At 69.2% G+C, this 51,852-nt stretch carries 51 protein-coding genes, 1 rRNA gene and 5 pseudogenes; 37 read left to right on the forward strand and 20 right to left on the reverse strand.

All coding sequences use genetic code 11. From position 1 onward, the window contains the following. Window positions 1–155: 155 nt before the first annotated feature. The 3 genes from ABTX78_RS33420 to ABTX78_RS33430 form a co-directional block, all read right to left on the reverse strand. Window positions 156–299 (reverse strand): hypothetical protein, encoded by a 144-nt coding sequence (locus ABTX78_RS33420; protein ID WP_352210587.1) that lies wholly within the window; start codon window positions 297–299, stop codon window positions 156–158. Continuing rightward, window positions 242–637, reverse strand: a complete 396-nt coding sequence (locus tag ABTX78_RS33425; protein ID WP_352210585.1) for a restriction endonuclease — start codon at window positions 635–637, stop codon at window positions 242–244. The genes ABTX78_RS33420 and ABTX78_RS33425 overlap by 58 nt, the downstream gene beginning before the upstream one ends. A 224-nt stretch (window positions 638–861) precedes the next feature. Then, a complete protein-coding gene (locus tag ABTX78_RS33430; RefSeq protein ID WP_352210537.1) occupies window positions 862–1,041 on the reverse strand; it encodes a hypothetical protein in 180 nt (59 codons plus the stop codon). Window positions 1,042–1,551: 510 nt separating this feature from the next. Between ABTX78_RS33430 and ABTX78_RS33435 the strand changes: the two genes are divergently transcribed. Beyond that, on the forward strand, window positions 1,552–2,004 hold the full coding sequence (locus ABTX78_RS33435) for a hypothetical protein (protein WP_352210538.1): 453 nt from the start codon (window positions 1,552–1,554) through the stop codon (window positions 2,002–2,004). Between the two features lie 36 nt (window positions 2,005–2,040). Here ABTX78_RS33435 and ABTX78_RS33440 read toward each other — a convergent pair whose 3' ends face one another. After that, window positions 2,041–3,063, reverse strand: a complete 1,023-nt coding sequence (locus tag ABTX78_RS33440) for a NucA/NucB deoxyribonuclease domain-containing protein (RefSeq protein ID WP_352210539.1) — start codon at window positions 3,061–3,063, stop codon at window positions 2,041–2,043. Between the two features lie 36 nt (window positions 3,064–3,099). On the opposite strand from ABTX78_RS33440, the gene ABTX78_RS33445 reads away from it, so the two are divergent. The 13 genes from ABTX78_RS33445 to ABTX78_RS33505 all read left to right on the forward strand — a co-directional run bounded on the left by ABTX78_RS33445 (window position 3,100) and on the right by ABTX78_RS33505 (window position 15,899). Further along, window positions 3,100–3,672 (forward strand): lytic transglycosylase domain-containing protein, encoded by a 573-nt coding sequence (locus ABTX78_RS33445; RefSeq protein ID WP_352210540.1) that lies wholly within the window; start codon window positions 3,100–3,102, stop codon window positions 3,670–3,672. A 55-nt stretch (window positions 3,673–3,727) separates the two neighbouring features. Beyond that, window positions 3,728–4,789, forward strand: a complete 1,062-nt coding sequence (locus ABTX78_RS33450; RefSeq protein WP_352210541.1) for an RNA polymerase sigma factor — start codon at window positions 3,728–3,730, stop codon at window positions 4,787–4,789. A gap of 157 nt (window positions 4,790–4,946) precedes the next feature. Then, on the forward strand, window positions 4,947–5,906 hold the full coding sequence (locus tag ABTX78_RS33455) for an ABC transporter ATP-binding protein (RefSeq protein WP_352210542.1): 960 nt from the start codon (window positions 4,947–4,949) through the stop codon (window positions 5,904–5,906). Continuing rightward, window positions 5,903–6,673, forward strand: coding sequence for an MlaE family ABC transporter permease (locus ABTX78_RS33460; protein WP_352210543.1), 771 nt, complete (start codon window positions 5,903–5,905; stop codon window positions 6,671–6,673). Before ABTX78_RS33455 ends, ABTX78_RS33460 begins: the two co-directional genes overlap by 4 nt. A 3-nt stretch (window positions 6,674–6,676) precedes the next feature. Continuing rightward, complete coding sequence (locus ABTX78_RS33465; RefSeq protein WP_352210544.1) at window positions 6,677–7,495, forward strand: MlaE family ABC transporter permease; 819 nt, start codon at window positions 6,677–6,679, stop codon at window positions 7,493–7,495. A gap of 6 nt (window positions 7,496–7,501) precedes the next feature. Beyond that, window positions 7,502–8,770: an MCE family protein gene (locus tag ABTX78_RS33470; protein WP_352210545.1), complete on the forward strand. Its 1,269-nt coding sequence runs from the start codon at window positions 7,502–7,504 to the stop codon at window positions 8,768–8,770. Then, a complete protein-coding gene (locus tag ABTX78_RS33475) occupies window positions 8,767–9,804 on the forward strand; it encodes an MCE family protein (RefSeq protein ID WP_352210546.1) in 1,038 nt (345 codons plus the stop codon). Before ABTX78_RS33470 ends, ABTX78_RS33475 begins: the two co-directional genes overlap by 4 nt. Beyond that, window positions 9,801–10,802, forward strand: coding sequence for an MCE family protein (locus tag ABTX78_RS33480; RefSeq protein ID WP_352210547.1), 1,002 nt, complete (start codon window positions 9,801–9,803; stop codon window positions 10,800–10,802). Before ABTX78_RS33475 ends, ABTX78_RS33480 begins: the two co-directional genes overlap by 4 nt. After that, a complete protein-coding gene (locus ABTX78_RS33485; RefSeq protein WP_352210548.1) occupies window positions 10,799–11,956 on the forward strand; it encodes an MCE family protein in 1,158 nt (385 codons plus the stop codon). The genes ABTX78_RS33480 and ABTX78_RS33485 overlap by 4 nt, the downstream gene beginning before the upstream one ends. Continuing rightward, window positions 11,953–13,248: an MCE family protein gene (locus ABTX78_RS33490; RefSeq protein WP_352210549.1), complete on the forward strand. Its 1,296-nt coding sequence runs from the start codon at window positions 11,953–11,955 to the stop codon at window positions 13,246–13,248. Before ABTX78_RS33485 ends, ABTX78_RS33490 begins: the two co-directional genes overlap by 4 nt. Continuing rightward, entirely contained in the window at window positions 13,245–14,516 is a 1,272-nt protein-coding gene (locus tag ABTX78_RS33495) for an MCE family protein (protein WP_352210550.1), read from the forward strand. Before ABTX78_RS33490 ends, ABTX78_RS33495 begins: the two co-directional genes overlap by 4 nt. Beyond that, entirely contained in the window at window positions 14,489–15,067 is a 579-nt protein-coding gene (locus ABTX78_RS33500) for an Rv1363c family protein (RefSeq protein WP_352210551.1), read from the forward strand. Before ABTX78_RS33495 ends, ABTX78_RS33500 begins: the two co-directional genes overlap by 28 nt. A gap of 58 nt (window positions 15,068–15,125) precedes the next feature. Then, window positions 15,126–15,899 carry an Rv1363c family protein gene (locus ABTX78_RS33505; protein WP_502994042.1) on the forward strand — a complete coding sequence of 258 codons (774 nt, stop codon included), beginning with the start codon at window positions 15,126–15,128 and terminating at the stop codon, window positions 15,897–15,899. A 774-nt stretch (window positions 15,900–16,673) separates the two neighbouring features. Here ABTX78_RS33505 and ABTX78_RS33510 read toward each other — a convergent pair. Next, window positions 16,674–17,045: a DUF6086 family protein gene (locus ABTX78_RS33510; protein WP_352210553.1), complete on the reverse strand. Its 372-nt coding sequence runs from the start codon at window positions 17,043–17,045 to the stop codon at window positions 16,674–16,676. 649 nt (window positions 17,046–17,694) lie between these two features. On the opposite strand from ABTX78_RS33510, the gene ABTX78_RS33515 reads away from it, so the two are divergent. Continuing rightward, complete coding sequence (locus tag ABTX78_RS33515; protein ID WP_352210554.1) at window positions 17,695–18,048, forward strand: hypothetical protein; 354 nt, start codon at window positions 17,695–17,697, stop codon at window positions 18,046–18,048. A gap of 52 nt (window positions 18,049–18,100) precedes the next feature. Here ABTX78_RS33515 and ABTX78_RS33520 read toward each other — a convergent pair. After that, window positions 18,101–18,295, reverse strand: a pseudogene (locus ABTX78_RS33520) (YgaP family membrane protein); the annotation flags it as partial. On the opposite strand from ABTX78_RS33520, the pseudogene ABTX78_RS33525 reads away from it, so the two are divergent. From ABTX78_RS33525 to ABTX78_RS33545, 5 genes and pseudogenes are all read left to right on the forward strand, one after another. After that, window positions 18,293–19,123, forward strand: a pseudogene (locus ABTX78_RS33525) (GDP-mannose 4,6-dehydratase); the annotation flags it as partial. The pseudogenes ABTX78_RS33520 and ABTX78_RS33525 overlap by 3 nt on opposite strands. Window positions 19,124–19,360: 237 nt before the next feature. Then, window positions 19,361–19,642, forward strand: coding sequence for a transposase (locus ABTX78_RS33530; RefSeq protein ID WP_502994044.1), 282 nt, complete (start codon window positions 19,361–19,363; stop codon window positions 19,640–19,642). 139 nt (window positions 19,643–19,781) lie between these two features. Continuing rightward, window positions 19,782–20,012 (forward strand): annotated as a pseudogene (locus ABTX78_RS33535) (DinB/UmuC family translesion DNA polymerase); the annotation flags it as partial. 129 nt (window positions 20,013–20,141) lie between these two features. After that, complete coding sequence (locus tag ABTX78_RS33540; RefSeq protein WP_502994045.1) at window positions 20,142–20,561, forward strand: YciI family protein; 420 nt, start codon at window positions 20,142–20,144, stop codon at window positions 20,559–20,561. Between the two features lie 415 nt (window positions 20,562–20,976). Next, on the forward strand, window positions 20,977–21,909 hold the full coding sequence (locus ABTX78_RS33545; protein ID WP_352210556.1) for a hypothetical protein: 933 nt from the start codon (window positions 20,977–20,979) through the stop codon (window positions 21,907–21,909). A 324-nt stretch (window positions 21,910–22,233) separates the two neighbouring features. Here ABTX78_RS33545 and ABTX78_RS33550 read toward each other — a convergent pair whose 3' ends face one another. Further along, window positions 22,234–22,533: a hypothetical protein gene (locus ABTX78_RS33550; protein WP_352210557.1), complete on the reverse strand. Its 300-nt coding sequence runs from the start codon at window positions 22,531–22,533 to the stop codon at window positions 22,234–22,236. A gap of 16 nt (window positions 22,534–22,549) precedes the next feature. On the opposite strand from ABTX78_RS33550, the gene ABTX78_RS33555 reads away from it, so the two are divergent. From ABTX78_RS33555 to ABTX78_RS33590, 7 genes are all read left to right on the forward strand, one after another. Continuing rightward, on the forward strand, window positions 22,550–23,509 hold the full coding sequence (locus tag ABTX78_RS33555; protein WP_352210558.1) for a hypothetical protein: 960 nt from the start codon (window positions 22,550–22,552) through the stop codon (window positions 23,507–23,509). Continuing rightward, complete coding sequence (locus ABTX78_RS33560; RefSeq protein ID WP_352210559.1) at window positions 23,427–23,696, forward strand: polymorphic toxin type 27 domain-containing protein; 270 nt, start codon at window positions 23,427–23,429, stop codon at window positions 23,694–23,696. Before ABTX78_RS33555 ends, ABTX78_RS33560 begins: the two co-directional genes overlap by 83 nt. A gap of 19 nt (window positions 23,697–23,715) precedes the next feature. Beyond that, a complete protein-coding gene (locus tag ABTX78_RS33565) occupies window positions 23,716–24,123 on the forward strand; it encodes a hypothetical protein (RefSeq protein WP_352210560.1) in 408 nt (135 codons plus the stop codon). A gap of 442 nt (window positions 24,124–24,565) precedes the next feature. Then, window positions 24,566–25,366 (forward strand): nucleotidyltransferase domain-containing protein, encoded by an 801-nt coding sequence (locus ABTX78_RS33570; RefSeq protein ID WP_352210561.1) that lies wholly within the window; start codon window positions 24,566–24,568, stop codon window positions 25,364–25,366. Window positions 25,367–25,620: 254 nt separating this feature from the next. Beyond that, window positions 25,621–26,307, forward strand: a complete 687-nt coding sequence (locus ABTX78_RS33580; RefSeq protein WP_352210562.1) for a class I SAM-dependent methyltransferase — start codon at window positions 25,621–25,623, stop codon at window positions 26,305–26,307. Window positions 26,308–26,331: 24 nt separating this feature from the next. After that, entirely contained in the window at window positions 26,332–26,460 is a 129-nt protein-coding gene (locus tag ABTX78_RS33585; RefSeq protein ID WP_352210563.1) for a hypothetical protein, read from the forward strand. Window positions 26,461–26,577: 117 nt separating this feature from the next. Further along, on the forward strand, window positions 26,578–26,835 hold the full coding sequence (locus tag ABTX78_RS33590; RefSeq protein ID WP_352210564.1) for a hypothetical protein: 258 nt from the start codon (window positions 26,578–26,580) through the stop codon (window positions 26,833–26,835). Between the two features lie 429 nt (window positions 26,836–27,264). Here the strand turns inward: ABTX78_RS33590 and ABTX78_RS33595 are convergent, their stop codons facing one another. Beyond that, window positions 27,265–28,983 (reverse strand): enoyl-CoA hydratase-related protein, encoded by a 1,719-nt coding sequence (locus ABTX78_RS33595; protein ID WP_352210565.1) that lies wholly within the window; start codon window positions 28,981–28,983, stop codon window positions 27,265–27,267. 386 nt (window positions 28,984–29,369) lie between these two features. Then, entirely contained in the window at window positions 29,370–30,806 is a 1,437-nt protein-coding gene (locus ABTX78_RS33600; RefSeq protein ID WP_352210566.1) for a WGR domain-containing protein, read from the reverse strand. Window positions 30,807–31,040: 234 nt separating this feature from the next. Between ABTX78_RS33600 and ABTX78_RS33605 the strand changes: the two genes are divergently transcribed. After that, window positions 31,041–31,610: a PadR family transcriptional regulator gene (locus ABTX78_RS33605; RefSeq protein WP_352210567.1), complete on the forward strand. Its 570-nt coding sequence runs from the start codon at window positions 31,041–31,043 to the stop codon at window positions 31,608–31,610. Continuing rightward, complete coding sequence (locus ABTX78_RS33610; RefSeq protein WP_352210568.1) at window positions 31,597–32,427, forward strand: SGNH/GDSL hydrolase family protein; 831 nt, start codon at window positions 31,597–31,599, stop codon at window positions 32,425–32,427. Before ABTX78_RS33605 ends, ABTX78_RS33610 begins: the two co-directional genes overlap by 14 nt. A gap of 55 nt (window positions 32,428–32,482) precedes the next feature. Here the strand turns inward: ABTX78_RS33610 and ABTX78_RS33615 are convergent, their stop codons facing one another. After that, window positions 32,483–33,763: a cation:proton antiporter domain-containing protein gene (locus ABTX78_RS33615; RefSeq protein ID WP_352210569.1), complete on the reverse strand. Its 1,281-nt coding sequence runs from the start codon at window positions 33,761–33,763 to the stop codon at window positions 32,483–32,485. A gap of 520 nt (window positions 33,764–34,283) precedes the next feature. Between ABTX78_RS33615 and ABTX78_RS33620 the strand changes: the two genes are divergently transcribed. After that, on the forward strand, window positions 34,284–36,830 hold the full coding sequence (locus tag ABTX78_RS33620) for a galactose oxidase family protein (protein ID WP_352210570.1): 2,547 nt from the start codon (window positions 34,284–34,286) through the stop codon (window positions 36,828–36,830). Between the two features lie 177 nt (window positions 36,831–37,007). On the opposite strand, the gene ABTX78_RS33625 is transcribed toward ABTX78_RS33620, so the two are convergent. Beyond that, window positions 37,008–38,321: an MFS transporter gene (locus ABTX78_RS33625; RefSeq protein ID WP_352210571.1), complete on the reverse strand. Its 1,314-nt coding sequence runs from the start codon at window positions 38,319–38,321 to the stop codon at window positions 37,008–37,010. A gap of 326 nt (window positions 38,322–38,647) precedes the next feature. Here ABTX78_RS33625 and ABTX78_RS33630 point away from each other — a divergent pair, with 326 nt between their 5' ends. Next, window positions 38,648–39,046 carry a DUF6221 family protein gene (locus tag ABTX78_RS33630; protein WP_352210572.1) on the forward strand — a complete coding sequence of 133 codons (399 nt, stop codon included), beginning with the start codon at window positions 38,648–38,650 and terminating at the stop codon, window positions 39,044–39,046. A gap of 118 nt (window positions 39,047–39,164) precedes the next feature. On the opposite strand, the gene ABTX78_RS33635 is transcribed toward ABTX78_RS33630, so the two are convergent. The 3 genes from ABTX78_RS33635 to ABTX78_RS33645 all read right to left on the reverse strand — a co-directional run bounded on the left by ABTX78_RS33635 (window position 39,165) and on the right by ABTX78_RS33645 (window position 41,379). Continuing rightward, on the reverse strand, window positions 39,165–39,581 hold the full coding sequence (locus ABTX78_RS33635) for a VOC family protein (protein WP_352210573.1): 417 nt from the start codon (window positions 39,579–39,581) through the stop codon (window positions 39,165–39,167). Window positions 39,582–39,745: 164 nt separating this feature from the next. Next, the gene (locus ABTX78_RS33640; protein ID WP_352210574.1) at window positions 39,746–40,522 is read right to left on the reverse strand and encodes an MBL fold metallo-hydrolase; all 777 of its coding nucleotides are present in this window, start codon (window positions 40,520–40,522) and stop codon (window positions 39,746–39,748) included. Between the two features lie 53 nt (window positions 40,523–40,575). Next, window positions 40,576–41,379 carry a hypothetical protein gene (locus ABTX78_RS33645; protein WP_352210575.1) on the reverse strand — a complete coding sequence of 268 codons (804 nt, stop codon included), beginning with the start codon at window positions 41,377–41,379 and terminating at the stop codon, window positions 40,576–40,578. A gap of 214 nt (window positions 41,380–41,593) precedes the next feature. Between ABTX78_RS33645 and ABTX78_RS33650 the strand changes: the two genes are divergently transcribed. From ABTX78_RS33650 to ABTX78_RS33675, 6 genes and pseudogenes are all read left to right on the forward strand, one after another. Next, window positions 41,594–42,325: a restriction endonuclease gene (locus ABTX78_RS33650; RefSeq protein WP_352210576.1), complete on the forward strand. Its 732-nt coding sequence runs from the start codon at window positions 41,594–41,596 to the stop codon at window positions 42,323–42,325. 308 nt (window positions 42,326–42,633) lie between these two features. Further along, window positions 42,634–43,419 carry a DUF72 domain-containing protein gene (locus tag ABTX78_RS33655; protein ID WP_352210577.1) on the forward strand — a complete coding sequence of 262 codons (786 nt, stop codon included), beginning with the start codon at window positions 42,634–42,636 and terminating at the stop codon, window positions 43,417–43,419. Between the two features lie 172 nt (window positions 43,420–43,591). Then, complete coding sequence (locus ABTX78_RS33660) at window positions 43,592–43,948, forward strand: STAS domain-containing protein (protein WP_352210578.1); 357 nt, start codon at window positions 43,592–43,594, stop codon at window positions 43,946–43,948. Between the two features lie 248 nt (window positions 43,949–44,196). Continuing rightward, window positions 44,197–44,440 (forward strand): annotated as a pseudogene (locus ABTX78_RS33665) (hypothetical protein); the annotation flags it as partial. 204 nt (window positions 44,441–44,644) lie between these two features. Then, window positions 44,645–44,950: a BTAD domain-containing putative transcriptional regulator gene (locus ABTX78_RS33670; RefSeq protein ID WP_352210579.1), complete on the forward strand. Its 306-nt coding sequence runs from the start codon at window positions 44,645–44,647 to the stop codon at window positions 44,948–44,950. Between the two features lie 716 nt (window positions 44,951–45,666). Next, the gene (locus tag ABTX78_RS33675) at window positions 45,667–46,158 is read left to right on the forward strand and encodes a nucleotidyltransferase domain-containing protein (protein ID WP_352210580.1); all 492 of its coding nucleotides are present in this window, start codon (window positions 45,667–45,669) and stop codon (window positions 46,156–46,158) included. A gap of 473 nt (window positions 46,159–46,631) precedes the next feature. On the opposite strand, the gene ABTX78_RS33680 is transcribed toward ABTX78_RS33675, so the two are convergent. The 6 genes and pseudogenes from ABTX78_RS33680 to ABTX78_RS33705 all read right to left on the reverse strand — a co-directional run. After that, window positions 46,632–47,291 (reverse strand): hypothetical protein, encoded by a 660-nt coding sequence (locus ABTX78_RS33680; RefSeq protein ID WP_352210581.1) that lies wholly within the window; start codon window positions 47,289–47,291, stop codon window positions 46,632–46,634. 552 nt (window positions 47,292–47,843) lie between these two features. After that, window positions 47,844–48,395 (reverse strand): hypothetical protein, encoded by a 552-nt coding sequence (locus ABTX78_RS33685; protein WP_352210582.1) that lies wholly within the window; start codon window positions 48,393–48,395, stop codon window positions 47,844–47,846. A gap of 785 nt (window positions 48,396–49,180) precedes the next feature. Next, a pseudogene (locus ABTX78_RS33690) lies at window positions 49,181–50,024 on the reverse strand (AfsR/SARP family transcriptional regulator). A gap of 674 nt (window positions 50,025–50,698) precedes the next feature. Further along, complete coding sequence (locus ABTX78_RS33695) at window positions 50,699–50,938, reverse strand: hypothetical protein (RefSeq protein WP_352210583.1); 240 nt, start codon at window positions 50,936–50,938, stop codon at window positions 50,699–50,701. A gap of 165 nt (window positions 50,939–51,103) precedes the next feature. Beyond that, window positions 51,104–51,625, reverse strand: a complete 522-nt coding sequence (locus ABTX78_RS33700; RefSeq protein WP_352210584.1) for a DUF4396 domain-containing protein — start codon at window positions 51,623–51,625, stop codon at window positions 51,104–51,106. Between the two features lie 17 nt (window positions 51,626–51,642). After that, window positions 51,643–51,852, reverse strand: a 23S ribosomal RNA gene (locus ABTX78_RS33705); the annotation flags it as partial.

Raw genomic sequence — 51,852 nt, forward strand, 5'->3', positions numbered from 1 at the left:
TTCCGATTCCAGCACGGACACAATCCGCTGGTAGTCCGGCGCAAGGACCGACGCCGCCATGCCCTCGGCCCGCTCTGGCACCACCGATCCCGCCACCGCGCTCCGCGCCAGCTCCGCGACCACGGAAGGCGACCCGGCCAGCACCTCGGCCACCGTTACACGGGCATCCACCAGCCGCTGAAGTCACATTCCGCCTCGCCGAGTGCGGCATGCACCTGCTCAGCCTCCTCCCGCAGCCGCGCTACCTCTTCCCGGACCTTCTTCTCCCGGGCCTCCAGCAGACCGAGAACCGACGGCATGAGCCACCTCCACCAGCGACGCGAGCGGACCAACCGCCCCATCTCTCCCGCCGCAGACCGGAGTTCATGCCCACCCAAGCCGAACCAAAAGACCACGTTCGGAAAGCGGATGGCTTCTGAGACCCGACCTTGCCGCCGACTTTGGTGTGCTTGGCCTGCACGACGATCCGTCCCAGCTGCGCGTTCTGCCCGATGACGTCGGCCGCTTGGTCGCCTTCCCGGCCGACCCTGCGGGCCGCCCAGCCGTCTCGGATGAGGAGATCTCGTAGGGCGATCTCAAACTCCTGGTCGTCCAGGGCGTCGATCTCCGCAAGCGTGATCCGCAAATCCGCGAGCATCGCGGCCTGGACTGTCCTGGCCCGGGCGGTGCTCAGTATCCGCCGGCCGCCGTAGACAAGGCTGAGGACCGCGGCTACGGCCAACACTGGCCAGGCCCGGATCGCTTCATTTCACGCCGCGACCATCATCTGGAACCCCAGCACCACACCCGCGAGGGCAACGACGCCCGCCGCACCATACTCGCCTTTTCCTCGAGGCCTGCGCCACCGCAGCCGCACCCGGATCATCCGCGGGCCGCCGGAGCGGATACCGACGGCTGCGGGGAAGCGGGCTCAGGCGTCTTTGCCTCGCCGTAGCCGAACACCTGCCCCCACAGCCAGACAGCGGCGACGATGGCCGCGATAGTCCAGCCGCTGAGCTTCTTGGCGCTCGGCTTCGGATTGCGCCAGATGTGACGGCGCACCGTGTGAAAACCCTCCGGTGGCATACGACTTCCCCTCCCTGTCGACGTGCCGCCCCATGCGGCTCGTCCCTGGGAATTGGTGTAGCAGCGCACTCTGACAGAAATCGGTGGACGATCTCTGAGGCCTTCGCGGATAGAGCGCAAACCGGCCGAACGCCATGCGCAGCCGGTTGCCTGGAGAGACGCGATACGGCTTCTGTTGCAGCGATGCTCACGGCACCCGAGCCGCGACCGCGCTCCGCGGCCCTCGAGTCCGCTGCTCCAGCTGCAGAAACGCTTGCACTCCCACCCGCTCGGAAGCGCAAGCCGCTATTGGCAAGAAGAAGTCAGTCCTGTTCAGCGCCACCGTTCTGCTGAGCCAGCAGGCCGACGTCTCTCAGGGCGAGCCGGGGTCCTTCGCAGTGCCGACCTCGGCCGACAAAGGGAGGCCAGCTGTGCGCGATTCTCACGAAACTCGCGTGGCGCAGAGCTCACTTCTCCTGGGCTGCTGTGCTGGCTACGGTGGCAGCCATGGAGTCACCTAGCACCTTCGGCGAGGACCTGTTTCCTGATCGCCAGCCCTGGGACGTTGCGTTCGACGAGCTCACCGTCTCGTACAGCCAGTTCTGGGTTCTCGGCGAAGGGGGTGACCGTGGTGATGTGGAGTCCGCCATCCCGCAGGGCGACGCCGTATCCGGTCACGGCACAGCGGCGGGCGTGCCGACACGGGCATCGCGGGCGCTGATCGGCGCTGCATTGTCGGTATGGGACGAGACTCCGCCCGATGGCGTCGGGACGTACCTCGGTACGTGCCGAATCGAGGTACCTGAGCGTGAACTGACGCTGGTCAATGTGGAGGGCCGCGAGCCCGGGCCGGTGCTGGTGCTGCCGGATGGCGGGGCCTACGCGGTCAAAGTGTGGCGACGGTCCGGCGACGAGCCGGAGCAGTATGACATCCGGGTGTGGCCGAGCCCCGGCCGGTGACACCGACCGGGGCTCCAGGCTAGGAGAATCGAGGTCCTAGAGGATGGTCACGTAGAACCTGTCGCGGTGCAGGATGCGGTCATTGGAGTACCAGTTTCCCAGCAGTGCGCCGGCCGACCGGTTCTGTGATGCGTTCATGTACTTCACGGAGAAGTTCTTGTCTCCCCGTCCGGCGCCTTCCCACGTCGAGCCGAAGGGGTACTCGTCGCAGTCCAGTCCGGTGGAGGGGTTGGGACGGATCGGGGCGCAGGCGGTGTTCTTCGCCGATTCGTTCTTCGCACGCTGGGCTTTGGCGGCGGCGTCCCACTCTTCGTAGAGCCGGCTCAGTGTCTTCTTGCTGGCGATGGATCCGGGGATGGCCTTGCCCGGCACCTTCGGGTCGGTGGCTCCCGGGTTGGTCTGTGCGGTGTAGATGTGCTTGCCGACGTCGCCGTTGTTGGGGTTGGTCCGGCTGTACGTCATGACCGGCACGACGCGGTCGAACACGGCTTGTCCGACAGGGCCGCTGAGGTAGCTGGCTGAGTCGATTCTGATGCCGGTCTGCATGACCGTTACCCAGTTCCCGGTGCTGTTCTTGACCGAGGTCGCCACTCCGCACCGGGAGAGATGGTCTCGCCCGTAGCCGTCGGCCTTGTTCTGGGTGACCCAGTGGAGTGCGGTGCGGCTGGTGTCTTTCCATTCGGACAGCTTGGTCGGGTTGATTGCGTTGTCGTCGACCTCGCACGGCTTGTTGCTGCCGTCGGAGCCGGTGTATCCGCTCGCGCCGACGCCAACGGCGAGGAAGCCGTCGGTGACGGCACCTGTGAGGGCGAAGTTGTCCAGGCTGGTGGTGAAGTACGCGGCGCGGTCATCCGTGGGGGCGACGCCGCCTCGCTCGCGCGCAGCGCTCCGGGCTGCGGCCTGCGGCTGCAACTGCTCGCCGCGATCGGCCAGGTGGAGTCCGGGCAGGCGCGCGGCGGGCGTGTCCTGCCCGACGGCACCTCGCTCTCGCCGATCCTCGGCCCGCGGCTGGATGGCAACGGCTTCGCGCTGATCAGGGACAGCGACGGCGGGGCGCACGACGGGGACACGGTGTACGACCGTGCCGTGGGGCCCATGCAGTTCATCCCCTCCACCTGGGCGCACTGGGGCGCCGACGGCAACCGCGACGGCCGTGCCGACCCGGGCAACATCTTCGACGCGGCGCTCGCGGCCGGGCGGTACCTGTGTGCGGGAGGGCGGGACCTGTCGGGGAGGGCGGGCCTGGAGCGCGCTATCCTCGGCTACAACCACTCCGTGGCCTATCTGCGGACGGTGCTGGCCTGGTACGCGTACTACCTCGGCGGCCACCGGGTGGTGCCGGACGACCGCGGCCCGTCCGCCGGGCCCGCCCCGTCCCTCCCGGCCGCTCCGGAGCCGCGGCGCCGGCCGCACCCCGAGGCGGGCCCGTCGCCCACGGCGGCACCGGCCGCGACCCGGCCGACCGACCGGCCCTCCTCCTCGCCCTCTTCGCGCCCGAGCAGCACCGCGCCGGCCAACAGCCATGAACCGGCGCAGCCGTTGCTGCCGCTCCCGGACGTGCAGCCGTCCGGCGACGGCCTGCTACCAGGCGGCTCCGGCGGGCTTACCAGCAACGGAACGGACTCCATGGACGCACGCCCCTCCACAATCCCGGATACCGGGCGGTAATGTCGCCACCCGCCGGGGCAGGGACGCGACCGGCGGTGTGAGCGAAGGGGACCTCATGGCCACCGACATGCAGCCTGCCCAGCCCGACGGTCCGGGCAGGGAGTCCCAGGAACGCTGGCAGCGTGCCTGGGGCCACCGCGAGGACCTGCTCAAGGTGGCCCGCCGCCGGTCGGTGAGTGTCGAGGACGCCGAGGACGCCGTGCACGAGGCGATGCTGCGAGCCGCGGAGCACCCGGAGCTCGACGACGAACGGCTGGGCGCCTGGCTGACGACGGTGACGATGCGGCTGTGCGTGGACCGCCACCGCCAGGTCCACCGGGAGGATCAGGTACGCAGCAGCCCGAGGCTGCACCCCCCGGGCCCGGTCCCCGTCGAGGAGGCGGTCTGCGACCGGGCGGAGGCGAACTGGCTCGCCGTACGCAGCTCGGAACTGCCCGCCCGGCAGGCCGAGGCCCTCTGGCTGAAGGCGGAGGACCTGGACGTCGGGCAGGTCGCCACGAAGATGGGCCTGAGCTACCGCACCGTCGAGTCCCTGCTGGCGCGCGCCCGCCGCACCCTGCGCAACTCTCTGGCGGCGACGCTCGGACTGGCGCTGTGGCTGTGCGGCCGGGGCAGGCCCCGCAGCGGGGGCAACGCCCAGGCCGTGGCGCTCGCCTCGACGGCGGTGACGCTCGCGGTCGCCGGCCTGGTCCTGCCGTACGTCCAAGACGGCGACACCCCCCGGCCGAGCCCCGCGCCGCCGGCGGTCACGGAGGCGGCCGTGTCCGGGGCACCGGAACCCGGCCGTACGGGTGCGCCGGGGAACGCCGCCCCGTCGGCCGCCCCGACCCAGGACGCGCCGGGCGGTGACCGCCCGGCCGGAGAGCGGGACCTGCCGCTGCCGGAACTCCCCGGCGTGCCGCTGCCGGCGCTGCCCCTGTCCACACCTCCCGTGTCCCGGCTGCCCGTCGTCCCGGGCGACGTCGTGTCCTCGCTGCCGCCCCTCCCCTCGGTCTCGCTGCCAACGGCGTCGCTGCCCTCCCCGCGGGTGTCCGCCCCAAAGCCGCTGCCCGCACCGGACACGTCGCTGCCCGCTCTCCCGCAGTCCCCGACCGTGCCGCCCCTGCCGGCGCCGTAGCCGCACCGGGCGGCGCCCCCAGGTCAGAGCGCCGCGGCGTTGCCTCTTCAAGGCCACTTCAAGGCCACGCGAAAAAACTTTCGTCTGTCGCGACGGACGCCCCTCGCCTCCCCGTAGAGCAGTTGTCGGACCGCTCCACGGCTGAAGGGTGTACCGGATGGGTGTCGAGATCTGCGTGGAAGGGCTCACCAAGTCCTTCGGGCGCCAGGTCATCTGGCAGGACGTCTCCCTGACGCTGCCCGCCGGGGAGGTCTCCGTCATGCTGGGGCCCTCCGGGACCGGCAAGTCCGTGTTCCTGAAGACTCTCGTGGGACTGCTGCGGCCCGAGCGCGGGTCGATCCGGATAGCCGGGCAGGACATCACGACGCTGCGCGAGCACGAGCTCTACGAGGTGCGCAAGCTGTTCGGCGTGCTGTTCCAGGACGGCGCGCTGTTCGGTTCGATGAACCTCTACGACAACATCGCCTTCCCGCTGCGCGAGCACACCCGCAAGGCGGAGGGCGAGATCCGCCGGATCGTTCTCGAGAAGATGGACATGGTCGGTCTGATCGGCGCCGAGGACAAACTGCCCGGCGAGATATCCGGCGGTATGCGCAAGCGGGCCGGACTGGCGCGGGCCCTGGTGCTCGACCCGGAGATCATTCTGTTCGACGAGCCGGACTCGGGTCTCGATCCGGTGCGTGTGGCGTATCTCAACCAGCTGATCGTCGATCTCAACGCGCAGATCGACGCCACGTTCCTCATCGTCACCCACGACATCGCCTCCGCCCGCCAGGTCCCGGACAACATCGGGCTGCTGTTCCGCCGCGAGTTGGTGATGTTCGGCCCGCGGGAGCAGTTGCTGACCAGCGAAGAGCCAGTGGTGCGGCAGTTCCTCAACGGACGGATGCAGGGGCCGATCGGCATGGCGGAGGAAAAGGACGCCGCCCAGGTCGAGCAGGAGCTCGCACAGCTCGATGAGTCGGCGGACGCCGCCGTACCGGGCGTCCTCGAGCTGACACCGCGCCTGCTGCCGACCGAGGGCATCGAACGGCCGCCCCGCTGGGCGGAGATCGCGGACCGCGAGGCGCTGCGACGGTTGCGCGCGTCGGTGCGCGGAGGGGCGGGCGACGCATGAGCCTGTCGCCCGTCGGGGCGCTGCGGCAGTCCGGCACCCTGTTCGCCATGGCGTTGGACGTGCTGCGCACCATCCCCAAGCGGCCCTTCCAGGTCAGGGAGTTCATCCAGCAGGCATGGTTCGTCGCCAGTGTGACGATCCTGCCGACTGCGCTGGTGTCGATCCCGTTCGGAGCGGTGATCGCGTTGCAGATCGGCTCTCTGACGAGGCAACTGGGCGCGCAGTCGTTCTCGGGCGCGGCCTCGGTCCTCGCCGTGCTGCGGGAGGCATCGCCGATCGTGACCGCGCTGCTGATCGCCGGGGCGGGCGGCACGGCGATCTGCGCGGATCTCGGAGCGCGGAAGATCCGCGAGGAGATCGACGCGATGCAGGTTCTGGGCATCGACCCGATCCACCGGCTGGTCGTCCCGCGGGTGCTGGCCACCATGCTGGTGGCGGTGCTGCTCAACGGCCTCGTCTCGGTGGTCGGGGTGGCTGGCGGCTACTTCTTCAACGTGGTGCTGCAAAACGGCACCCCGGGCGCCTATCTCGCCTCGTTCACCACACTCGCCCAGCTCTCCGACCTGTGGGCGGCCGAACTGAAAGCCCTGGTCTTCGGGGCGATCGCGGCAATCGTCGCCTCGTACAAGGGGCTGACCGCGAAGGGCGGCCCGAAAGGGGTCGGCGACGCGGTGAACCAATCGGTGGTCATCACCTTCATGTTGCTGTTCGTGACGAACTTCGTGATGACCGCCGTGTACTTCCAGATCGTTCCGCAGAGGGGCTGAGCGATGCCGCTGATGAATCGTGTGCTGCCGCCGCAGCTCGAAGAGCTGGGCAGGCAGCTGGTCTTCTACGGCCGTTCACTGGCCTGGACCGGCCGGACGCTGCGCCGCTACAAGAAGGAAATCCTGCGGCTGCTCGCGGAGGTGAGCTTCGGGCGCGGCGCGCTCGCCGTCGTCGGCGGGACCGTCGGGGTGATCGCGTTCCTGTCGTTCTTCACCGGCACCGAGGTCGGCCTCCAGGGCTACGCGGCGCTCAACCAGCTCGGCACGTCGAACTTCGTGGCATTCCTCTCCGCATACTTCAACACCCGGGAGATCGCACCGCTCGTGGCGGGCCTTGCGCTGTCCGCGAGGGTCGGCGCCGGGTTCACCGCGCAGCTGGGCGCCATGCGGATCAGCGAGGAGACCGACGCGCTCGAGGTGATGGGCGTCCCCTCGCTGCCGTTCCTGGTGACGACGCGGATGATCGCCGGTTTCGTCGCGGTGATCCCGCTGTACGTGGTGGGGCTGCTGTCCTCGTACTTCGCGGCCCGCACGATCACCACCGGCTACTACGGGCAGTCGGCCGGCACCTACGACCACTACTTCGAGCAGTACCTGCCGCCGGTCGACGTCCTGTGGTCCTTCGGCAAGGTGATCGTCTTCGCCGTCGTGATCATCCTGGTGCACTGCTACTACGGCTACTACGCCAGCGGCGGCCCCGCCGGTGTCGGGGTCGCCGTGGGCCGCGCCGTGCGCACGTCGATCGTGGCGATCAACATTCTCGACTTCTTCCTCAGCCTGGCGATCTGGGGCGCCAACACGACCGTACGGATAGCGGGGTAGGGGCCGATGAGCAGAGACGGAAGCGCCGCGGCGCACGCCGGCCGGCTGCGGCTGTACGGGCTGGTGTTCCTCGCCGTCATCGCGCTGCTGCTGTCGCTGTCGGTGGCCACGTACCAGCAGGTGTTCACGTCGGTCGTGCGCGTCACGCTGGAGGCGGACACACTGGGCAACCAGCTCGACCCGCGGGCCGACGTCAAGCTGCGCGGACTGCTCGTCGGCGAGGTGCGCGAGGTGCGGGCCGACGGGGAGAAGGCGACGCTCGACATCGCCCTGAAGCCGGAGCATGTGGCGCGCATCCCGGCCGATGTGCACGCCCGGCTGCTGCCGAAGACGCTGTTCGGCGAGAAGTTCGTCGACCTGGTGGTGCCCGGCGGCTCCTCGGGCCGGCACATCCGGGCCGGGGACGTCATCACCCAGGACCGCACCCGGGCCGGCATCGAGGTGCAGCACCTGATGAACGACCTGCTGCCGCTGCTGCGCACGGTGCGGCCCGCCGATCTCAACGCCACGCTGCACGCGTTCTCCACCGCGTTGGAGGGACGTGGCGACCGCATCGGCGACAACCTCGTACGGCTGGAGCGCTATCTGCGTGAGCTCAACCCCCATATGCCCTCCCTTCAGGAGGACATCTCCCGCTTCGCCGATGTCGCCGAGGTCTACGGCGACGCGGCACCGGACCTGATGAACATCCTGCGCAACTCGGTCACCACGAGCCGCACCATCGTGGAGAAGCGCGAGCAGCTGGCCGCCGCCCTGACGGGAACGGCGAAGGTCGCCGGCACGGCGGAGAAGTTCTTCGACGACAACGGCGAGCGGCTGATCACCCTGGGCCGTGTCTCCCGCCCGACCCTCGACCTGTTCGCCCGCTATTCGCCCGAGTACCCCTGCCTGCTGGAAGGCCTCGAGCGCCAGAGCAGGGAGTCCGAGAAGGCGTTCGCGGGCGGCGAGATGCGCATCACCCTCGAATTCGTCCACCCGCGACCCGCGTACCGACCCGGTGAGGAACCGCGCTATGCCGAGCGCTCCGGCCCGAACTGCAGAGGCATCCCCGGCCCTTCCGTGCCGGCGGGACACACCAAGCTCGACGACGGTACGAAGGATGTCGTTGCCGGCGGCCCGCCCGGAGCCGGCCCGGTCTCCGCGACGGTTGCCGAGCAGCGGGCCGTGGGCTCGCTGGTCGCACCGGTCCTCGGAGTGCCCGCCGACCGGGTTCCCGCGGTGGCGACGCTGCTGTTCGGACCCATGGCACGCGGGACGGCGGTGAGTGTGGCATGAAGGCGTCCCGAGCCACCGCGACCGCGGCACCGCTGGTGAAGTTCCTTCTCTTCGCCGCGGTGACGATCCTGGCGACGACACTGCTCGCCGCGACGATCGTCAACATCTCCTTCGCCCCGGAGCACAGCTACCGTGCGGTGTTCAGCGATGTCACCAGCCTGGAGGAGGGCGACGACATCCGCGTCGCGGGAGTGCGCGTCGGCGAGGTCGAAGCCATCCGCATCAAGGACCGCACGCTGGCCGAGGTGACGTTCACCGTCACCCGCGACCGGCCGCTGCTGACCAGCACAGGAGCGGTCATCCGCTACCGGAGCCTGGTCGGTCAGCGTTACGTCGCCCTGACCGAGGGCGCGGGCGACGGCACCCGGCTGAAGCCCGGCGCCACGATCCCGCTGGCCCGGACCCAGCCGGCGCTCGACCTGAACGCGCTGCTCGGCGGCTTCAAGCCACTGTTCGCCGCCCTCAGCCCCAAGGACGTCAACCAGCTCGCCACCGAGATCATCAAGACGTTGCAGGGCGAGGGCGGCACGGTCAACAGCCTGCTCGCGCACACCGCGTCCCTGACCACGACCCTCGCCGACCGGGACGAGCTGATCGGGTCGGTGATCGACAACCTCAACACCACGCTGCAGACCCTCGACAAGCGCGGCGCCCGCTTCTCCCAACTGCTCAAACAGCTCCAGCGGCTGATCTCCGGCCTGTCCGCCGACCGCAAGCCGATCGGCTCCTCGCTGGAGAACATCGGCGCGCTGACCGAGGCGACCTCCGGTCTGCTCGAAGACGCCCGGCCGCCGTTGAAGGGCGACATCGCGGAGCTGAGGGACCTGACCAAGACGCTGAACAACAACGAGAAGACCGTGGAGGGCGTGCTGAAGCGGCTGCCGAACAAGCTCGACAAGCTGACGGGGACCGCCTCGTACGGTTCCTGGTTCAACTTCTACCTCTGTGACTTCGACGGCCGGATCGTCCTGCCGAAGACCCGAGAGGTGATCACTCCGGAGCTGCACGTGGCACGGGCGAGGTGCGGCGGATGAAGATACGTCTCCTTCCCCGCACACCCTTCCGGGACCGCAACCCGGTCGTGATCGGCGCGGTCGGCATCACCACGCTCGCCCTGCTGACGACCGCCGCGTTCAACGCGGACAGCCTGCCGGTAATCGGCAACGGCGATACATACACCGCCGCGTTCTCGGAGGCCGGCGGGCTCAAGCCGGGCGACGAGGTGCGCATCGCCGGGGTCAAGGTCGGCAAGGTCGACGAGGTCGACCTCGACCGCGACCATGTGAAGGTCACCTTCAAGATCAAGGGCGAGCCGAAGTTCGGCACCAGGACCGGCGCGGCCATCCGGATCAAGACGATCCTGGGCGCGAAGTACCTGGCCCTCCAGCCGAAGGGGTCCGGACAGCTGCGGCCCGGCAGCGAGATCCCGCTGGAGCGCACCACCCCGGCGTACGACGTCGTCCAGGCCTTCAGCGATCTGACGACCACCAGCGAAAAGGTCGACACGGAGCAGTTGGCCAAGGCCCTGGACACCATCTCGACGACCTTCGAGGACTCACCGGCGGAAGTACGCGCCTCCATCAAGGGCCTGTCGAAGATCTCGAAGACGGTGGCCTCGCGTGACGAGGACCTCCGCGAACTGCTCAAGCACGCCAACTCGGTCACCAGGATCCTCTCCGAGCGCTCCGGTGAATTCACCACCCTCGTCAAGGACGGCGACGCGCTGTTCAAGGAGATCACACGGCGCAGGGCGGCGATCCACGCGCTGCTCAAGAGCTCGGCCGCACTCGGCATCCAGCTCTCCGGCCTGGTCGAGGACAACGAGAAGGAGATCGGCCCGGCACTGAGAGGGCTGAACCAGGTGGTGCGGATGCTGGAGCGCAATCAGGCGAGCCTCGACCGCAGCGTCGCGCTGCTCGCCCCCTATGTGCGGGTCTTCACCAACACCCTCGGCAACGGCCGCTGGTTCGACAGCTACATCCAGAACATGGTCGCCGCTCCGGTAATTCCCCGGACAGGAGGCTCACGATGAAGGGCCGCATCCGCTTCGATCCGCAAGGCCGTACGGCCCGGCTGACGGCCGTCGCCGCCGTCGCGGCGCTGCTGGTCTGCGCCGCGGTTGTGCTGTGGCCACGCGAGGAACCGGTCCGCGTCACCGCGTACTTCCCGCGCACCGTGGGCATCTACCCGGGCTCCGACGTGCGGGTGCTCGGCGTACGCGTCGGCGAGGTCACCGAGATCGCCCCGGAGGGCGGCCGGGTGCGCGTGGAGCTCGAGTACGAGCCCGGGCGCAAGATCCCCGCCGGCGCCCAGGCCGCCATCATCAACTCCTCGGTGGTCAGCGACCGTTACGTACAGATGTTGCCGGTGTACCGGGGCGGGCCCGTGATGCGCGACGGCGCGGTGATCCCTCAGAGCCGCACGGCCGTGCCGGTGGAGCTGGACCGGGTCTTCGACAGCCTGCACACGACGGCCGAGGCGCTCGGTCCGAAGGGCGCCAACAAGGACGGCTCGCTCTCGCGGCTGCTGGGGGTGAGCGCCGCCAATCTCGACGGCCAGGGCGAACAGATGCACCGGACGGTGGAAGACCTGTCCCTCGCGGTCACCACGTTGTCCGACGGCCGGGACGACCTGTTCGGCACCGTACGCAATCTTCAGGTGTTCACCGCGGCGCTCGCCGCCGACGACAAGAGCGTGCGGTCGTTCAACGACAGTCTCGCCGCGGTCGCCGACCAACTCGCCGGGGAGCGCAAGGACCTCGCGGCGGCCCTCAAGCATCTGGGAGTGGCGCTCGGCGACATCTCGCAGTTCGTGAAGAACAACAAGACGGCGCTGACCGAGGACGTGAAGGGACTCAGCAAGGTCACCAAGGTGCTGGTCACCCAGCGGGCGGCGCTGGCGGAACTGCTGGAAGTCGCGCCCACCGGCCTCTCCAACCTCCAGAACGCCTACAACCCCTCCTCCGGCACCCTCGACACCCGCAACAACCCCGACCATCCGCAGGACCCGGCGGCACTGCTGTGCTCGCTGCTGAAGACCACCGGTGACGCAGGGGGCAAGAACCCCGACTGCGCGGAGCTGCAGAAGCTGTTCGACTCGCTGCCCGAAGTGCCGCACGCAGGCGCGGTGCCGGGCACCGGCCAGGTCGACCGGACGCTCGGCGGAATACTGGAGGCACGCGCATGAGCGCACACCGCAGGCACCGGGCCGTGGCCCTGGCCACCGCCATGGGCTCCGTGCTGCTCACCGGCTGCGACTTCAACGGCCTGTACGACGTGAGCCTGCCCGGTGGCGCGGCCGCCGACGGCAACGCCTACCACGTAACCGCCGACTTCAGGGACGTCCTCGACCTGGTCCCGCAATCGGCGGTGAAGGTCAACAACGTCACCGTGGGCGCGGTCGAAAAGGTGGAACTGGTCGGCTGGCACGCCCGGGTACGCCTGCGCATCGCGGACGACGTGAAGCTGCCCGGCAACGCCGTCGCCGAACTGCGGCAGACCAGCATGCTCGGTGAGAAGTACGTGGCCCTCTCCCCACCGGTCGGCAACGAAGCCAGGGGGCGGCTCACCGACGGCGCACGCATCCCGCTGTCGCGCACCGGACGCAACCCGGAGATCGAAGAGGTGCTCTCCGCCCTCTCCGCGCTGCTGAACGGCGGCGGTGTGGCGCAGCTCAAGACGATCACCGTGGAGCTGAACAAGGCGCTGGAGGGCAGGGAAAACCGGGTCAAGGACCTGCTCGGCGAACTGGACACGTTCATCGGAGGCCTCGACAAGCAGCGCAAGGAGATCGTCCGGGCGCTCAAGGGCATCGACCGGCTGGCGAAGCGGCTGGCCACCGAGAAGAAGACGATCGCGCAGGCCGTGGACACGGTGCCCGGCGCGCTGAAGGTCCTGGCCGACCAACGCCGCAACCTGACAGCGATGCTGACCTCGCTCTCGGATCTCGGGAAGACGGGCACCAAGGTGATCAACACCTCCCGCGCGGACACGGTGGCCAACCTCAAGAGCCTGCAACCGATCCTGCAACAGCTGAACAAGGCCGGCAGCGATCTCCCCAACTCGCTGGGGCTCCTGACGACCTATCCGTTCCCCAGGAACGTGACCGGCGCCATCAAAGGCGACTACGTCAACCTCAAGATCACCGCGGATCTGGACCTCGCGAGCGTCTACGGCAACCTCGCGGAGCAACCGCCCGGACCCGGCGGCCCGGAGGAACCCGAGCTGCCGGAGGTTCCCGACACGCCCGACCTGCCCGAGGTGCCCGACCTGCCGAAAGCGCCTCTGCCGACCGCGCCCCCGGAGATTCCCGGCGCACCGACGCCGAGCGCTCCCCCGCCCCCCGGCGGCAACGGACCGCTGTGTCCGCCGGTGTGCACCGGCAGCCAGGTCGCCCACGGGGACGGCGCCGGACGCCGGCTGCCCGCGGGGATCGACCTGGCACTGGCCGAACTGATGCTGAAGGGGATGCAGCCGTGATCACACGTACGGTCAGGGCCCAGCTGATCGCCTTCGCCGCGGTCACCGCGGTGGGGTGCTCGTACGTCGGCGCCCGCTACACCGGCCTGATGGACATCCTGCTGGACCGCGGATACACAGTGCGGGCCGACTTCGCCGACTCCGGCGGCATCTTCCAGGGCGCCGAGGTCACCTACCGGGGCGTTCCGGTGGGCCGGGTCGGTGAGCTCCGGCTCGACGGCACGGACGGCGTCTCCGTCGCGCTGGACATCGAGGACGGGACCCGGATACCGGCGGACACCCTGGCCGTGGTGGCGAACCGTTCCGCGGTCGGCGAGCAGTACGTCGACCTCCAGCCGCGCCACCCCGGCGGCCCGTACCTGGACGAGGGCAGCAAGATCCCGCGCTCCGACACCAGGGTCCCACTGCCCACGACGGCGCTCGTCCTCAGTCTGGACCGGCTGGTCAACTCGGTCGGCAAGGACGATCTGCGGGTCACGGTCGACGAACTCGGCAAGGCGTTCGCCGGCACGGGGCCGCATCTGAGCAGGCTGGTGGACTCCGGGAACCTGCTGATCGAGTCCGCCTCGAAGAACCTTCCCGAGACGACCTCGCTCATCGAGGACTCGCGGGTGGTGCTGAAAACCCAGAGCGACAAGGGGTCGGCGATCAAGTCCTTCTCCCGCGACCTCGCCGCGCTGACCGCGGAACTGAAGGCACGCGACGGCGATCTGAGGCGGCTGGTCGGCAACACCGCCCCGGCGGCGCAGGAGGTCGACTCGCTGCTGAAGTCCAACGAGACCCATCTGCCGGTGCTGCTCTCCAACCTGATCAGCGGCGGTCAGGTCACCGTGGCGCGCCTGCCCGGTGTGGAGCAGGCGCTGGTGACGTTCCCGGTGATCGTCGCCGGCAGCTACACCGTGATCCCGGGCGACGGCACCACCCACTTCGGCATGGTCGTGAACGCCGACGACCCGCCGCCGTGCCGCCAGGGTTACGGCACCCAGCGGCGCGACCCGGCGGACACCTCGCAGCGACCCGCCAACCGTGAGGCGCGCTGCACCGAGCCGCGTGGCAGCGGTACCTCCGTGCGCGGCGCCCAGAACGCGCCGGGCCCCTCGAGGCCCGGCGGCGCACGGCAGGCGGCACACGTCACCCCCTACGACCCGGAGACCGGCACCCTCGCCGGGCCGGGCGGCACGCTCCTCGAGATCGGCTCGACGGGCGGAGAACAGAGCACGTTCGGAAAGGACTCGTGGCAATGGCTGCTCGTGGGACCGATGGCATGAGCGCGGGCGGTGTCCTCTCGCGCACGCTGATTCCGCTGCGGCGGCCCGGCGGCAGGCTCGCCACCGCGGCGGGGCGCGGCAGGGCGACGGCGGTGACGCTGGCCGTGGCGACCGTCGCCGTGACGGCGCTCAGCGGCTGGCTGTGTCTCCAGGTGTACGACCAGCGGGCGGAGGTCCGCCGACACCAGGACATCCTGGCCGCCGCCCGCCAGTCCGCGCTGAACTTCACCTCGCTGGACTACCGGCACTACGCCCGTGACAGCGCCAACGTGATGAAGGGCGCGACCGGCGACTTCAAGGAACAGTTCACCGCGCAGACCGGCGAGTTGACCAAGCTGGTCGCCACCAACAGGTCCGTCTCCGAGGGCCAGGTGCTCGAGGCGGGGATAGCGCGGGCCGACGAGCGCTCGGCACGAGTGCTGGTCGTCGCCGACAGCAAGGTGACGAACAAGGCCGCGCCGGAAGGGCAGTCCCGTACCTACCGGCTGCAACTCGACCTCGTGCTCGAGAAGGGCCGCTGGCTGACGTCCGATGTCGAATTCGTCGGCTGACCCGGCGGGCGGCACACCCGAGCGCACACCCGTACCAGCAGCAGTGAGGAGCAAGACCGTGGCGAACCCGACCACCCGGGGCCGTGGCTCCACCTCTCCCGGCCGTCGCGCCATGTCAGCGGCAGCGCGTGCGGCCGCCAAACGATCGGACCGCCTCCGGCCGGGCACAGGCGGTACCACCGTGGTCGATACGCCGCGCACCCCGGTTCCCCGCCGGCTCGAGGCCCCCGACGACGCGTCGCAGGCCCGCCGGGACGAGAACCAGCATGTGGGACCGGTCATACTGGCCGAGGAGGCCGCAGCGCTCCGTCCGGAGCGCCGCCGGCGCCGGCGACGGGCGCGGCTGTGCGGCCTGCTCGCCGTCCTGTTGGTCCTCGGGCTGACCGCCGCGGGCGTGCTGGGGTGGGAGTACGCCGAGGGGCGGCGTACCGACGCGGCCCGGACCGAGGCGGTCGCGGCGGCGAGGAAGGCGGCGCCGGTGGTGCTGTCGTACGACCACCGCAGGCTGGAGGCGAACTTCGCCGCGGCGCGCGCCCATCTGACCGGCGCCTTCGCGGAGGAGTACGACAGGACCACGAGCAAGGTGGTGGGGCCCACCGCGAAGAAGTACCGCGGGGTCGTCAAGGCGAGCGTGGTCGCACCCCCGGACGGCGGCGCGCCCGCCGCTTCGGTGGTCTCCATCTCCCCCGACAGAGCCGTGGTGCTGCTGTTCGTCAACCAGGTCACCACCAGTACACAGGTCACCGGTTCACGGGTCGATCTGAACCGGGTCCGGATGACGATGACCCATACGTCCGGCGGCTGGAAGGTGAGTGCCGTCGACGCGCTCTGAGGACCGCCCCGACGCGGGGGCCTGAAGAACATCGGCAGCGCCACGCTGAACTTCCTCGACTCCGATCCGGAACTTCCCCCGCTCGGCACCGCCACCTTCGACATCCAGCAGCGGATGCCCCCTCAGGTAGGTGGCGCTGCCAGTCCAACTTCAGTGGCGAACCGTCAGGACGAGAGGTCGGCTCGTCCCGCGTCAACGCGGCCGCCGGCGCCCAGACTCCGCCGTGACGTCGGGGGCGGCGTCTCGCACGTCCCGAGCACTCCGCGGGCGCGCATCTCTTCCAAATTGGAAAGGCTGCCCCCCGGCAGGGAGCCGAGAAGGTCGGTCTGGGCGGCGCGGATGCTCTGTCCTCATCGCTCACCACGACGGTCTTCAACCAACGCAGCATGAGGCGGTTTGAAATCACCCCCGCAGGGCGACTTCGAAGGGCCACAAACCTTCATCATCCACACAGCACCACTCTTGGAAGCTGATCTACAACCAACTCCCCTTCGCGTTCAGGACACAACCCACAGTGAAATAGGGCACATCCCACCCGTCGAATACGAGACCAACTACTACCGCGCAACCCCGAAACCCCCGGTCACAACAACAATCTGGAGTCTCTACCGAATCCGGAACGGTTCATAAACCATATTCAGGATTCGGGGTCAAGGCCGATCCGCGCGTTTCCGATCACGCATCGGACACCCAGCCACGCGAAAGTCCGAGGCTAACGGTGGCTGCCCCACTGGCGACAATCCAGTGAGGCAGCCGACTGGCGAGGCTACTCCGTCAGTCCTCCACCCACATGGCACGGGTAAAGTCTTCGTGGTCTTCCAACAGGCCTGTCTCGAGGCTGGGATTGCGAGTGATCGCTCCGCCGCCGTTTTCGAGCATTACGATCGAGGCGATAAGCAAGCCCTGCAAAAGGCCATGCATGACGACGTTATTCGTGGAGCAGTATTTTTCGTACATCCCCTGGGTGAACGCCTGGAACGATTCCATGTCGACGTCGCAGCCGCCGCGCTCGTTTGGCGTCAACCCGGTGGGCAACCGAATCAGTTCGCCCGCGCCCTGGGCGAGGGACACAAAGAGCCGCCCTACCCGTAGTGCCGGGTCCCACAGGACTCGGGTCCTGTCGGCCGTCTCGAATTCGTAGCTCAACTATCCCCACCACACTCTGATGCCCTCGTCAGGATACTGCTCCCGCAGGTGCTGTATCCGGCGTCCGCGAGCATCTCCACCGCCGGGCCGTCCACCAGGAGCTTGACCAGGCCCAACTGGCGGGCATGGGTGATGTCCGCGCAGCAGCTGGTCTGGCCGGGCTGCAGAACAGCACCCGCCCGTTCCGGTCGGTGAGGACCATGCTCTTTTCGTCCCGTGGCCGGTCGGCGGACCCGGATCTCAGGCCCGTCGAGGATCCCGGTCTGCCCGCTGGCTCCGAGGTGGTCGATGACCTCGGCCAGTGATCGCAGCCGGAGGCCGGGGTTGATCGTGCACCCCCGCTCGGCGAGCAGGGTCCGTATCTCGCCTTCGGTTCCTCGTCGGCAGGGATCCCGTCGAGCCGGCACCCGTTGATCCGGCGATTGCTGACGGTCCCTGCACGGTCCCCACCACCCGACCGTGATCAACCATCCGGAGCTCGACGTCTCACCGCTTACCGTGCACACGAGCTGGTTAGGGCTGTGCCGTAACTGCTGGTCACGGAACTGGCCAGGGTGCGGAAACTGCGTAGCTGCTCAGCTCGCGGTGCCGGTATCGTCCGGTCTCCCGACCCGCCGTACCGGCGGTCTACGTTCAGAGAGCGATGCAGATGACCAGCCAGCATGCAACGACGACCCTGTGGCGCCCGACTGGCCCCAAGGAGCTGGATCTGGTTCGGGAGCTGAACTGGCGTGCCTGGCCGCCCCGGCTGCCCGAGCAGCCGATCTTCTACCCGGTCCTCAGCGAGGACTACGCGGTCAGGATCGCGCGGGACTGGAACGTGAAGCACGACGGCGCCGGTTTCGTCACTCGTTTTGAGGTGGAGTCGGAGTTCTTGAGCCGGTATCCCGTCCAGCAGGCGGGCGGGCAGACGATCCTCGAACTCTGGGTTCCCGCCGAGGAGCTGGACGACTTCAACGCCCGCATTGTCGGCGAGATCCAGGTGGTCCACGAGTTCCGCTGAGGCCGGTGGGCTGACGGGGCACGCTGGCCCCTGGTCTCAGTTTCCTGGTCGGTCAGTTCTGCAGTGCTCGCAGAGTGGCGTGCAGGTCGGTGGTGCGGGGCTGGTTGTGAGGGAGTTTGGCGAGGGCGGCGGCCATGCCGCAGGTGTTGGTGGCAGCGGAGAAGATCAGTCCGGTGCCGATGGCGGCGGACAGCCAGCGGGCGGGGCGCCAGCGGGTGCCGGCGGCGAGGCCGAGGACGACGAGGGCAGCCCCGTCGACATGCTCGCCGGCGACGTCCGGGACGCGGGGCGGGTCATGGACGCGGTCGAGGGCTGCGACACCGTCTTCCATCTCGCCGCGCTAATCGGCATCCCCTACAGCTATGACTCCCCCGGGGCCTACGTCCAGACCAACATGGTCGGCACCGAGAACGTGGCCGAAGCCTGCCGCCGGCACCAGGTGCGGCGCCTGGTGCACACCTCCACCAGCGAGGTCTACGGCACCGCACGCACCGTGCCGATCAGCGAGGACCATCCGCTGCAGCCTCAGTCCCCCTACTCCGCGTCCAAGATCGGCGCGGACATGATGGCGCTGTCGCACTGGCACGCCTTCGAGTTGCCGGTGACAGTCGTACGCCCCTTCAACACCTACGGCCCCCGGCAGTCCGCCCGTGCGGTGATACCCACCATCCTGTCCCAACTGCACGCCGGAGCAAGGCAGATCAGGCTCGGCTCACTCACGCCCACCCGCGACTTCACCTACGTCACCGACACCGCCCACGGCTTCCTGGCCCTGGCCGCCTGCGACCGCGCCCTCGGCCACGCCGTCAACCTCGGCACCGGGCAGGAGATCTCCGTCGGCGACCTCGCCAAGGCGCTCATCAACGCCTCCGGCCGCGACGCCGAGATCGTCGTCGACCCGGATCGGCTGCGGCCGACGGGCAGTGAGGTCCACCGGCTGCTCTCCGACAACTCCGGCGCCCGGGAGTGGGCCGGCTGGGAGCCGCGGGTCCCGCTCGACGAAGGACTGCGGCGCACCTCCGACTGGGTCGCCGACAACCTCCACCTCTTCGCCGCCGACCGCTACCAGGTCTGATCAAGCCGCGGTCCGACAGCGTGTCTTCAGCGTCGGCGGCCCTCGCAGGCCACGTGGGCCGCCGACGCCCAGACCACGATCCTGTTCGGCAAAGTTGTTGTGACACCAACTGAGGGATCACGGTCCCCTAAAGAGAGCATTTGATCCAGGCAGTTGGTGTTCTGGGGTGATTTTGTGACTGCCGTGGTTGGCGGTCGTTGATGAGGCGTGAGTGTTCGTCGTCCGTACCGCAGTGATGTGTCCGACGTCTGCTGGGCTTTGATCGAACCGGTCTTCACCGTTTTGCGGGCGAGACGGACAGGCCCCGGCACAGCGGCTCGGGTGCACGACCTGAGGGAGATCGTCAACGCGATCCTCTATGTCAACCGCACGGGCATCCCTTGGGAGTACCTGCCGCACGACTTCCCGCCCTTCAAGACCGTCTACGGCTACTACGCGAAGGGGGAAGCCGACGGCACCACCCAGCAGGACGAAGTTCATGCTGGCCCGAAGTGGCCGGCGGGCCAATGCGGAGTCTGATGTGGCATGGACGAACTCATCGACGACTCCCCCGGGGTGATCACAGCGTTCCTGCGGCCCTGGGCCATGCGCGAACTGCCCGGCGTGGGCGCGAAGACGGCCGCGAAACCCCGGCGTCGCCGGCGTCCCCCAGGTCACACTGCAGCGCCTCCTCGGCTCGCGCGCAGGCCGTGCCCTCCACAAGCTCGCCCAGGGCCGCGACACCACGGTCGTCGACCCCGCCCCGGCCCCGGAAAGCCGCAGCACGGAGCACCGCTTCCCCCGGGACGAACGCGACCCAGCCCAGCACCGGCGCGTCCTGCTCGCCCTCGCCGACGACCTCGGTGCCCGGCTCCGCGCCCCCGGCCAGATCGCTGCGGGCGTGACCTGCACCATCCGCTACGCCGATCTGAGCGCCACCCGCCGCTGCCGGACCCTGCCCAAAGCCCACCACCGGCTTGGGACACCGATGAGTTCTGCGGCGTCCGGCCGTCTAACTCTCAGCAAGCCTGAGAAGCCCATCAGCTGCCCGGGAAGGATGAGAAAAGTGAAATACATGATCCAGATGAACGTGCCTGCCGATCAGTGGGACGCCATCATGTCGGGGTACTCCAAGGCAGACATGGAGGCCATGTTCGCCCACATGAACGCCCTCAATGAAGACCTCACCGCCGCCGGAGAGTGGGTGGAGGGGCAGGGACTCGGCGGCCCCTCCCTGGTCAAGACGGTACGGGCTGGAAGCGACGGGCGTCCCCAGGTGACGGACGGGCCGGACCACGCGGGCTCCATCCTGGCCGGGTATTGGGTGGTCGACGTCAAGAGCGAGGACCGGGCCCTGGAGATCGCCGCACGGGCATCGGCATGCCCGGGAGCGGGCGGGAAACCCAGCAACGACCCCGTCGAAGTACACCTGATCCCGGGAGACCCGGCCCAGGCCTGAACCGGGCGCAGCCCCGAGAGGGCCACCGCGGCCTGTGGGCCGGTGCCCGGCTTCGGCCACGGTGGCTCATCACGGGGGCACGACCGCTCCTAGCTGGACCGAGGCGGCCCATCCGCACTGGGAAACCCGCGAGCGCGGCTGGTCGGTGGCCTGGCAACGCCACTGCGCCACCCTGAACAACCTCCTGACGCTGGAGGCACTCTTTGTGGCGCTCGTCGCCTCACGCCTGGCCAGCACGGAATCGAAGAGCAGCCGTCCTGGCGGCACGGCGAGACTCTGGGCCGACATCACGAGTTCAAGTTCAGTAGAACCGCGAGCGTTTCCGGCCGGGGCATCTGGCCCGTGGAGTGTGCGGATCGAATCGACCGAACAAGGGCATCGTCGGCGCCCCGTAGCCGCCGTCTACGCTCTCGGCATGCAGCGCAGCGATGTCACGCGGGACGACGGCACATGGGTGGGCCTGTCCTTGGATGTACAGGACCGACACCAGCCGGAGCTGTGCGTTTTCAGCGCTGGGCGCCGGCTGCTGGTCTCCCAGCTGTCGCGACCTGTGCTGCTCGCCGTCGTCGAAGAGCCCCTCCAGGGCGTGGACTTCTGGCGTACTGACGAATACCGCTCCTTCGTCCCACCGCTGCGCGCCGACGTGGCGCGTGACCTGTCGGGCAGCCCGGAAAGGTGGGCTCACCGTTTCGCGCAATACCTCAGCGACTCGCCGGGCAGCCCGTTGCACGAGGGCCGATGGCTACTATCGTGCGAGAGCCCGCTCCAGCGCTGGCGCCACGCTGCCACTTCGCATGCCGAGTACTGGAGCTCGATGCTCGTCGAGGGCCATACGGACGGATACATCGACTGGTTTTTCCACTCCACATCGTTCGAGGTCCTGCCGCTGCGGCCAATGCCCGGCCCGGGCGACAGCCGGGTCAAGGCCTACCGCAAGCAGGTCCGTCAGGGGACGCTCCCACCCGTTCTGTTGTGGTGGGTCAGTGGTCTGGACTGTCATGTGATCCTGGACGGCCACGCACGACTCGCCGCGGCGATCGCCGAGTCCATCGAGCCTCCGCTGCTGCAGTTGCACCGCACCGTGCCGCGCGATGACCTGGCCGCACGTACCGATGACGCTGTGGGCTTCTATGAGTACGAACTGGCACGCTTCGCCGAACTCCGCGCCGTCCACGGTCCCACCGTCCCGGACGGCGCCGCCACCGCCGGCCCACAACTCGTCCGCCTCCTTCACGATCTGAACACCGCGGAACAGCCGACCTGGGCCTGGTCCCTGCCCGGAGGGGAAGGCCAGTGGCGTCGCATCGCACGCGAGGTGACCATCGGAGAGGGGTGGCTCCGTACCTGAGCCCTGCCGAATCGCTCCCTCGGCCATCACGTCCGGCCGTGCTACCAGGGACGCTCACCCCGCGACGAAGGGCCGCGTCTCCCGGGTGCAAGTTCGCATGCGTACGCGGCTCTGGCGCAAAACGGTGGGGGTGGCTGCACGGAAGACGGGATCATCGGAAAGAGCTGTTGTGAGTGGCATTCATGCGATCAGTCTGCCCTCGCCCACCGACAACGCCGACCGGCAAGGCGGCTTCTACTCCCTGGCCGACCCCGGCATCAACGGCGCGTTCCACCTCGACATTCTCTCCACCATGACTCGGTCGGTCCTGCCAGCCAGGACCAGTCAGTGCCGGAAGCGGGCCGTCTCTCCGTCGATCCTGATCAGAAAGTCCGTGATGGGGTCGCCGCCTCCCTCGGGTACGAGAATGAGCCCCGCAGCATGAATCACCTCGTCTGCTGCCAGGGCGGCCTCTACGTCACCGCGAACCCATGCATCCCGCGAAACAGAGAAGAGAGGGCGGAGGTCGTCCCAAGCGGGAGCAGGCTCGAAGTGGCAGTCCGACCAGAACATGTCGATCTCTTCGAGGGCCAACGTCCCTACGAGGCGATCTTCCTGCCTGAGCTGCCAGCTCTTCTCCGCCATGTCACCCCCTCCCCCGATGCGCGAGACCGGGACGGTTCCTGACGAGGCCGGCGGACCCATCGGAGGCGTGTTCTACGTCGTCAACCACATCGAGCAGGTCGGCAAGCCGCAGGTCGTGAAGAAGGCCGAGGGCTGCGACGGCTGGTGGGACCAGCTCGCCTACGACGGCGACTGCACGATGACCCAGAAGATCGGGTACAAGGCCGACCTCGACCTGTACATGTGCACCACGGAGGTATGGGCGAACTCGTGCCCCTCCGCGGACACGCTCTACCTGGGCGAGCACAAGACGGGCACGCTGTACGACGAGGTCACGCACAATATCACGATCGCGGAGTACCAGCAGGGCGTCGACCCCGTCGACATCCTCTTCGGCAGCTGGATCCGATGCGCCCAGAAACTCACCCCCGGTGGTGAGAACGGAAGTTGGGGCGGCTGCGCCTGGGCTGTGGTCGATGTGGCCCTACTGTTCGCAGGCAAGATCATCCGTCCCATCGCGGACGCCGTCCGGGCGCTGGACGGTGCCGCCAGGACCGGAATCGGATTCATCGACGCGTGGGCGGCCCTGCGCTCCCTCCGGTTGTCCGAGGTCGCTGTCGCGGGCATCGCCAGCAAGATCATGCAGGCGGTGTTCGAGGCGTGCGAAGCAGCCGCTTCGAGAGCGCTGCCGGCGGCCGGCGCTCGGGCGTTCGCTGCCCAGAGCTCGAACGAGGAGTGCATACGGCAGGTCCTCAGGGACCTGGTGAAGGACGGAGACCACGTCGTCCTCGGCATCAACCCCTACGCGGACGACCTGGCGACGACGATCGGCGCCAAGACGTTCAACAACGGTGCCTACGGCACGAACCTGCCACTGGACGGTCGGAGTCGAAAGGACGGTGTCCAACCCCAACGTGCGGCTGACGGTCTCACTGGACGGCGTCGCCGGCGCCGCCAACGCCGACGACGCGCTCAGGAAGCTCCTGGAGCGGGGTGAGACGATCAAGGGCGGCGACTGGGAGCTGATCAGGTCCAGCGGCTTCGGCACCGCGTGGGAGATGATAAAGCTGCGCACCGCGGTCAGGCTGGGCCAACGTAACTGGACGTCGATCGAGTGGCGCATGGGCGGCAAGAAGGTCTACCCCGAGCGCTTCAAGCTGCCCAACGGGGAGCCGGTGCCGTGATCAAGAGAGGGCTTCGGGCATGACCGATTTCATCCGTACCGGAAGGCTGTTCCGAGTGGTCGGGTTCAACCCGTCCCACCGGCAGCTGTTCCTGCGGAGCGAAGCAACGCTGATCGACGGGACCTCGACCCACATCGAGGTGCATGTCGGCAACGTGAGGCTGATGTTCCTGCAGCCCTACTACCGCAACGGCCTGCACATCCGGCGCGCCAGTCCGGAGGAGTTCGCGGTGCTGGCGGAGCGGCACGGGCTGGAGCCCGAGGAAGCGATCTATACCTGGATGCTGGACCCTGACGGTGACAGCTTCGTTGTCGGCAGCCCTCCGGACTGGCGCGAGGCGGAGTACGCGCTGATGGGCGGCCGGGAGTCGCTGTACGCCGGGCCCTGGCCACCGGACTTCCCGACGGATTCGGGGAACCTTTTCTGACGCCTCGACGACGCGGACACGAACGGTGAGGGCGGCACCCGCATCGCGGGTGCCGCCCTCAGCCGGTTACTCCTGGTCCAGCATCCAACGCGACTCGAACTCGAAGCCCACAGACGGCGGGCGGCTGCGCGGGTCCGTTCGCGTACATGCTGGGAAGAGCCGATGCCGTCGAGCAGGGCGTAGGCGCGGGCGCCTGTGGGGGCTGTTCGTAGGGCTGGTGCATCGCATTGCGTAGCGCGAAGGCCGGCGAACTGTGCGGTGGCGTAGGTGGGCAGGGGGCTCCGATCAATGTTGTGGTGGCAGTGGCTGGACCCTGCAGCCTCGGGGGGCAAGCCGTACAACCCTCCACTCGGCAGACGACGAGCCTCCGTAAATGAGGGAGCTTGCGGCCTCTCGGAAATTGGCTCGGCCGCATAGAGCAGCACAAGGCACAGTGACCGGCATGAACGAACCAGGGCTGGCGCGCGACGGAACGATTGCACGCGAAGGCGCACTGGCCCGAGTGCCGGCTGCCTTCACCCCTGTCGTCAAGGCAGCCCGCACGCAGATCGCCGAGACGTTCGACAGCACACGACTGCACAGCGCCTACCTCTACGGCAGCATCCCCCGCGGCACCGCCACCCCCGGAGTCTCCGACCTCGACCTCCAGCTCGCACTCCACCAGGAGCCCATGGTGGTCGATCGCGCCGATGCCACGGCGATCGAGATCGCACTCGACAACACGTTCTCCCAGGTCGACGGCGTCGGGATCCTGCTGACCAGCACGCGCACTCTGCTCAGCGACCTCGAACGTCACGATGCCGGATTCTTCATCGCCTGCCTGTGCACCCCGCTGCTTGGCCCCGACCTTGCCGAGCAACTACCCCGATATCGCCCCACTGCCCTGCTCGCCCGCGAGACGAACGGCGACCTGGCCCTCGCGCTGCAGCGCTGGCGCACCCGAGCGGCGGACGCCGCCACCGACGCCGAGCGAAGGGCCCTCAGCCGCGTCGTCGCACGCCGCATCGTCCGCACAGGATTCACCCTGATCATGCCCGGCGGCTGGACGAGCGACCTCATCGAGTCCGCCGCGCTCTTCGGCCGCTACTACCCCGAGCGCGCTGAGCAGATGCGCGTGGCCGCGGCCACCGGCCGAGACCCCTCGCCCGATCCGGCAGTGCTCGCTCTGCTCATGAACGACCTGGCGCCATGGCTCGCAGCCGAATACAAGGCCGTGCACGGCGAGAAAACCCCGCGACCCTGAACAGCTCTTCCCACCAAAGCTGTTGATCCTGGCTCTATGTCGGTGAAGCGGACCTCTCCCAGGCTGCCGGCTCGGCGGCCGGCGTCTGGGATGTAGACCTGTTTGAGGACGTCGGCGGGGATCACCTGCAACAGGCGCTCATAGCCCCGGTTCCTGGGCGTTTCAGAGGCAGGCTGCGTACTGCTGTGGGAGGGCGAGGTGAGGTGGCTGATACCGGCCGCCTGCCGGTCAGCTCGTTCGTCTAGCCTGACGCCATGACGATCCTGCTGCCTGACGACCGGTTGGCCCGCTCGTCCGTGGTCGCTAACAGCAGCATGAACCGTGAGCGAACGCTGACCGGAGTCAACAGCTACACACGGGAACTTGGGTTCGATCCGGCGCTATGGCTGCTGGACCGCGGCGGTGAGGCGTCCTGGTTGGACCTGTGCAGCGGGGAAGGCCGTGCCCTGAACGCGGCAGCCGGCCGCCTGCCCCCAGGAGCTGTCCTCACCGGAATCGATCTGGTCGGCCCCCTGGTCCCCCAAAGCGCCCAGGGGCAGGTCGAGTTGATCGCCGCCTCGCTGGCCGAATGGCGGCCCGACCGTCCGTACGACCTCATCACCTGCGTGCATGGCATTCACTATCTCGGCGACAAGCTCGGGACCATCGCCCGTGCGGCCTCATGGCTCACACCTGACGGCCTGTTCGCCGCGCATCTCGACCCGGCGTCAGTACGTCATCCCGACGGGACCAGCGCGGCACGCCCCGTCCTGACGGCGCTGCGGGCTGCCGGATTCACATACCACTCCCGCCGACACCTGCTCGTCCTGCGGGGCAGGCGCGACATCGAGCTTCCTTTCAGCTATCTCGGCGCCGACTCCGCGGCCGGTCCCAACTACACAGGCCAGCCCGCGGTCGCGTCCCACTACCACCGGAACCTGCGGAGTCGCACCACGCGCTGACGGCCGACGTGCGACGCCGCCATCATGACACCACGTGAAGATCTCAGCGAGACGGAGCGGCACGTCATGGACTCCATCGACAGGACGAGCGCTGACAGCGTCCGCGTGGACGAGAAGATCGAGCTGCAGTTCGCCGACAGTCCCACGACGTAACAACTGAGAGATGGCCCCGTGCGAATCGAGCGTATGCACCTTCTGGCACTCATCCATGAGCTCACAAGCCCTCGCGCCGAGTTGCGCTCTTCTGCCAGTGACCGAATCCAGGATTGGATGAGCACTTTCTCCTCCGAAGACGGCAGGATGCTGTCCGAGATCCTCGCCATGGCCGCATCCTGCGAGCTGGACAGGAGTTCAATGGAAACTCAACTGCACGCGCTCTCGGAACTTGAAGCTGCCGACAAAATCGGTGATGCGGATCTTTCGCCGCTCAAAGCAATCGCAGCCGAAAGACTCCACGTTGAGCACGCGGAGTACTTGCAGGATCTTTCCTCCTACCTGGGAGCGGGGAGAGAGGATCCTATGAGCTGATCACGGCACTCAGGACGCTCCGTCAAATTTCTGGGCGCACTGGATATGGGATTGTGGCAGCGCAACCGGGAGGGCCGCCCGCGAAGCCCGGCGAGCTACATCACTCCGATGCCGGGTCGCAGGTCGGAATCAACTGGTCGTCACAGCACCTCGCTACCACAGGCATCGCGGCCTCCATCGGCTCGGTCGGTGACGCGTACGACAACGCGCTCATGGAGAAGACCATCGGCCCGTTCAAGACCGAGGTCATCAAACCGCAGCATCCCTGGAAGGCCCTCTCGCACCTCGAGCTCGCCACCGCCGAGTGGGGCGACGGTACAACCACCGGCGGCTTCACAGCGAAACAGGGCACATGCCGCCCGTCGAATACGAAGCCAGCTACTACCGAGCAACCACGAAACACCAGGTCGTCATCAACGTCTGAGATCTCTACCGAACTCGGAACGGTTCACTGCGGGATCCGCAGAGATGGGACGGTGTGCGCTCGGGCGCTTCCTTGCGGACGAACGCGCGCCGCAGCGCGTGGTACGGAGCGTCAGGATCCGAAAACGTACGGAACATGCGGCCGAGTTCCTCATCCCGGTAGGCGGCCAGCGGCTTGACCGCTTCCTGCCGCTCCCGTTCCGGCTCCTTGGCCGCGATCCGGGCGCGTGCGCCAGGTGACGAGGCGAGCCGGGTGGCCACACGCCGGACCTCACCGGAGAACTCCTCTGGGGCACATGCGACCAATCGGTCCACCAGACCGAGCCGGAGCCCGCCGGCGGCGCTTACCGGCAGCGCCTCCTGCATGAGCCGGTCGGCAACCGCGGCGCCCACCCGACGCGGTAGCGAGTACGTCCAGTACTCGGAGCCGTACAGTCCCATGAGCCGGTAGTGCGGGTTCAGGACCGCACCCGACCTGCACCACACCTCGTCCGCGGCCAGCGCCAGCATGACCCCACCCGCGGCGGCATTGCCGCCCATGGCGGAGACCACCAGCCGGTCGGTGGTCGTCAGTACGGCCTCCACCAGGTCGTCCATGGCCTGGATATTCTCCCAGGAGGCGGCGGCGGGGTCGTCGGCGGCCTCGATCACGTTCAGATGGATTCCGTTGGAGAAGAAGTCCCGGCCGCCGCCCAGGATTAGCAGTGTGGTCGGCCGTGAGCAGGCCGCACGGTAGGCGTCGAGGAGCCTCCGGCAGTGCGCTGTGCTCATGGCGCCGCTGGGGAAGGAGAACGACAGGAACCCAGCTCCCCCTTCCTCGTGATAGCGGATGTCCGACCAGGTGCGCTGGACGCTGCCCAGATGTGGCGGGGCGGAATGCTCGGGCAGGCGGGGCAGCCGGTCTCCCAGAGCCTGTGCGGCGGGCAGTTTGAACGTGACGGGTTCTCCGGCCTTGCGTCGGAGGCGCAGTTCGGGGATCCACACGGCGCCATCGACGGTGGCGCGGCAGATCGCACCGGCTCTGGTGGCCAGCAGCTCCCCCGGATGGCCACGCAGTTCGCCCTCCGGGTGGCCCCCGTGCAGGAACCACTCGTCACCCAGGAGGCTGTCCAGCACACCGGGATGCGAGTCGCCGGCGCGCAGCTTGCGCAGAACGGTCTGCGTGGTGTCCGACTCCCAGATGACACGCCGGAGATCCTGGTGGAACCGGGGCCGCGGCCGGGCGATATCGCCCGCTCGTGCCGGGATCTGTGGCTGTGGAGTGTGGGCTCCCGATGCAAAACGTTCAACAGCGAGGAGCACCGCAGCCGCGGCAGCGTCGGACACCTCGTTCCGGTACAGGTCGCTCTTGCCCACCTGAGGCACCGCGCAGTCAAGCGTGGCCCACACATCACCGCCGTCCATCTCCGCGTTGGCCTGCAGAACCGTGACGCCCCAACGGTCGACTCCCTCGTGGATCGCCCAGTCGAGCGAGGACGGCCCTCGATCACCCACGGGGCCGGGATGCACAATCAGAAACGTATGCGCGGCCCAGACATCCTGGGGCACAACCCTCTTGAGCATGGGCGCCACAACGAGTTCGGGGTGGTGTCTGTCGACTGCGTCTCTGAAGGAGGTGTCATGCAGCGCGAGCTCCACCACCACACTGTGGCCCCGGTCCCGCAGTTCGGCGTGAACGCGCTGCGTGAGGCTGTTGAAGGCGCTCGCCATCAGCAGGATGTGCACGGCAATCTCCTGTCGCCCTGGCGCCCCGACATCGAGAACGAGTCCGGACGCCTGCGATCCTCGGTGCCCCGAGGCCGAGCAGACCGGGTACCGGGCCGTTACGTCACTCGAAAGCGGACACAGCGGCCACCACTCGGCGGCGGCGCATGCGCGCGTGCACGGCGCACCGTTCGCACTGGACAGTCCCGCCTGGCCTACCAGCCTCGCGCGTGCCGAATATCAGGGCGCCCAGCTCAGTATTCGGTTGTTCATGAAGGGCTGAACCTGCGACGGGTCACCGGCATGAACGTGGCACTGGGAGACAGGCTCAGGTTCGCCGCAGAGGTCGGAGAACGTCCGCGTCCCCTCGCGGGCTTCTTCCTCACGATGACCGGGTGCCCCGTTCGTCACCGCAGTCGCCGGATGTCGCCGCGAACCCGGTAGAAGCCGCCCGATGCCGGGTGCAGGGCGTCAACCACATACCGTGCGCCGGCCTCCCGGATGGCCCTGGGGAACTGCACGTTCCACGACCCTTCATAGCCGTCGGACAGCACATGGACCCGGGTCCGGCCGCCTTCCTGGACGCACTCCACGACGACCGAGCCGGCCGGTGCGGTGCTCACCGTTGTCACGGCCGCGACTGTGGTGGCCGGTTCGTAGGTGGGCAGCGCTGCCGCGAGCTTGACGTCCCTAGCGACGGGGACCGTGCCCTGCTGGGCGGCGGTGATCGCGGCCTCGCTCGCGTCCACGCACACCAGGGAACCGTCCGAGGTCACCAGATAAAGCCGCTCGTCCCGGTACTGCATGGAGAGCGCCGAGCCCGCGCCCGTGCCGAGCTTCCACAGACGCGTGCCGTCCTCTGCGAAGCAGTACACCGAGGAAGCGGCGTCGGCGGCGAAGACGAAGCGGCCACCGGGCGAGGTCGCGCAGGAGTACACGGTGCTGTCACACGCGTACACCGCCTCGACGCGGCCGTCCTCCTTCGCGAGGCGCTGGACCTTCCTGTGGGCCGTGCCTGCGTAGACGGCGGTGTCTTCCTGCCAGCCGAAGAGCACTGCGCCCTGGCTGTCGGTGTGCCAGATTTCGCGGCCTCCGTCGGGGGCGTATGCCGTGATGCCTCTGGTGTCGCCGTAGTAGACGGCGTCGCTGTCGGCGCGGACCATCCAGGCGTGCTCGCCTTGGCCGGTGCGGGACCACTGGTGTTCGTCCTCGTGGTCGATGACGGTGAGTCGGCCGGATCGGTCGGCGACGTTGAGGACACCTTCATGGATGTCGAGCCAGAAGATGTCGACGTCTGCGGCGATGTCGTAGGCGGCGAAGGGCAGTTTTGAGGACAGGTCGTAGACCCGGCCGTCGTCGCAGCCTGCGTAGATCCAGAAGTCGTCGGCGACCAGGCACTTCACTCCCTCGGGGAGGGAGAAGTGGGCCTGGATCTCGCCGGTGTGGCTGAGGGTGTAGACGTCGCCGGCCTGGTTGCCGACCCAGCAGTGGTCGTCGTCGACGTGGATGCCGAAGGCGGATGAGCCGGTGCGGAATCGCCACAGGACTGGCGCGACCGCGCGGGCGGTGGAGGGTGCGGAGGTGACGGCGCGGCGGGTGACGGAGCGGGCTGCGCGCTGTCCCTGGACTGCGGGGGCGTACCCCTTGCGGACCTTCTCGCCTATCTTCTTCGCTGCCGCGGCGCGTGCTTTGTCCGCTGTGGTGAAGTTGGAGGTCTGTGTCTGTCCGGCGGCGCCGATGCGTCCGTAACGGACCGACACCACCAGTCCGTCGACGGTCACTTCGTAGAACTTGTGCGCGCCGGCGCCGTCCTGCGAGAGCTCCAGATAGGTCTTCGTCGTCATGCCGAGAACGGTAGGGCCGACCACTGACAACGGGCCGGACCGAGGCGGCAGCCGCTCCCGCTGGGCGGGACTGCGCGCTGTCCGGCTGGTCTGGGCGTGGCCTCTCATCGAGCCGGGGGCGTGCCCGCCTGTCCCGAGACTCCGATAGTCATGGATGTGACTATTCCGGTTCTTGAGTATGATGGGCTAGAGCAAGACGCGGGAACTGAGAGAGCGGGTGGAGGGAGTGGTTCGATGGCTCTGAGACATGCCGTGTTGGCGGCTCTGCTGGACGGTGAGTTCAGTGGGTACGAGCTGGCCAAGGCGTTCGATCTGGGTGTCGCGAACTTTTGGCATGCCCTCCCCCAGCAGCTCTACGCGGAGCTGGCCAAGCTGGAGAAGGACGGGTTGGTCACGGGCCGGCAGGTGGTGCAGGAGACGCGGCCCAACAAGCGGCTGTTCCAGGTCACTGATGCAGGGCTCGGCGAGCTGGAGCGGTTTGCGGTGGCTGCGTCGAAGCCCTCGTTCATCCGGGACGACCTGCTCGTCAAGGTTCAGGCCGTCGACCGTGTCGATGCCGGGCCGGTGATCGAGCAGCTGGAGGCGCGCGCGGCGGCCGCCGAGTCGAAAATCGAGCTGCTCGAGAAGCTGCTGAACCGGATGCGTGGCGACGTGGACGAGGAGGCGTTCCTGCGTGACGGTGAGCCGGTCGGCCCGTACCTGACGTGCCGGCGCGGACTGGTCTTCGAGGAAGAGCACCGGAGCTGGTGCTTGAGCACCGCCGCGGTGCTGCGGGAGCGGCAGGTGTCCCGTGCCGGAAACTGAGCACCGCGAACGCCGCGTTTTCGAGCGCTATGTGGCTCTCGGCGACAGTCAGACCGAGGGCGTCGGTGACGGTGACGACGTCACCGGGCTGCGTGGCTGGGCCGATCGGCTGGCGGAGCTGCTGGCCGTCGCCAACCCGAGGCTCCAGTACGCGAACCTGGCCGTTCGCGGCCGCGTCGCTCGCCAGGTTCGCTCCGAGCAGTTGGGTCCGGCTCTGGCTCTGCGCCCTGATCTGGTCACTGTCGTGGCCGGGGTCAACGACATTCTGCGGCCGCGGTACGAGGCCGTCGAGGTGGCCGACGAGTTGGAGGCGATGTTCGCCGCGCTGACGGCGTCCGGGGCCCAAGTGGTCACGCTGGCCTTCCCCGACCTGTCGAAGATCGCGCCCATGGCCCGTCCGCTGGCGCCCCGGTTGACCGATCTGAACGCCCGGGTGCGTGCCGCGGCGTCCCGGCACGGGGTCACGGTCGTCGACACCGGTGGGTACGCGGTCACCACCGATCCGCGGTTGTGGACGGTGGACCGGCTGCATGCCGGCCCTCTCGGACATGAGCGGATCGCCGCGGCTGTCGCCCACACCCTGTGCCTGCCCGGCAGTGACGACGCCTGGTCGCACCCGCTGCCGCCTCTCTCAGCGCCGGGCGCGGTGCAGGCACTGACGGCCGAACTGCGGTGGGCTGCCGGTTTCCTGGGTCCCTGGATCGGCCGCCGCCTGCGCGGCCGGTCCAGCGGCGACGGCCGTTCGGCGAAGCGTCCGCAGCTGCTGCCCGTCGGTCCGCCTGGCCCGCAGGTGCCGGGGGAATTCGACGCCCGTTAGACAGGAGAGCACTAAACACCTGCGCCCGCCGCGGCGTCCCGCAGGCGCCGGCTGCTCAACCGCGCGGGGCGGAGTCCCCGTGCGGGTCTGCGCTGCCGGACAGCCGCCGGACAGGGATGCTGTGAGACGACGGCCCCGATCGGCCTGTCGCTCGGGCGGGTAGGGATGCGGCGTAGCGCCGCGCCAGCGGTCCCGCGCTGAGTCCGTGGGCGAGGACGCTGAGCAGCACGGTCAGGACGAGGACGGGAAGCACCTTCTGAGAGACGGAGGGGGCAAGACCTTCGAGTGCGAGCAGAGAGAAGATGATCGTCGCCAGTCCGCGGGGACCGAACCAGCCGATGAACAGGACCGTGGCACGATCCATCCGCGTGCCGAGCAGGGACAGAGCCACGGGCACCATCCTCACCACGGTCAGGCTCAGTACGGCGTAGAGGGCGGATTGCCAGGTCATGTGGGGGAAGGCGGCCGGGACCAGGACGGCTCCGAACAGCAGCCACACCAGCAGTGAGAGCACGGTTCCTGATTGCTCGGTGAATTCCAGCTGCCACTTGGGCGCGCCACCGTGCGCGGTCCCGAAGGCCAGTCCGGCGACGAACGCTGCGACGAAGCCGTTGCCGCCGATGGCGATCGCAGAAAGGTACGACAGCAGGGCGAGGGCCAGGACGGCCGGCCCGGCGAACTCCTCTGCTGCCCAGCCCTTGCGCAGCGCTGTACGCATCAGCCACCCACCGACCAGGCCGAGTACGGCGCCATAGGCGAGGCCGACGGCCAGTTCCTGGATCGCCGCGCCGCCTCCGTGTCCTTCGCCTGTGGCTGCGGCAGTACCGGCCAGTGCCATCACGACGACGGGAGTCGCAATGCCGTCGTTCAGTCCGCTCTCGACGTTGATCAAGCGGCGGACGCGTTCGGGGACTACGGGGTTGGTCATCATCGAGGCGCCCAGTGCCGCGTCGGTGGGGGCGAGCGCGGCGCCCACGAAGAGCGCCGCCCACCCGCTGACGCCGGGGAGGAGGCCGGTCGCCAGGAGCGTGCCGAGCCCGATGCACAAGGGCAGGCCGATGAGCAGAAGTCTCAGGTAGAGGCCGAGGTCGGGGCGTAGGACCGGAAAGGACAGCCGGGCGGCGTCGGTGAACAGGATCCAGGTCAGGCAGATCTCCGCCACCGCTTTCACCGTCTCGTGTGACAGGTTCAGGTCCATCGATCCCAGGCATGTCGCCAGCACCAGTCCCACGAGGACGAACACGGCCGGCGCGGTCAGCTCCACCCGTGCCGACCGTCGGGAGATGAGGCCCCACAGGAACAGCAGCAGCAGAACCAGTGAGATCGTTCCGTCCATCGGGGCAGCTCCAGGAGTCCGTACCGTCGAGGCCCAGTGCGAGCGCGATCGTGCCAGCCTGCGGCACACACCATTACACAACGGGACAATTCAGCGGATACGTGTCGCACCGGTCGTTCCGTGTCCGCCTGACGGCCCGCCACACAGTTGCGCGGCCGGCCTGCCGTGCGGCTGCGGCTGCCGCTGCGCGAGGCCAGCCGGCCCGTTGGTTGGTGGTGTCCGTCAGGGCCGGCAGGGGGACGGTGCAGGTCGCGCAGCGTGGCGGGCGGCGGGCTGGTCCCTGGGCCGCGGAGAGGGCGCGGTGGTGTTTCAGCACCCCGGGCGACGGACTGTCGTGGTGCTCCCGTCCCGGGCCGGATCCGGACGAAATCTCACAACGTACACCGCTTGACGCCTGTCAGGTCACAGTTGTCCGCAATAGACGCAGAAGTCTTTACAAGCCCGTGGGCTGCTGCGAGGGTCAACTCCCGCATGGGCGTTGCCGTGGGACGCAACGTCCTTTTCGTGGGGGGACAACGACATGATCCGTGGCTTTGCTCTGCCTGTTTTCCGCCGGCCATACCGGTTCGGATCACGGGGTCTGATCCTGCTGGCGCTGACGGCGACGCTCGTTGCCCTGCTGCCACTGCTGTCCTTGGGGGGCCGGGCGAGCGCCGGGCCGGGGGCATTGCCGATGGCGGATCCGACGGCACCGCCACCGGCGCCGCATCATCAGGCCGCGCCCGCTTCCGCGATGGAGCCGGCCGCGCCGACGCTGCCCCGGGACGGGTGGACGGCGACAGCGAGTGATCACGAGACGGTGCGAGGGGATCATCGCCCTATAAAGGTGCTGGACGGCGATCCGAACACCATGTGGCACAGCCGGTGGTCACCGACTGCGGCGGCGCTGCCGCACAGCATCACCATCGACATCAAGGAGACCGCGGTCCTGTCCGCGCTCGTCTACCGGCCCCGGGCGACCGGGGTCAACGGCCGGATCGGCGAGTACGCGATCCACCTGAGCTCCGACGGTGTCGCGTGGGGTGCGGCGGTGGCAACCGGCACGCTCGCCGACGACGCCACGGTCAAGACGTTGAGCTTCGCACCGAAGGGGGCCCGGTTCATCCGGCTCACCGCGACGACGGAGGCCGGTGGCCGCGGCCCGTTCAGCAGCGCCAGTGAGATCAACCTGCTCGGCGACCCGGGGACGGCCGCGTCCGTGGTCGATCTGCCGCGCGAGGGCTGGACGGCGTCGGCAAGCAGCTTCGAGACAGCACGCGGCGCGCACAGTGCGGCAGGCGTGCTGGACGGCGACCCGGACACCCTGTGGCACAGCCGCTGGTCACCGACCACGGCAGGGTTCCCGCACACCATCACCATCGACATGAAGACGGCCCGGCCCGTCTCCGCGCTCTCCTACGAGCCGCGGCGGATAGGCGTCAACGGCCGCATCGGCGCGTACGCGGTCACCACCAGCCTGAACGGCACCGCGTTCGGTACGCCGGTGGCGAGCGGGAGTTGGAAAGACGACGACACCCTGAAGGGGGCGACATTCACGCGGACAGTGAACGCCCGCTACGTGCGCCTCACCGCGACGAGCGAGGCCGGCCGGCGGGGACCCTGGGCGTCGGCGAGTGAAATCCGTGTCAGCACTCCCGCCGCACCCGCAGCGCACGGGATGTGGGGGAAGGTGACGGGCTTCCCGCTGGTGCCGGTCGCCACGGCGGTGCTGCCGAACAACAAGATGCTGGCGTGGTCGGCGTACGGGATCGACCGTTTCGGCGGCAGCAACGGCTACACCCAGACCGCGATCATGGACTTGGCGACAGGGCGGGTGACGCAGCGGCGGGTGGACAACACCGGGCACGACATGTTCTGTCCCGGCATAGCGGTCCTCAGGGACGGGCGGGTGCTGGTCACGGGCGGCTCGAACGCGGAGCGGGCGAGTGTCTACGATCCGGCGACCGACGCCTGGACCTCGACGTCGGACATGAACATCGCCCGCGGCTATCAGGCCATGACCCTGCTGTCCACCGGTGACGCGTTCGTCCTCGGTGGATCGTGGAGCGGCGGCGGCAGCGCGAAAGGCGGTGAGGTCTGGTCGTCGGCGACCGGCACATGGCGCAAGCTCAGCGGCGTTCCCGTCACCACGACGATGACCGCCGACCCGCGCGGCGCCTACCGGGCCGACAACCATCAGTGGCTGCACGCCACCTCCAACGGGCGGGTGCTGCACCTGGGCCCGAGCAAGCAGATCAACTGGATCTCCACCAGCGGCAACGGAACCATCACCGCAGCCGGCCGGCGTGCGGACTCCCCGGATGCGATGAACGGCAACGCGGTCGCCTACGACATCGGCAAACTCCTCACCCTGGGCGGTGCGACGGCGTACGAGAACGTGAAAGCGACCCGGCGCGCCTACACCGTCGACCTCAATGAGGGGGGCACGCCGGTCAGTTCGCGGACCGGGGACATGGCCTACGCCCGTGCTTTCGGCAACAGTGTGGTGATGCCGGACGGGAAGGTCGCGGTGTTCGGCGGACAGTCGTTCCCGGTGCCGTTCAGTGACGCGACCTCGGCGATGACGCCGGAGATCTGGGATCCGGCGACAGGGAAGTTCACGCGGATGGCGTCGATGGCGGTGCCGCGGAACTATCACAGTGTCGCCAACCTGCTGCCCGACGGGCGGATCTTCACCGGGGGCGGCGGGCTGTGCGGTGCGTGTGCCACCAACCATCCCGACGGGGCGATCTTCACACCCCCGTATCTCCTCAACGCGGACGGCAGCGAGAAGACCCGGCCCGTGATCACCGGCGGTGTCCCGGCCCGCGCGGCGAACGGGGCGCAGCTGGTGGTGACGACGGATGCGGAGGTGTCCTCGTTCGCGCTGGTGAGAGCGGGGGCCGCGACGCACTCCACCGACAACGACCAGCGCCGCGTTCCGCTGACATACCGTCAGACTGCTGCGGGGGCCTACGAGGTGACCGTGCCGGCCGATCCGGGGGTGGCGCTGCCGGGCACATACTTCCTGTTCGCGCTGAACACCGGGGGCGTGCCCAGCAAGGCGAGGATGCTCACCGTGGGCTGACAGCCACCCGCATTTCCCAACGGGCGCCCGGTAGCCCCCTGCTTGCGCGGGGTGGTGCCGGGCGCACCGGGTTTCCGGGGTGCCGCCGGGCTCACTCGGGGTCGCGCGGGTGCTGGGTGGCACCGGGTGCTTACGCCACACCCCGGACGTCTTGCGCGCGGTCGGGCGGCCGGCGGGTCAGGTGCGGTCGTGCGGGCCCCCGTGCGCCGCTGCGGGCGCTGCCGGTCCGAGCATCATGCCGGCGCCGGGCTCCGGGGTGGCAGCGGTGGGTGTCAGGCGGCGGGCCGGGGCGCGGCGCAGCCGCCGCACGGGGGTGACCGCGATCAGCGCCGCCGCACATCCGGCGCTGATCACGGCGGCGGCCAGCAGCAATTCGTGGACGCCGACCAGCGAGCTGGCCGGTCCGGCGATCATCTGCCCCAGCGGGACGGCGAGGATCGAGCCGGCGATCTCGTACGCGGAGACCCGGTTGAGCCGGTCCCCCGGGATCTGGGTCTGCACGGTGGTGGCCCACTGCACACCCCAGAACGCCCAGCCGACACCGCTGACCGCGTAACCGAGCAGCAGCAGCGGCAGCGCCGGCACCAGAGCCGCGGTGAGCGGCATCAGCGGGAAGAGGAACATGGCGACGGCGCCGCCGAGCAGCGGCCGGGCGGGACGGACCCGAATGGCGAGCAGGCCGCCCGCGGCGCAGCCGGCGCCGAACGCGGCCTCGGCGTAACCGAACGCGGCGGTGCCGTGGGCGCCGGTGACGGACGCGGCGCCCAGCGGGATGAGCGGGCCCCAGACGAAGACACCGAGGACCCACCAGATGAGGATGACCGACCACAGCCAGGAACGGGAGCGGAACTCGTGCCAGCCGGTGCGCAGGTTCTCCCAGGTGGAGGTCGTACGGTCGGCGGTGAACGGCGGCAGCCGCAAAGCCAGCAGGGACAGTCCGCCGGCCGCGAAGGTGGCCGCCGTCGCGGCAAACGCCCACGCCGGTGCGGCTGCCGCGACGAGGAGCCCGGCGCCCGCGGGCCCGGCCATCGTGGACACGCCCTGGCCGACCCGCAGCACGGCGTTGGCCTTCTGCGCATCGGCGGCGACCTGTGGCACCAGGCCGTTGACGCCCGGCTGGAACATCGCGGTCGCCAGACCGCCCAGGGCGGTCGCGGTCACGATGAACCACAGCGGCGGCCGGCCGGCCGCGACGTACCAGGCGAGGGAGGAGATGAGCAGGAACCGCACCGCATCCGCGGCGATCATCACCGGCCGGGGGTGGAACCGGTCCGCGAGGACCCCGCCGAACACCACGAACACCGCGAAGGCGGCCATCCACGCACCGAGCGCGAACCCGACCGCGCTCACCCCGTAGCCCAGGGTCAGCATCGCCACCGACAGGGCCACCGGCAACATCGCATCACCCAGCATCGACGCGATCCGGGCCGTGAAGTAGAGCGTGAAGTTCCGTGTCCACAGCGGAGATTGCACGTCTGCGGAGTCGCTCATACTGCGGTTCCTCCCCCGGGGATTCGGGCGGGCGGCCCGTCCGCGCAGCACAGCATCGTAGGCGCGGCCGCACCCGGACGGCACAGCGGGTTCCTGCTCCCCGCCGGGCGCCGCAGCCCGGGGCGCGTAGCCGTGCGGCCCCGGACGAGGCAGGGCGAGGCGGGGGCCTGCCGGTCAGAGGCCGTGCTGGGTGGGGTGGGGGCCCGGACGGGGCAGGGTGGAGGCGGCGGACGGGGGGCGGAGGGCCTGCCGTTCACCGGCAGGGCGGGGCGTCCCGCACAATGGCTCCGCAGTCCACAGCCCCTGACGAGAGGAAGCGCCGTCGTATGGCCGGCAACGCAGACATGGTGGCCTTCATCGAAGCCCGGCTCGCCGAGGAGGAACGGGTCGCCCTTGATGCCGGAGGCGCGAGCTGGCGGTGTCCGGCGGGCGTACCCGGGGAGGTCCACGACCGGACGTCCGGGATCGCGTTCACGGTCCGCGACGCCGGCTACGACCGGCACATCGCCCTCCAGGACCCGGCCCGCACCCTGGCCCGTATCGAGACCAACCGCGTCCTGCTCGGCGAGTACGTCGAAGTCGCGGAACGCGACACCGACCGGCCGGAGGAGGACTTCACCTCCGGCCGCGCCGTCGGTCTCGGCTTCGCGGTACGGCAGTTGGCCGCCGAGTACGCCTCGCATCCCGACTACACCGCGAAATGGCTCCCCCGCTTCATCCGCTGACCCCCAGGGCCGGTCGTACCCGGCTGGCGCTGCCGGGACCGAGGGGGGCCGGGTGTGCCGAGGGCCCCGGCGCCGGACAGGCGAGGAGCCCTCAGGCACACGGCTCGCGCGTCTGCGGTCAGGCGCCGGACTCGGTGATGTTGACCATCCAGCCGACCCCGAACTTGTCCGTGCACATGCCGAACACATCGCCCCACATCTGCTTCTCCAGCGGCACCGCCACCGTCCCGCCGTCGGAGAGCTTGTCCCAGTAGCCGCGCAGCTCGCCCGGCTCGTCGCCGCTGAGACTGACGGCGAAGTTGGTACCCGGCTTGTGCTCCTCGCCAGGAGGAGTGTCGGCACCCATCAGGGTGAAACCGCTCGGGGTCTCCAGCTGGCCGTGCATGATCTTGTCGGCGAAACCGGGCGGTGCCTCGCCGCCGAAGTCGCCGAAGGTGTTGACCTTCAGGGTGCCGCCGAAGACGTCCTTGTAGAACTCCAGCGCCTGCTTGGCGTCACCGGCGAAACTGATGTACGGGTTGAGTCGAGAGGACACAGCATGATCCTTTCGTGACGGTTTGTCAGGAATGCAGCGTAGCCCGACCACCCCGCAGGAGGGTTCCGCGCCGTGGTCTGTCGTGGAGCGGTGTGCCTCTGGACAGCGGACACCTGGTGGCGGCACCGCCGGGCGGCTGCCTCCGGCATCAGGAGGCCCCGGGGTCAGGAGGCCCGGGAGTGCCTCCGGGGGCAGGAGGCGAGGTCGCGGGCCCGGCGGGCGGCCTGCGCGACGGATCCCCGGTGGAGGGGGCCGTGGCCGGGGAGGAGGGTGTCGCCCGCCACGCCCTCGATGATCCGCAGCGAGGCCAGAGCACGCTCGCGTTCGGTGTCGAACATGACGGGCAGCAGCTGCGGTCCCTCAAGGCGTGAGGTGGGGTGGCCGCTGACGAGAGCGTCGCCCGAGATGAGGATGCCCGCCTGCGGCAGTGCGTAGCAGCAGTGCCCCGCCGTGTGTCCCGGGGTGTGGACGGGAACGGGGCGTCCGGGCAGGTCGAGGGCGCCGGGGGCGGGGAACGCCCGCGGGGCGGTGATCCGTGTGTCCGCGGTGCCGCCCGAGCGCAGGGCGTGCACCGCCCACGGCAGGACACCGGGGCGCCAGGCGTTGCGCAGCACGGTGGTGATGGCGACCTGGTGCAGGAATTCCCGGCGGGCGTGCGGCACTTCGGCTTCGTGCAGCAGTACCGGGATGCCGAAGGAGCGGCTGAGGTGTTCGGCGGATCCGATGTGATCGTTGTGCGCGTGCGTGACGAGGACGGCCTTGACCGACTCGGGTGCGTGACCGGCCTCGGCCAGCGATGCGAGGAGCAGTTCGCGGTCGCCCCGATAGCCGCAGTCGACGAGGGTCGCCTCGTCGCCTTCGCTGAGGATGACCCAGTTCGTGTCGGAGCCGTGGACCAGGTGGACCCCGTCGGCGACCTGGACGAGCGAGGGGTGGCGCATGACCTGACTGTTCTCCGAAAGGGGGGCGGGGACGGACCGGGCCGTGGGGCGGTTCAGGCAGGCCGGGCCCCGAGATAGAACGCGAGGACCGGCGGGAGGTGCGCGGACCACTCCCGCACGCGCGCCTGCCGTTTCGCGCTCACCCGGCATTCGTAGAACGCCCCGTCAATGTGCACGACCCCCACCATCAGGCACGTACCGCGCACCGTGTGGTGGACGCTGCGGATCTCCGGCCAGGCGAACGCGGCATGCCGGCCCTCCTGATCGAAGCAGACCCCCTGCGGATCCACGAGCACCGCGTTCTTCGTGTCGGCCACCGCGAACTCGGGCCCCACGGCGGGCGGCGCGGCGGGCGCGGGCGATACGGGTGCAGAGGGTGCGGGCGCAGCCCCGGGGACCACCGGGGCGGGCTCGTACGGCGCGCCGAAGACGCCCGTGGGCGCAGGGACCGTACCGGGCGCGCCGACCATCGGCGGCGCCGCAGCCGTGCCGGTCGCGGACGGCGGGAACGGTGACGGCGCGGGCGGCTGTGCCGGTGCCGGGACCGTCTCCGGGGGCCGGTCCAGGTCCGCTCCCGGGATCAGCTTCGCCATCGCCCGGCGCAGCTCCACCTCGGTGCGGGCCTCGTACAGCGGCAGCATCATGGGGTTGGAGCCGAACTGCCACACCGCGCCGGTGCGTTTGACGACGAGGTCGGGACCGTTGCCGTAGGTCATCGCGGAGGTGTCCCCGTCGAGGTACGCGTCGGGCTGGGTGTCGATGGACCAGGCGAACCCGAGGTCCCGGATCCGCCGGTCGGTATGGCGCGGCCCGTACCGGGCGCGGACCCATTCGGCCAGGTCTCGAGAAGTCAGCACGCCCCGACCCTATGCCGTGCCCGGGACACCTGTGGCCCTCCCCCCGTGAGGGCGGCGGCGACGCGCACGGTCATGTCCTCGGCGAACCCACGGGCCCGTCCGGGCCCCTCCCTCACCCGTCCCCGCCGATCAGGGTGAACGCGCCGTTTAATCGCGCAAGTTGGGGCCAGACGTGCATTAACGATCTTGGAAATGTGTGGGGGTGGCGGCAACCATGACAGTACCTGTGCGGCGGTCAGGGGTGGTGCGGCGGCGGCCGGCGTTCAGCCTGCGTCAGACAGCACTCGGTTTCGGCCTGGTGGCCTCGCTGGTCTGCGGCGGCGGGCTGATGCTCAAGACGCTGGTGAAGTCCGCGGACGCCCAGGAACTGCTGGGTGTTGCGCCGGCGGCCGTTGCCGCCCTGGTGACGCTCGCCGCAGCCCGCCGGATACGTCACCGGCACCGGTCCGGGGGTGCCCGTGCGGCGGCCTGCGAGGGCGCGGGCGTGCCGCAGGAAACCGGCATCGGGCCGGAAGCGGGGCAAGAGGCGTCGCTGCTGGGCCTGTTGGACCCGGTCGCCTTCGAGCAGGCCGTGGCGGCGCTGTGCGAACGCGACGGCTGCCGCGACATCGACGTCGTCGGCGGTGCGGGCGACCTCGGCGCGGACGTGGTGGCAACAGCGCCCGACGGCCGGCACGTCGTCATCCAGTGCAAGCGTTACGGCCCCGTCAACAAGGTCGGGTCGCAGGACGTCCAGCGGTTCGGCGGTACGTGTTTCGCCGTGCACGAGGCCCAGGTCGCCGCGGTGGTGACCACCGGCGCCTTCACCCTGCCGGCGACCGAGTACGCCGAACAGTGCGGGATCGTCTGCTTCGACGCCGATGCCCTGGCCGCCTGGGAGGACGGCACCGGCCCGGCCCCGTGGGAGGCGCAGGCGGCCCGTGACCCGGAGGAGGCCGGCTGCTGAGCGGGGCCGGGCAGACCGGCCGGCCGGGCGCGGCCACCCGCCGCCCCTTCCCAGTGCGCTGTCCCGGCCGGCTCCAGCAGGCGGCGGCAACCGGCGCGGCGGCGGGCCCGGCGGCGGGCCCGGCCGTCGACAGCCTCCACACGCGGCCTCGTCGCCCCCGGTGCGCCGAGGGCGGCCGAGGCCGCGCGCGTCGACCGCGCGCACCGCGGGCCCGGCATCTTCGCCCGCCCGCACACGACTGACCCGCCGGCCGCCCCCACCTCCCCGCCCAGCCGTCGCACTGCCGCATGGCGTGCTTCGATGAAGAGGTGACACTCTTCCTCGGCACCTCGGGCTGGCAGTACAAGGACTGGCGGGACGTCCTGTACGCCGAGGGCGTGCCGCAGCGGCTGTGGCTGGAGGAGTACGCGGCCCGGTTCCAGACCGTGGAGAACAACAACGCCTTCTACCGGCTGCCGTCCCGGGAGACGTTCGCCCAGTGGCGCGAGCGCACCCCCGAGGGCTTCGTCATGGCCGTCAAGGCCAGCCGCTATCTGACGCACATCAAACGGCTGCGGGAGCCCGAGGAGCCGGTCGGGCGGCTGATGGAACACGCCGCCGGGCTCGGTGACCGGCTCGGGCCGGTGCTGCTGCAGCTGCCGCCGACGCTGCGAGCCGATGCCGCCCTCCTCGACGACTGCCTGCGCTGCTTTCCGGCCGGTACCCGCGTCGCGGTCGAGCCGCGCCATGACTCCTGGTGGACGCCAGAGGTCCGGGCGGTCCTGGAGGCCCGGGGCGCTGCCCTGTGCTGGGCGGACCTGCGGTCCCGACCCGCCGGGCCGCTGTGGCGGACCTGCGACTTCGGTTATCTGCGCCTGCACCAGGGCCGGGCCCGGCCCTGGCCCCGCTACGGCAGGAAGGCCCTCGCGACCTGGGTGCGCCGCCTCACCGACACCTGGCCCGACACGTGTGAGAGGTACGTGTACTTCAACAACGATCCCGGCGGGGCTGCCGTCCAGGACGCCATGGTCTTCGCCCGCCTCGCCGACGCGGCCGGCCTGCAGGTCACCCGTACCCCGCGCCACCTGGCATCCGGTGCCGCAGACACCAGCTGACCGGGCACCGGATGCCCACTTCGACAGCCCCCGGCGGCACTGGTCCGTCTCCTCTGGACAAATCACTTCTGGCCCGGTTTGTATGGATGCCTCGTCGGATTGTCGAGCGATCGTCCGAACAGGGCGACGGCTGTCACGCGCCCACCACGGCGCACATGCGGGAGGCAGTCACATGGACATCACGACGACTGCCGGGCCGGGCCCGGGGCACGCCGTCATGAAACTGGCCGGAGAGTTGGACATCTCCACCGTCGGTGACATCCGCGCGGCACTGGCCGCAGCGGTCACCGCATACCGCCAGGTCGTACTCGACCTCACCGACCTCGCGTTCTGCGACTGCTCCGGCATCGGCGCACTCGTCGCCGCGAAGAACTCCGCCGCCCGCCGCGGCACCCGGCTCACCGTGCGCAACATCCCCGACCACCTGACACGCCTGCTGCATCTCACCGGCACGCCCCTGGCCGCAGCCGCCACGGGCCCGGCCACAGGCGACGCGCCCCGCCCCTTCCCCCACGGGACCGCCGCCTGACCCGGGCCGAGAACCCGCCGGGCAGCCCCCGGCACCCGGTTCCGGCCACGCCCCGGCAGAGGCAGGGCAGGTGGGGCGATTGTCAACTCCCGAAGCAGCACCGGGTGTTGACGCCCGGGTGGGCGGCGGTGCGGGTGCCGCCCCTCCCCCGGCCGTACGCCGTAGCCAATCCGGCCACTAACAAGACGGCACCATGACGGTGCCATTGCATGCTAGCTATGACGCCACACTGGTGCCACTATGGCGCTATGGATCTCACGCCGTATGTCGACCATCTCCGCCGCGAGCTCGCGGTCGCCGTCGAGGCCGGCGGCGACGACATCCGGGCCGTGGCGGAGCTGCTCACCGCGCCGCTGGAGTCGGCCACCCGTCTCACCCTCTTGAACGCCCTGTCCGACGCCATGGCCGAGGTCACCCGCGAGCTGGCGCCGGGCTCGGTCGACGTACGGCTGCGGGGGCTCCACCCCGAGTTCGTGGTGATGGCACCACCCGACCACGTGATACCCAGGCACCCGCGGGAGCACGAGGCCGGCGGGCGCCCGGCACTGCCGCCCGCCCCGGCGGACGGGGACGGGGACGACGGAGGGACGGCACGGATCAACCTCCGTCTGCCCGCACCCGCCATCACGAGATCACCAGCGACCTCGAAAACCTCACCGCCGCCCACCCCTGCGAGAACGCTTCTACGACCAGCTGATGGGCGCCCTCTACCGCAGCGGCCGCCAAGCCGAAGCCCTCAGCGTCTACGAACGCGCACGCCACCACCTCATCACCACCCTCGGCATCGAACCCGGCCCCCCACTCCGCGCCCGCCTCCACGCCATCCTCACCCACACCCCCACTCCCGGGCCCGGGGCTGGGCCCGGAGGCGGAAGGCACCAGCCGCACCACGACAACGCCATCACTCGCCTCAGCCAACGCATCGACGAACTCGACCGCCAGCAACAAGCCCTCCTCCACCACATCCAAACCCTCACCACCCACCACCCCCACCCCACCTGACCCCCACACCACCCGGGCCACGCAGCCACACCCGGCACAGCGGCCAACCACCACACGCCCGCGCCACCACACGACCGATCGACGGTACGGGGGTGCGGCGGCAGCTCGGGGATGCGGCGGTGCGGGCCGTACAGAACACAACCGACCATCCCAACTCGGCCCCGGGCCCCGGCTGGTGACTTCTTTCGTTCCTCCGCAACGGGGACCGGCGACCGTCGCACGGCGCCTGCGGCACCGGGCTCCGGATGCTGAGGTCACCGACATCGATCCGCAACCCAGATGGTTCGGCTCGGCAAGCGATCCCCTCCCCGTCGTCCCGCAGGATCCCGCTCCTGGCCGCGCTGCAGCCATGCTTGACCCACCGCGTGGCATGCCCGACCGCACACCCCCACGGGATGGTCACCAAAGGAACGCACACGGGCGGAGCACTGCCTCAACTGCCTCTCCCCCACGTACTCCGACGACTGCGGGACACCCGCCCAGCCCGGATGATCCGCAGCACCGTCCTGTCGACCCGGTGAACACCATGGCCACCACGCTCGCCGCGGCCGGGTTCGGGACGACCCCCAAGCCACCCGGACCCATCCCGCCGACCAGGTCGGTCACGCGACCGGCGCGAACGCGTGGGCCACGTGGGTCAGGAAGCGGAACCGGCCTGTCGCACGGCGGCACGTCCACTCGCCCGCCCGGGTGATCAACGCTAGTCTGCGCGGGTGATGACGGCCGACGACGTACTGTCCATCCTCGCCGTACTGCGCAAGGTTGACGTCGACATCTGGATCGGCGGCGGCTGGGGCATCGATGCCCTGGTCGGCAAGCAGACCCGCCCCCACCGTGACCTGGACCTGATGCACCGCAAGAGCCAGGAACCGGCTGCCGTGACGGCTCTCGCGGATGCAGGATTCGTCGAGACCCTCGACTGGCGCCCCGTGCGGTTCGTCGTCACCGACCCCCAAGGGCGAGAGATCGATCTTCATCCTCTGGACTTCGCTGCGGACGGCTCCGCGGTGCAGGCGTCCCCCACCCCCGAGCAGCCGTTCGTCTATCCCGCGTCGTCCTTCGTCACTGGCACGATCCTGGGGTCCACCGTCCCGTGCCTGTCGCCACAACAGCAGGTCTTCTTCCACCAGGGCTACGAACCGGCCGACCACGATCGTCACGACATGGCCCTGCTCCGGCAGGCCTTCGGGATCGCCACCCACTTCTGACCATGTCCTCCAGGGCAACTCTCCAATAAGGCACGCGCTTTGCCACAGCAGCCTTTCTGTCACCGGTAACGGAGATCGAAAGCCCTGGTGGCTTTGTTCACGCGTTCTCCTGGACAAGGCCAAATTCGTGTCGGTGACCATGCCGCGGGCACGAGCACGCCTTCGGCGGGTTGCGAGCCGGCCGCCCGCACCCGGCTGCTGCGGCTGCTGTGGTCGAGGCGGTCTGGAGTTGGACCTGGCCAGCCCGCTGGGAGACGGCTCGATCGTTGTGCCGACGGGAAAGGTCGGGCCCGTGACCACGGCGGTGGTGCCGGAGCTTCCGCCAGGTGCCGGGCCGGTGATGGACGGCACGGAGTGGACGGTCTAACGACGTGACCCGCACCTGAGACGGCCCAGCTGGTGAGGGACGACGGCATACGGAACCGATGACCTTCAGGTACCCCGTCCCGAGGCAAGGGCCGGAGGGAAGGCGCTCATCTCGGGTCAGGGCATGGGGATGCCGTGTGCCGGCGGCGGAGGAGGCGGACAGCGATCTGATGGACGGCGACGAACACCACGACCGGCACGAAGCCGATCGCCTGGAACAACCACGACATCCCGTCGCCCTCCCCTTCCGACCTGAATGCAAGGACGAGCCCGGCCACCAGCAGCACCAGGAACGCGCCCACGGTCGACAGAATGGCCCACACCATCGCGGATTCCCGCACCCGAGCGCGGTGCTGGGCCGCCAGTACGACGGCATCAGCCGGGGGCGCCCACTCCTCGCCACGGGACCGCTCCCATCTGTCTTTGATAGCTCGCACCTCGTGAGGTTGTGCCCCCACGCCCCCTGGCAGGGCGAGCAGTCGGCCCTCTCGGTCGAGCAGCATCGTCCTGGACGAAGCCGAATTGCCCTCGCCCTCGATGCGCAACACGTCGGGCCACACTGTCCTGTGGGTCCTGAACAGCTGCCGTACTGCTATGTGGTCCCGGTAGACGATGGTCGCCGCCCGCCAGAACCAGATGATGCCGAGATACACCGTGCTCAGGAGCACGAGCATGCCCGCCTTGAACGTCAGGGGCAGGTCGTCCTCCGGCACGATCGAGCCTGCCAACGGAATGCCCGGCAACCCGAGGAAGAGGGTGATGAACACCAACTGTGCCGTGGGTAGCCGGTACTTGCGGATCGCCCGCCCCTCGGTCCCTGCTTCCACCTGCTCCTCCAGTCGGAGATCGGCGTTCGAGGGCACAACGGTATCGCTGGGGTCTGCGGAGAGGTACCCAACTGTTTCATGTCAACAGCACGGCAGTCGACTTGTCACATGCGCTCATCCAGCGCTCTTTCTGTCACCGGAAACGAGGATCGGGAGACGTCCACGCGTACCCGAGGACCGAGCGGCATGGGCGCTACCGCAAGCAGCCGCACGCACGCACGCAGGAGTACACGCACGGTGTTCATCGGTTCCCGCCTGGGGTACAGCGGCCAGCACACGACCAGCAACTGGACGTAGGAGGGCACGGTGTCCGAGGTGACCGCGTGGTGCGAAACTTCGTCGACGCGACCCTCGCCGGCGTGAGCGGGACTGCCTGATCATCGTCTTGCGGTTCTACCGCATCTGGTCTGCTGTGTGGACGGGGCACTCAGGGTCCGGTTGGGGGCGCCGTCCACGTTCAGGCCGGAACCTTACGACCCGCCTGACACCATGTCACAGCTGGTACGGGTCGGTGAGGCCGGTCACCGCGACACCGGAACGCCGGGAGATGAGTCCGGCGAGCTCATGTACGTCCCCATAGGTGGTGTTGAACCTCCACACGGCTTCGTGGCCGGTCACCCGTGCCGTGAACGCCACCTCGTAGACAAAGGCGCTCCCCACCGGAAGCGAGCCCATGGCGAACAGCGTCTCCTCGCCCTCTATCGACCGGATTTCCGACCACGCCACGCTGACCACGCGCCTGCCGGCGGCATCGACGAAACCCTCCGAGAACAGATAGAGCCCACCACGCACACGGTTAAACCAGACATAACCCCATAAGATGACGATCAGCAGGCCGACCACCACAACGCCGCGGCCCCAGACGTTCTCCGGCCCGTTGACCACGAAGTTCATGACTACGACGAGAATCACCAGACACGCCGCCGCCCCGCCGAGGCCGGGACGGCGACACACCCGCTGCTCGAACTCGCCGAGATTATCGCGGGCGGCGCGGGCCAGCACGCGAGGCGCTGGCGTGTCAGTTGGCTTGCCAGTTGCGGCCACCAGGCCATGGTAGCGAGCGACCGCTCCCGACCGCCACGCCCGCGTCCAGCACCGCGTCGAACTGAACACCGCCATGCCCTCCGCCATTTCGCCACCACTCGCCGGTGCGTGCTGAAGAAGGGAAGGCCGCCGGCGCCCGGCGCGGGCAGGCACGTCCGGCGACTACAAGGCCCCTGTGACGGGCCGAGTTGCGGCTCCGGAGGGGGCGAAGGTAAGGCTGCCGGTGCCGGGGCCAGGGATCCGGCGCGTCCGGTGAAAAAGCGACCTTGCGGCAGGCCGAGTTGAGGCACCCGGGGGCCGCGTAGGGGCATGGCGGTGTCGGCCCGGGATGCCTGGAGGGCGGGACGCCGAACGAGCGGCGGCGGCCCGAGCCCACCGCGAACGACCACTCCGGGAACAGGCTCGAAAAGTTTCGCCGGGCCGTTGGCCGGCCGGGCACAGTCGCCGGACCACGGCAGCAACAGAAGGGTCCGGCAGGCCAAAAGGCACCCGGGGGGCCGAGTTGAGGAACCGGGAGGGGTTCCCGCGAAAAGCGCCGACGGTGCCGAGCGGAGGTGACGGCGCGTCCGGCAGGGAAGGCCGCTGCGACAGGCCGAGTTGAGCCCCCCGGAGGGGTTCCGCAAAAGGAAGGCTGCCGGTTCCGGGCAGGGGGCCGGTGCATCCGGTAGGGCTGGCGGGTCGGGTTGAGCCCCGGGGAGGGGTGCCGCGAAGGGGCTGCCGGTGCCGGCCGGGCGGGGCCTGCCTCCTGGGCGGGGCGGAACACCGGGGGTGGGCTGGGATGGGGGTCAGCCGGTGCGGGTCAAACGCTGCGTACCGGTAGCAGCGGGTGCGGCTGGTTCGGTCAGGACAGTGTCGGGGCCGGTCATGAGGATCGAGCGCTGCAGCCGGCGCAGCCCGACCGAGGGTTCCAGACCGAGGTTACGGACCAGGCTGTGACGCAGCCGCTGATAGACGTCGAGAGCCTCACCGCGGCGTCCGGACCGGTGCAGAGCGAGCATGAACTGACCGTGCAGATTCTCATGCGTGCGGTAACGGGCGACCAACACTGACAGCTCGCCCACAAGTTCCCGATGCCGGCCCAGCCGCAGATCCGCCTCGATGCGCTGATACAGAGCACACAACCGGCTCTCCTCCACCCGGCGGATCTCCATCTCCAACTGTGGCCCCGGCTGCACATCCACGAGCGCCGCACCGCTCCACAAGCTCAATGCCTCCCGCAGCCGGCGCGCCGCACCCGCGAAATCCTCGGCGTCCATCGCCCGATATCCCATCCCGGCCAGTCGGTCGAACTCCCGCACATCACTCGACCCACCCGACGTCTGCAGGAAATAGCCGCCCGGCAACGTACGCAACACATCCTTCGCCGACCGCTCCACACCCCCCACCGGATCCTGCACCAGAGCGCCGGCGATCAACTCCCGCAACTGCAGCACATACGTCTGCAACGTCGTCCGCGCACTCCGCGGCGGCCGCCCACCCCACAACTCCTCCACCAACAACGACACCGGCACCACCCGATCCGCATGCACCACCAACAACGCCAACACCTGACGCGGCTTCGGCGCCGTCGGCACCACCCCCCACCCCATTCACCTGCACACCCAACCCACCCAACACCGCAATATCCACAACCAACCCCCACTCGAATCAATCCAGCACGACCCACCGCCTCGACCGCGGGACCCCCAACACCCGAACCCCGCCACCTCAAGCAAAAACGGGACGGACGGTTTGTCAATGCTTTGCCGCCCATCCAGACCACGCCCCCCAATACCCCAGTCCCGCCCCGACCCCGCCCCCAACACCCCCGCCACCACACCAAACACAGCCAGACCGATGCCCCCAGCCCCGACAGAACACCACAAGACACCCCCACAAGAAACCAGCCGGTTGGTTTAGTACCGTGAGCGGTAACCGTCACGTTGGCGACGCCCCAAGCCCACCGCGTGCGGCGCTTCATATGGACGGCGGCGACGCGTGGTCGTCCGCCGCCGCGAAGGCCAGACGGAAGTCTCCGAGACCTGGCCAGACACGTCGGCAACACGGTCCCGGCCAACGCCGCATCGCGGCCCGCCCAACGGCTACAACTCAGCCCGAGCTGACACAGGGGCGGCGCCCACAGTCCTGCCCGCAGTTCCCATCTGCCACCAAAGACCTGTCTGAGACGTCGTTCAAGTGGCGACGCGCGGCTGTCGGCGGCCAAGCGTTGGCCCACCTGGCTGCGTTGCAGTACGACTCGTAGCTATACCGAATGCTGCGGTTCCATTCCTCGCCGGTGAAGTGCTCGTACGCGTTGTCGGGTTTCAGAGCCCGTTGTCGACCAACAGCTGCGAGCTGAGAGTGTCGTAGGCCCATTGCTCCCACTTGGCCGGTGGCCACGCGCGGTAGCGGGTGAGGACCAGGAAGAGCTCGGGACTGAGGATGGCGTAGATATGTCCGCCGCTTCTTCGACGGGAATCGCCGGGCGGGCGCCTGGCTTCCTGGTCAGGGACTTCGCCGCTGTTGAGATCACTGAGTACCGCGGGTCTGCCTGATCCGGCCACAGCTCTCGGATCTCCGGGTTGGTTGCGGTGCCTCCCCCTCCGCGGGGCCGGCGGATGCGGGGCGGCCGCCTGGAAGTCCCCGGGTACATCTCCGGCTGACGCCCCAAGACGTGAACGTGCCCGGCGGCACGTGTGGTGCGGCCGGGCACGGTGCCTACGGGTGGGTCAGTGGTAGGCGTGGACGACGGCGTGGCCCTTGCCGCGGCCGATCATCCACTTGTTGACCGGGGTGGTGATCACGAAGGCCACGGCGAAGCCGCCCAGCAGCGCGGTCCAGAACAGCGCGTCCGACAGGTGGGCGTCCATCGCTCCGGGTGTCAGGGCGATGATCCCGTTGTCGACGAGCTCCATCACCGCGATCGAGACGGTGTCGGCGGCCAGCGCCACCTTGATCGCGCTCTTCCAGTCCAAACCGGCCTTGCGTACCGCGAAGAGCGTGAACGAGTAGCCGAAGACGAACGCCAGGGTGATCGCGAGGACCATCGTCTGGACGTTGCCCCACAGTAGGACGGTACCGATGACCATGCCGAGGATCTCGCCGATCGCGCAGCCGGTCAGACAGTGCAGCGTCGCCTTCGCCGCCGCCCCCCAGGTCACCGAGCCCGTCTGGTGCCCGGCGTGACCCGCGTGCGCCTGGTGCGCGACGTGGTCGTGTGCGGTGCCGGTGCGGTGTGCGCCGTGGTCCATGACCTTCATCCCCAATCCCGTTCCAGGGTGGCCCCGCTCCCGCGGATCCACAACCCTAACCTATACCCCCCCAGGGTATACCGCGAGGTGGTGGACCTTGCAAAAGGCGGAGGGGGTGTGCCGGGGCGTGCGGCCTGCTCGACCCGTCGGTCTCACAGTCAAGCTCCCTTGTGCACTTACACTCAACACCTGATTGCCAACCAGGCTGAGGGAACCTTTGGGCGCCT

Origin of the sequence: Streptomyces sp. NPDC096193, from assembly GCF_040302905.1 — a bacterium.
GTDB lineage: Bacteria > Actinomycetota > Actinomycetes > Streptomycetales > Streptomycetaceae > Streptomyces.

Bases quoted from the DNA above. Each gene is read 5' to 3' on its own strand.
- ABTX78_RS33565 (WP_352210560.1), top strand. From the start codon at position 23,716: ATGACCGATTTCATCCGTACCGGAAGGCTGTTCCGAGTGGTCGGGTTC.
- ABTX78_RS33555 (WP_352210558.1), top strand. From the start codon at position 22,550: ATGCGCGAGACCGGGACGGTTCCTGACGAGGCCGGCGGACCCATCGGA.
- ABTX78_RS33620 (WP_352210570.1), top strand. From the start codon at position 34,284: ATGATCCGTGGCTTTGCTCTGCCTGTTTTCCGCCGGCCATACCGGTTC.
- ABTX78_RS33450 (WP_352210541.1), top strand. From the start codon at position 3,728: ATGGCCACCGACATGCAGCCTGCCCAGCCCGACGGTCCGGGCAGGGAG.
- ABTX78_RS33490 (WP_352210549.1), top strand. From the start codon at position 11,953: ATGAGCGCACACCGCAGGCACCGGGCCGTGGCCCTGGCCACCGCCATG.
- ABTX78_RS33630 (WP_352210572.1), top strand. From the start codon at position 38,648: ATGGCCGGCAACGCAGACATGGTGGCCTTCATCGAAGCCCGGCTCGCC.
- ABTX78_RS33455 (WP_352210542.1), top strand. From the start codon at position 4,947: ATGGGTGTCGAGATCTGCGTGGAAGGGCTCACCAAGTCCTTCGGGCGC.
- ABTX78_RS33545 (WP_352210556.1), top strand. From the start codon at position 20,977: ATGCAGCGCAGCGATGTCACGCGGGACGACGGCACATGGGTGGGCCTG.
- ABTX78_RS33445 (WP_352210540.1), top strand. From the start codon at position 3,100: ATGCAGTTCATCCCCTCCACCTGGGCGCACTGGGGCGCCGACGGCAAC.
- ABTX78_RS33670 (WP_352210579.1), top strand. From the start codon at position 44,645: ATGGGCGCCCTCTACCGCAGCGGCCGCCAAGCCGAAGCCCTCAGCGTC.
- ABTX78_RS33480 (WP_352210547.1), top strand. From the start codon at position 9,801: ATGAAGATACGTCTCCTTCCCCGCACACCCTTCCGGGACCGCAACCCG.
- ABTX78_RS33460 (WP_352210543.1), top strand. From the start codon at position 5,903: ATGAGCCTGTCGCCCGTCGGGGCGCTGCGGCAGTCCGGCACCCTGTTC.
- ABTX78_RS33625 (WP_352210571.1), bottom strand. From the start codon at position 38,321: ATGAGCGACTCCGCAGACGTGCAATCTCCGCTGTGGACACGGAACTTC.
- ABTX78_RS33420 (WP_352210587.1), bottom strand. From the start codon at position 299: ATGCCGTCGGTTCTCGGTCTGCTGGAGGCCCGGGAGAAGAAGGTCCGG.
- ABTX78_RS33585 (WP_352210563.1), top strand. From the start codon at position 26,332: ATGACACCACGTGAAGATCTCAGCGAGACGGAGCGGCACGTCATGGAC.
- ABTX78_RS33570 (WP_352210561.1), top strand. From the start codon at position 24,566: ATGAACGAACCAGGGCTGGCGCGCGACGGAACGATTGCACGCGAAGGC.
- ABTX78_RS33590 (WP_352210564.1), top strand. From the start codon at position 26,578: ATGAGCACTTTCTCCTCCGAAGACGGCAGGATGCTGTCCGAGATCCTC.
- ABTX78_RS33675 (WP_352210580.1), top strand. From the start codon at position 45,667: ATGACGGCCGACGACGTACTGTCCATCCTCGCCGTACTGCGCAAGGTT.
- ABTX78_RS33515 (WP_352210554.1), top strand. From the start codon at position 17,695: ATGACCAGCCAGCATGCAACGACGACCCTGTGGCGCCCGACTGGCCCC.
- ABTX78_RS33605 (WP_352210567.1), top strand. From the start codon at position 31,041: ATGGCTCTGAGACATGCCGTGTTGGCGGCTCTGCTGGACGGTGAGTTC.
- ABTX78_RS33600 (WP_352210566.1), bottom strand. From the start codon at position 30,806: ATGACGACGAAGACCTATCTGGAGCTCTCGCAGGACGGCGCCGGCGCG.
- ABTX78_RS33700 (WP_352210584.1), bottom strand. From the start codon at position 51,625: ATGGACCACGGCGCACACCGCACCGGCACCGCACACGACCACGTCGCG.
- ABTX78_RS33465 (WP_352210544.1), top strand. From the start codon at position 6,677: ATGCCGCTGATGAATCGTGTGCTGCCGCCGCAGCTCGAAGAGCTGGGC.
- ABTX78_RS33660 (WP_352210578.1), top strand. From the start codon at position 43,592: ATGGACATCACGACGACTGCCGGGCCGGGCCCGGGGCACGCCGTCATG.
- ABTX78_RS33470 (WP_352210545.1), top strand. From the start codon at position 7,502: ATGAGCAGAGACGGAAGCGCCGCGGCGCACGCCGGCCGGCTGCGGCTG.
- ABTX78_RS33640 (WP_352210574.1), bottom strand. From the start codon at position 40,522: ATGCGCCACCCCTCGCTCGTCCAGGTCGCCGACGGGGTCCACCTGGTC.
- ABTX78_RS33550 (WP_352210557.1), bottom strand. From the start codon at position 22,533: ATGGCGGAGAAGAGCTGGCAGCTCAGGCAGGAAGATCGCCTCGTAGGG.
- ABTX78_RS33475 (WP_352210546.1), top strand. From the start codon at position 8,767: ATGAAGGCGTCCCGAGCCACCGCGACCGCGGCACCGCTGGTGAAGTTC.
- ABTX78_RS33580 (WP_352210562.1), top strand. From the start codon at position 25,621: ATGACGATCCTGCTGCCTGACGACCGGTTGGCCCGCTCGTCCGTGGTC.
- ABTX78_RS33485 (WP_352210548.1), top strand. From the start codon at position 10,799: ATGAAGGGCCGCATCCGCTTCGATCCGCAAGGCCGTACGGCCCGGCTG.
- ABTX78_RS33650 (WP_352210576.1), top strand. From the start codon at position 41,594: ATGACAGTACCTGTGCGGCGGTCAGGGGTGGTGCGGCGGCGGCCGGCG.
- ABTX78_RS33435 (WP_352210538.1), top strand. From the start codon at position 1,552: ATGGAGTCACCTAGCACCTTCGGCGAGGACCTGTTTCCTGATCGCCAG.
- ABTX78_RS33425 (WP_352210585.1), bottom strand. From the start codon at position 637: ATGCTCGCGGATTTGCGGATCACGCTTGCGGAGATCGACGCCCTGGAC.
- ABTX78_RS33615 (WP_352210569.1), bottom strand. From the start codon at position 33,763: ATGGACGGAACGATCTCACTGGTTCTGCTGCTGCTGTTCCTGTGGGGC.
- ABTX78_RS33500 (WP_352210551.1), top strand. From the start codon at position 14,489: ATGGCTGCTCGTGGGACCGATGGCATGAGCGCGGGCGGTGTCCTCTCG.